This is a genomic window from Streptomyces sp. NPDC014656 (assembly GCF_043084305.1).
In the GTDB taxonomy this organism is placed as follows: domain Bacteria; phylum Actinomycetota; class Actinomycetes; order Streptomycetales; family Streptomycetaceae; genus Streptomyces.
Genome location: NZ_JBIBZN010000014.1, coordinates 56,273 through 112,349 on the forward strand (window position 1 = coordinate 56,273; position 56,077 = coordinate 112,349).

Here is a 56,077-nt window from a genome sequence, read left to right on the forward strand (position 1 = left end):
AAGGTGAGCTCGTCACGCTCGTGGGCCCCTCCGGCTGCGGCAAGACGACCACGATGATGATGGTGAACCGGCTGGTCGAGCCGAGCTCCGGCCGCGTCCTCGTCGACGGCCGGGACGTCGCCGGGGTGGACCCCGTCGCCCTGCGCCGCAAGATCGGCTACGTCATCCAGCAGGTCGGGCTCTTCCCCCACCGCACGGTCCTCGACAACACCGCGACCGTCCCCGCCCTGCTCGGCTGGAAGAAGGCCGCCGCACGCGCGCGTGCCGCCGAACTCCTCGAACTCGTCGGCCTCGACCCCGCCGTCCACGGCCCCCGCTACCCCGCCCAGCTCTCCGGCGGACAGCGCCAGCGCGTCGGCGTGGCCCGCGCCCTCGCCGCCGACCCGCCGGTCCTCCTCATGGACGAGCCCTTCGGCGCCGTCGACCCGGTCGTCCGCGAACGGCTCCAGAACGAGTTCCTCGCCCTCCAGGCCACCGTCCGCAAGACCGTCCTCCTCGTCACCCACGACATCGAGGAGGCCGTCCGGATGGGCGACCGCATGGCCGTCTACGGACAGGGCCGCATCGAGCAGTTCGACGCCCCGGCCACCGTCCTCGCCTCCCCCGCCACTCCGTACGTCGCCGACTTCGTCGGCGGCGACCGCGCCCTCAAGCGCCTCGCCGTCACCCCCGTCACCGCCGAGGACCTCGACCCGCTGCCGGACGCCGTCGCCCCGGCCCCCGCCACGCGCGCGCGTGGCGAAGCAGAGCCCGTACCCGCCTCCGGCCCCCGCTCCGTCCCCCTCGGCGGCAGCCTCAAGGACGCGCTCGCACTGCTCCTCCAGGACGACTCCGGGCGGCTGACGGTCACCGGCGCGGACGGCCGCCCGCTCGGCACCCTCACCCCCGCCGGGGTCCACCGCGCCCTGCGCCGCAGCACTTCGTAGCGGTCAGTCCGCGCGCAGCTTCCCGCTCATCCACACCAGACCGGGCGGGATCTCGCGGTTCCACGTGGTGAAGTTGTGGCCACCGCTCTCCAGCGTGATCGAGGAGACCCGGGCCGGGCTCCGCACCTTCCGGACGAACTCCCGGGTCTCCCTCAGGTTCCCCTCCCCGGACCTCGACGTCGTCACCAGGAACGAGGAGGCGGGCTGCGGACGGTGGTCCAGGCTCCACAGCAGGTCGGCCCGGCGGCGCAGCCCCTCGTCCCCGTGGAAGAGGTCACCCGTCGTCACGTCCTCCGCCGCCCGGTAGTACGCGGAGAAGCCCGCCCCCGCCGCGAACCGGTCCGGGTGGTGCAGCGCGATCTTCAGCGCGCAGTAGCCGCCCGTCGAGTTCCCCATGAACCCCCAGTTCCGGGCCTTCTTCCCCACCCGGTACGTCTCCGAGACCGCCCGCGGCAGGTCCTCGGCGAAGAAGGTCTCCGCCTTCGGACCGCCCGGCACGTCCACGCACTCGGTGTCCCTCGGCGGCGCCACCGTCGGCCGCAGCATCACCAGCACCATCGGCTGCATCCGCCCCTCCTTCGCCTGGAGGGCCGCCGTCCTCGGGTACTTCAGCCCCTTGATCAGGTTCTCCGCGGTCCCCGGATACCCCGTCAGCACCACCGCCGCCGGGAACGACCGCTTCGCGTACCGCTCCTGGAAGTACTCCGGCGGCAGGTAGACGAAGGCCGGCGAGGTGATCCCCGACCGGTCGCCCCGCACCACCACCTGCTGGATCTGCCCGCCCACCGCCGGCCGCGCCCCGCCCGGCACGTCCACCGCGCGCGTCCCCACCACCCGCACGTCCCCGGAGGCGGCGCCGTGGTCCACGACCACCCCCATCTCCTGCTCCTGGCCGAACAGGTCGGCCCAGGAACCGTAGAAGAGGAAGGAACGGTTCGCCGCGAGGCCCACCGCCGCGAACAGCGCCAGCTGCGTCGCGAACAACAGCCCCACCCTGCCGAGGACCGGCCGCCACCCCCGGCGGGCCAGCCGCGGCCACAGCAGCACCGTGACCGAGAACAGCGCGACGGCCGCCGCCACCGCCGTGACGACCGCCGCACCACTGGTGAGACCCATGAGACGTCCGAACCTTCCCTCGTGGCGACTTCCCGGACGCCCCGACGACTTCCTGAGAATTTCCCGTGCGCGAATGAACCCGCCCCCGCGCAGCCCCGTCCTAAGGGGAGCCCCGAACAGGGCCGAAAAAGACCACGGACGCACGGGAAGCGCGGGAAGCGATGTCTGTCACGGTAGATGGGGACAAAACATCATCGGTTCCGGTTCGGGTCCGCCGAGTTCTCAGCGGCCCCGCACCGGAACGCGTCCCCGCCCTCATCGGCACGGCGGTCAGCCTCATCGGGCTCCTCGACATCGCCGCCGGAGTCTTCCCCCGCTTCCGCGCCAGCCGCGTCCACGCCCTGGCCGAAGTCCTCCCCGGCGCCCTCGGCCCGCTCTCCGCCGCCGTCTCCCTGTGCGCAGGCGTCCTCCTGCTCGTCGTCGCCCACGGCCTCAAACGCCACAAGCGCCGCGCCTGGCGGGCCGTCGTCCTCCTGCTGCCGCTCGGCGCCGCCGCCCAGTTCGTCTGGCGCCACTCCGTCCTCGGCTCGCTGCTCTCCCTCGGCCTCCTCGCCCTGCTGCTGCGCCACCGCGACCAGTTCGCCGCCCTCCCCGACCCCCGCAGCCGCTGGCGCGCACTCGCCAACTTCGTCGTCATGGGCGCCGGCTCCCTCGCCCTCGGCCTCGTCGTCGTCAGCGCCCACCCCCGCCGCGTCGTCGGCGACCCCAGCCTCACCGACCGCCTCGAACACGTCCTCCTCGGACTCGTCGGCGTCGAAGGCCCCGTCGCCTACACCCACGGCGTCGACTGGACCGTCGGCTACTCCCTCGGCGCCCTCGGCACCCTGACCGCACTCACCACCCTCTACCTCGCACTGCGCCCCGAACACCCCGCCGCCCGCCTCACCGACGAGGACGAGGTCCGGCTCCGCGCCCTCCTCGACCGCCACGGCGGCCGCGACTCCCTCGGCCACTTCGCCCTCCGCCACGACAAGGGCGTCGTCTTCTCCCCCAGCGGCAAGGCCGCCGTCTGCTACCGCGTCGTCTCCGGCGTCATGCTCGCCAGCGGCGACCCCATCGGCGACGTCGAGGCCTGGCCCGGCGCCATCGAACGCTTCATGGACGAGGCCCGCGCCCACTCCTGGACCCCCGCCGTCATGGGCTGCTCCGAGACCGGCGGCCAGGTCTGGACCCGCGAGACCGGCCTCGACGCCCTCGAACTCGGCGACGAGGCCGTCATCGACGTCGACGCCTTCTCCCTCTCCGGCCGCGCCATGCGCAACGTCCGCCAGATGGTCAAGCGCATCGAACGCAACGGCTACACCACCCGCGTGCGCCGCGTCCGCGACCTCTCCGAGACGGAACTCGACCTCCTCCGCCGGGCCGCCGCCGACTGGCGCGGCACCGACACCGAACGCGGCTTCTCCATGGCCCTCGGCCGCATCGGCGCCCCCGGCGACGGCGACGCCGTCATAGCGACCGCCCACCTCACCGGCCCCGACGACCCCCACGGGCCCCACGGCGACCTCAAAGCCATGATCCACTTCGTCCCCTGGGGCCCCGACGGCATGTCCCTGGAACTCATGCGCCGCGACCGGAGCGCCGACCCCGGCATGAACGAGCTCCTCATCGTCGCCGCCCTCCAGGCCGCCCCCGCCCTCGACATCCGGCGCGTCTCCCTCAACTTCGCCATGTTCCGCTCCACCCTCGCCCGCGGCGAACGCATCGGCGCCGGCCCCGTCCTCCGCCTCTGGCGCGGACTCCTCCTCTTCCTCTCCCGCTGGTTCCAGATCGAGTCGCTCTACAAGTTCAACGCCAAGTTCCAGCCGCGCTGGGAACCCCGCTTCGTCGTCTACCGCGCCGGCCGCGACCTCCCCCGCATCGGCCTCGCCGCCATGCAGGCCGAAGGCTTCCTCACCCTCTCCCTCCCCCGCCCCTTCGCCCGCCGCGGGCCCGCCAGGACCCCCCGCCCCTGCACCCACGTCGTCCCGCCCAGGACCAGCAGGGAACACGAGGCCAGCACGGCCTGAAACCGCCCCCGGCCCCGCCGGGCCCTACGCTGGTCGTATGAGTACGACGATCGACCGGGGCGCTCCCCTCGGCCTTCCCGAGTGGGACCGCTGCGCGGTCATGGGCGTGGTCAACGTGACCCCGGACTCCTTCTCCGACGGCGGCCGCTGGTTCGACACCACGGCCGCCGTCAAGCACGGCCTCGACCTCGTCGCCCAGGGCGCCGACCTCGTCGACGTCGGCGGCGAGTCCACCCGCCCCGGTGCCACCCGCGTCGACGAGGACGAGGAACTCCGCCGCGTCGTCCCCGTCGTCCGCGGCCTCGCCGCCGAAGGCGTCACCGTCTCCGTCGACACCATGCGCGCCTCCGTCGCCACCGCCGCCGTCGCCGCCGGCGCCACCCTCGTCAACGACGTCAGCGGCGGCCTCGCCGACCCCGGGATGATCCCCGCCGTCGCCGCCGCCGAGGTCCCCTTCGTCGTCATGCACTGGCGCGGATTCAGCCAGGACATGAACAGCCTCGCCGTCTACGACGACGTCGTCACCGAGGTCGTCACCGAACTCCGCACCCGGATGGAGGCAGTCGTCGACGGCGGCATCGCCCCCGAACGGATCGTCGTCGACCCCGGCCTCGGCTTCGCCAAGCTCGCCCCCCACGACCTCGCCCTCGTCGCCCACCTCCCCGAGCTGCGCGCGCTGGGCCGCCCCCTCCTCGTCGCCGCCTCCCGCAAGCGCTTCCTCGGCCACGTCCTCACCCGCGAGCCCGGCGCCACCCCGCCGCCCGCCCGCGAACGCGACGCCGCCACCGCCGCCGTCTCCGCCCTCGCCGCCCACGAGGGCGCCTGGGCCGTCCGCGTCCACGAGGTCCGGGCCACCGCCGACGCCGTCCGGGTCGCCCGCGCCGTCGAAGGAGCCCGGTGACCGGCGCGCACGAGACGAGCGGGCCCGGGGCCGACGGGCCCGAAACGGGCCGGACCACCGACCGGACCGCCGTCGAAGCCGCCAACACCGCCTTCTACCAGGCCATGGAGGAGGGCGACTTCGACCGCCTCGAAGACCTCTGGCTCGACGACGGCGCCACCGACATCTCCTGCGTCCACCCCGGCTGGCCCGTCCTCACCGGCCGCGGCGAGGTGCTCCGCTCGTACGCGCTGATCATGGCGCACACCGACTACATCCAGTTCTTCCTCACCGACGTACGGATCTCCCTCGCCGGCGACACCGCCCTCGTCACCTGCACCGAGAACATCCTCAGCGGCGGACCCGCCGAGGACGGCGCCGAACTCGGCCCCCTCGTCGGACAGCTCGTCGTCGCCACCAACGCCTTCCGCCGGACCCCCGAGGGCTGGCGGATCTGGTCCCACCACGCCTCCCCCGTCATCACCGGAACCGACGACGACACGCCCCCCGCGGCCCCCGACGACCACCCCGGCACCTCCGCCTGACGGCCCCGACAGCAAGCGCTGTCGGTGCCCGCAGGTAGATTCGATGGAGGACACCCGGCCGTCCGCACCCGGCTGCGTGCCCCCGCAACTACGACAGCAGGAGTGATTCGCGTGGATCGTGTCGCGCTGCGCGGCCTCAAGGCCCGAGGTCACCACGGCGTCTTCCCCAAGGAGCGCGAGGAGGGACAGACCTTCATCGTGGACCTGGTCCTCGGCCTCGACACCCGCCCGGCGGCCGCCGACGACGACCTCACCAAGACCGTCCACTACGGCGTCGTCGCCGAGGAGGTCGTCGACGTCGTCCAGGGCGAGCCCGTGGACCTGATCGAGACGCTCGCCGAGCGCATCGCCCAGCAGTGCCTCAGCCACGCGGGCGTCCAGGAGGTCGAGGTGGTCGTCCACAAGCCGGACGCGCCCATCACCGTCCCCTTCGACGACGTCACCGTCACGATCACCCGGAGCCGACGATGAAGCCGCCCCAGAGTGACCCCACCGTCCAGCCCGTACCCGCCGCCGTCGTCGCCGCCGTCGACGCCGCCGACACCACCCTCTCCAACCCCCGCTGGGCCGTCCTCGCCCTCGGCGCCAACCTCGGCAACCGCCTGGAGAACCTCCAGGGAGCCGTCGACGCCCTCGGCGACACCCCCGGCCTCCGCGTCAAGGCGGTCTCCCCCGTCTACGAGACCGAGCCCTGGGGCGTCGAGCCAGGCAGCCAGCCCTCGTACCTCAACGCCGTCGCCCTCGTGAGGACGACCCTCCCGCCCTCCTCCCTCCTGGAGCGCGCCCAGGCCGTCGAGGAAGCCTTCCTGCGGGTCCGTGACGAGCGCTGGGGCGCCCGCACGCTGGACGTCGACATCATCACGTACGCGGACGTGGTCTCCGAGGACCCCGCCCTCACCCTCCCCCACCCCCGCGCCCACCAGCGCGCCTTCGTGCTGGCCCCCTGGCACGACGTGGACGCCGAGGCCCAGCTCCCCGGCCACGGCCCGGTGGCGGCCCTCCTGGCCGCCGCCGACCGCGCCGACGTGACGCCCCGGACCGATCTGGAACTCCGCCTCCCCGAGTAATCGTTACGCTACGTGGCAGACCACCCGCGACCACGTGAAGGACACCCGGTGAAACAACTGCGGCTCAAGGTGCTCGCCGGACTCTTCCTGGTCGCCGGCATCCTCTCCTGGGGCGGCGCCCGCCTCTGGGACTCGGTCGGCACGCTCCCCAGCGTGCCGCTCGCCGCGCCCATCGTCCTCGCGGTGATCGCGGTGGTCCTCACCGCCACCGCCCTCTCGATCCGGGTCCGCCTCAGGGCCCAGCGCGAGCGCCGCCCCGGCGCCAAGGGAGTCGAACCCCTGATGGCCGCCCGCGCGGTCGTCTTCGGCCAGGCCAGCGCCCTGGTCGCCGCCCTCGTCGCCGGCCTCTACGGCGGCGTGGGCGTCTTCCTCCTCGGCTCCCTCGACGTCCCCGCCCGCCGCGACCAGGCCCTCTACGCAGCCGCCGCGGTCCTCGCCGGCCTCGCCGTCATCGCCGCCGCCCTCTTCCTGGAACGCGTCTGCAAACTCCCGGAGGACGACGACGGCCCGGGCGGAGCCCGGGTCTGACCTCCCTCCCAGCACTCTCCTCAGCGGCAGAGCGCGTCGAGGTCTCCGGAGAAGCTCGGGAACTCGGCCGCCGCCCCGGCGACGATCTCCCGGGCGGCCCGGCGCGGAGTGCGCGCGTGCCGCTCGGCCAGCGCGGTCAGGCCCGCGTCGGGACACGCGGGCCGCTCCGGGTACAGCGCGGCCTCCATCGGCCCGAAGCCGTCGGCCAGCACCCAGAGGAAGTCCGACAGGTTCCCCGCGACCACGCCGCGCTCGCCCTCCGACCCCAGGAACACCACGGGCTGCTCGTCGAGCGCCCGGCCGGGCCTCACGCACCAGATCGCTGCAAGCCCCCCGGTCCCGTCCTGCCCGAAGACCCGGAAGTCGTCCCCGTCCAGCTCGTGGTTCCCGGTCCAGTGCCGGATCCAGTCCGTGGTCTCCTCGGCGGAGTCGAAGGCGCCGTACGGCTCGAAGTCCACGCCGCCCTCCCCGTCCTCCCCGTAGGCGAACTCCACCCTCGCCACCTCGCCCAGCGCAGCAGGAAAACGACGCCCGTCACCACTCATCTCACTCATCCCCGCAGGCTATCCGCGGGGATCGAGAGTCAACGCGCCAGTATCAGGGACATGGCCTCGGCCCGGGTGGTGGCGTCCCGAAGCTGCCCGCGCACCGCCGAGGTCGTCGTCTTGGCGCCCGGCTTGCGGACACCGCGCAGCGCCATGCACATGTGCTCGGCCTCGATGACCACGATCGCGCCGCGCGCGTCGAGGATCCTCATCAGCGAGTCCGCGATCTGCGTCGTCAGGCGCTCCTGCACCTGCGGACGCCGGGCGAAGACGTCCACCAGTCGGGCCAGCTTCGACAAGCCCGTGATCTTGCCCGTTTCCGCCGGGATGTAACCGATGTGGGCCACACCGTGGAACGGGAGTAGATGATGCTCGCACTGCGACGTCAGTTCGATGTCCTTGACCAGGACCATCTCGTCGTGGCCCAGGTCGAACGTCGTCGTCAGGACGTCTTCGGGCTTCTGCCACAGACCGGCGAAAAGCTCCTTGTACGCCCGCGCGACGCGCGCCGGGGTCTCCCTCAGGCCCTCGCGGTCCGGGTCTTCTCCGACCGCGATGAGGAGCTCTCGTACGGCGTTCTGGGCGCGCTTCTCGTCGAACTCGCCGATCGTTCCTTCGCCGTCCAGCGTCACCGGGTCGGTCATCTGTGCCTCGTTCCGTCTGTCTGACCTGACGCGGAAAACCCGCATCCCCACTGAGGCTAACCGGTTTCCTTCGGGGCTGGCGGGGATGCACCCGCTCGCCGGTCCGACGCCGCGCGCTCCCCAGGGATCACTCGCCATCGCGTGTGAGTTCGTTGACCGAATGGGTGACCTTCCCCTCACGGTCTCGTTGATCGGATGACAGCACCAGGAGCGAAAGGAGGGGCCGGTGGGGCGGAAACTGCCGTGGGGCGGGGGAGAGACGACTCGTACCGCCCACGCACCCGTCCTGCTCCGCGTCGGCGCGGACGAGAAGACCGGCGAAGTGCTCACCCCCGCCGACCTGACAGAACGTATGGGGTGGTGTGCCGACCTGGTGGCCGGGATGGCCGGTGTGCTGGTGTCCGGACACTGGAACGCCACCGACGTGGCCGCACTGGCCTCGGGTGTGGATGCGGATGGCCGGGCGCTGCCGTCGAAGGCGTGGATGGCGTTGCGCCGCCTCGGCTGGGCCGTCACCCCGCCGGACGGGGTGCGGGTGAACGACCGGATCGTACGCATGGCCCAGGAGCAGGCGGGGCGCGCGTTGCGGTCCGTGAAGTGGCGCGCCGATGTGACCGCCGGAGTTCTGGCGACCTGGCCCACCACCCCGCACAAGCGCACGCCCACCGAGTGGGACTCGGTACGCGCCGCGATCCCGGGCGGCGCGTCCTTGCCATCGAGCGTGATCCGTTCCCGTACCCGCCAGGTCGCCTCGTACGTGCGCAGACACGGGCGTCTCCCGGTGGACGTGTTCGAGCTGGAAGCGTCGCCGGGTGTGGCGCGGATGCTGCTTCTCGCCGCGTGCGACGGCCAGCAGGCCACCATCGAACGCACCGACGACGGGGAGCGGGCCTTGCTGAGATTGCAGCTCCCCGTCCGGCCCGATCCCGCTTCGTACGCGGACTGGACCTGGGTCGCCTGCCCCCTCACGTTGCCGCTGACGGTCCCGGCGAGCGCGGTGCTCCACCTGCCCACCCTGCGCCCCACCGCCGGGAGGGTCCGGGCCGACCTGACCTTCACCCATCCCGTGCCCAAAGCGGAGCGCAGTGGTCACGTTGCGGCTCTGGGCGTGGACTGGGGTCTGAAGACCCTCCTCAGCGCGGGCGCGATCCAGCTGCACGACGACGGACGGTTCACCGCCCTCGGAGCGGGTGCCCAGTTCCGGGCCGGCGGCGTGCTGGCCAAGCAGCACCGGCTGCGCCGCGCCTCGGAGCGCCTGCACGCCAAGGCCGACCACTACACCCGCCTCGCCGACCCCGCCCTGGACGGCAGACACGCCGTACTGGTGGAGGAGATCCGGCACGTCTCGCAGCGCCGCTCGAACCTCAATGGCGCCCTAGCCCGGGCCGCCGCCCGGTGGGCCGTCGACCAGGCCATTGCGGCCGGGGCCACGGTCATCTACCTGGAAGACCTGCGGTCATTGGAAGCCGGCGGCATGGGCCGTACGACGAACACCCGCCTGGCCCAGACCGTGCGCGGGAAGATCGCCGAGCACATGCGGCATCTCGCCGCCGAAACCGGCATCGCCGTGGTCACCGTCCCGCCCCGGAACACCAGCAAGCACTGCCCGCACTGCCTGACCCCGCTGCGGCACCGCAAGGCCCCCGACCGGCCCACCACACCAGGCTGGAAGTGGGGCTTCTGTCCCCAGCCCGACTGCGGCTGGCAGGGCGACCGCGACCAGGGCGCCTGGCGTCGCATCGCCGCACGCGGGCTCACCCATCAGGCCAGGACCGTCACCGACCGCGCGAGCGGGCAGATGACGATCCGCACGGTGGTCGACCGGCTCGAAGCCACAGCCGTCATCACCGCCACACCGAAGACCAGCCGGCCGGACCGGTCCAAGACCGTCCCCACCCGGCCGCGTACCAACCGCTCCGCGCCCAGGCGACGCGGGGTTCCCTCCCCGGCGCGACCCAGCGGTCGCGCCGGCAAGCGTCCGGAGGGACACGTACCGACGGACCGGCCGCGACTGCCCCGCGCAGCACACCGGAACCAGGACGTGACCACGATCAGCACACCCACCACCCGGCACAAGCCGCGAGGAGCAGCACTGGGCGCGGGGTTCCACCTCCACGTCCACGCCTCCCCACCCAGGTGGGCAGAAACCGCGCCGCCCCCACGGGTTCGCGCGAGATCAGACAGCTGATCAGAGACGCTAGAACCTGTGGGGGCGGGACTTCCCGTTCCGGGGGTCCGGGGCTCAGGGCTCCGGGGTGTCCTCGGGGGCGATGTCGATGCCCTTGGTGGTGTCGACCACCGGGGCGGCCGTGCCGTTCGCGCTGTTCGTCAGGGCCAGCTCCTTGGGGGAGAGGACCGGCGGACGCGTGGACGGGGTGCGGCGGGACGAGCCGGTCCAGGCCGGACGGGCCGGGCGCCGGACGATCGGGGCGAAGATCTCGGCGATCTCCTCCTTGCCCAGGGTCTCCTTCTCCAGGAGGGCCAGGACCAGGTTGTCGAGGATGTCGCGGTTCTCGACCAGGATCTCCCACGCCTCGTTGTGCGCGGTCTCGATGAGCTTCTTGACCTCTTCGTCGACCAGCGCGGCGACCTCTTCCGAGTAGTCGCGCTGGTGGGACATCTCGCGGCCGAGGAAGGGCTCGGTGTTGTCGCCGCCGAACTTGATGGCGCCGAGCCGCTCGGTCATGCCGTACTGCGTGACCATCGCGCGGGCCGTGGCGGTGGCCTTCTCGATGTCGTTCGCGGCGCCCGTGGTCGGGTCGTGGAAGACGAGCTCCTCCGCGGCGCGGCCGCCCAGCATGTACGCGAGCTGGTCGAGCATCTCGTTGCGCGTGGTGGAGTACTTGTCCTCGTCCGGGAGGACCATCGTGTAGCCCAGGGCGCGGCCGCGGGACAGGATGGTGATCTTGTGGACGGGGTCGGCGTTGGGAGAGGCCGCCGCGACCAGGGCGTGGCCGCCCTCGTGGTACGCGGTGATCTTCTTCTCCTTGTCCGACATGATCCGGGTCCGCTTCTGCGGGCCCGCGACCACGCGGTCGATCGCCTCGTCGAGCGCCTTGTTGTCGATCAGCTTCTGGTCCGAACGGGCGGTGAGGAGCGCCGCCTCGTTGAGGACGTTGGAGAGATCGGCGCCGGTGAAACCGGGGGTGCGGCGGGCGACGGCGCCGAGGTCGACGTCCGGGGCGACCGGCTTGCCCTTCTGGTGGACCTTGAGGATCTCCAGACGGCCCTGCATGTCGGGGCGGTCGACGGCGATCTGCCGGTCGAAGCGGCCCGGGCGCAGGAGGGCGGGGTCGAGGATGTCGGGGCGGTTGGTGGCGGCGATCAGGATGACGCCGCCCTTCACGTCGAAGCCGTCCATCTCGACGAGCAGCTGGTTGAGGGTCTGCTCGCGCTCGTCGTGTCCGCCGCCGAGGCCGGCGCCGCGGTGGCGGCCGACCGCGTCGATCTCGTCGACGAAGACGATGGCCGGGGCGTTGGCCTTGGCCTGCTCGAAGAGGTCGCGGACGCGGCTGGCGCCGACGCCGACGAACATCTCGACGAAGTCGGAGCCGGAGATCGAGTAGAAGGGCACTCCGGCCTCGCCGGCGACGGCGCGCGCGAGGAGCGTCTTGCCGGTTCCGGGCGGGCCGTAGAGCAGGACGCCCTTGGGGATCTTGGCGCCGACGGCCTGGAACTTGGCGGGCTCCTGGAGGAATTCCTTGATCTCGTGGAGTTCCTCGACGGCCTCGTCCGAGCCGGCGACGTCGGCGAAGGTGGTCTTGGGCGTGTCCTTGGTGATGAGCTTCGCCTTGGACTTGCCGAACTGCATGACGCGGGAGCCGCCGCCCTGCATCTGGTTCATCAGGAAGAGGAAGACGACCACGATGAGGACGAAGGGGAGGAGCGAGAGCAGGATCGAGACGAAGGGCGACTGCTTCGTCGGGGAGACGGTGTAGCCCTTCTCGATCTGCCCGGCCTCGAACTTCTCCTGCAGCTTGTCCGCCAGGTCGGCGCCCTGGGTGCCGATGTAGCTGGCCTGGACCTTGTTGCTGCCGTCGATCTTCGTGTCGCCGGTGAGCTCGATCTTGACGATCTGCTCGTCACCGGTGGTGATCTTTGCCTGCTTGACCTGGTTCTTGTCGATCGCCTGGACGACCTTGCCGGTGTCCACCGTCTTGTAGCCCTCGGACGAGCCGACGACCTGCATCAGCACGACCACGGCGAGGACGGCCAGCACGATCCACATGACCGGCCCACGGAAGTATCGCTTCACGTCCATCCATACGGAGCGAGATTCGCCCCGTCCCTCCTGCCCGTAGGTAAATGCCTCAGTGTGAGAAAAGCTGTGCGGGAAACGCGGTGTGAAAAAAGCTGTTCTTCGGACGGTACCTCAGCATCGTCGCCCGCGACCGCCTTCCCGTGGTTCAACGGAGGGAAGGCGGTGCGGGTTCCCCGTGCGGAGGTGTCGCTCAGCCGCCGTAGACGTGCGGGGCGAGCGTGCCGACGAACGGAAGGTTCCGGTACTTCTCGGCGTAGTCGAGGCCGTAGCCGACGACGAACTCGTTGGGGATGTCGAAGCCGATCCACTTGACGTCGATGGCGACCTTGGCGGCCTCGGGCTTGCGCAGCAGGGTGCAGACCTCCAGGGAGGCCGGCTCGCGCGAGCCGAGGTTCGACAGGAGCCAGGACAGCGTCAGGCCGGAGTCGATGATGTCCTCGACGATCAGGACGTGCTTGCCCTTGATGTCGGTGTCGAGGTCCTTGAGGATGCGGACGACGCCCGAGGACTGGGTGCCGGCGCCGTAGGAGGAGACGGCCATCCAGTCCATGGTGACGGGGGTGGACAGGGCGCGTGCCAGGTCCGCCATCACCATCACGGCGCCCTTGAGGACTCCGACGATGAGCAGGTCCTTGCCCGCGTACTCCGCGTCGATCTTCGCGGCCAGCTCGGTGAGCTTGGCGTCGATCTCTTGCTTGGTGATGAGCACCGACTGGAGGTCGGTGCCCATGTCCTTCTCGTTCACCCGGGTCACTTTCGTTGCAGCGTGCGTCAGCCTTGCCGGATGACCAGTCTGCCACCCTGGCGGCGGGCTTCGACGCGGCCGGGCAGGTTGATGGCGCCCTGGCCGCGCCAGCCGGTGATGAGCCGGTCGAGTTCTTCGATGTGGCGGGCGAAGAGGGAGCCGGCGGGGGCGCCCTCGGCGATCACGGCGCGGCGCAGGACGCGGCGGCGTACGGCGGGGGGCAGGCCGAAGAGCTTGTCGCACGCGAGGGCGCCGGCCTCGTCGCGTACCGAGTTCTCGGCGTCGGCGGCCCAGGTGTCGAGGGCGTCGGCGTCGTCGCGGGAGAGCTGGGCCGTTCGGGCGAGGGCTTCGACGACGCCCTTGCCGAGGGCCTTCTCCAGGGCGGGGAGGCCCTCGTGGCGGAGGCGGGAGCGGGTGTAGGCCGGGTCGCTGTTGTGGGGGTCGTCCCAGACGGCGAGTTCCTGGGCGATGCAGGCCTTGCGGACGGTCTGGCGGTCGAGCTGGAGGAAGGGGCGGCGGTAGCGGCCCCTGGCTCCGGAGACGGCGGCCATGCCGGAGAGGGAGCGGATGCCGGAGCCGCGGGCGAGGCCGAGGAGGACGGTCTCGGCCTGGTCGTCGCGGGTGTGGCCGAGGAGGACCGCGGTGGCGCCGTGGCGTTCGGCGGCGGCGTCGAGGGCCGCGTACCGGGCGTCGCGGGCGGCGGCTTCGGGGCCGCCCTCGCGGCCGACGGTGACGGCGACGGATTCGACGGGGCCGAGGCCGAGGACGGTCATGCGGTCGGCGACTTCGTCGGCGCGGCCGGAGGAGCCGTCCTGGAGGCCGTGGTCGACGGTGATGCCGCCGGCCCGGACGGGAAGTTTGCGCGCCTCGAAGGCGAGGGCGGAGGCGAGCGCCATGGAGTCGGCTCCGCCGGAGCAGGCGACGAGCACGAGGGGGTGCGTGTCGCGGGGGGCGGCGGGGTCGGCGGGGTGCTCGGTGAGGACGTCGTGGAGTACGCGGCGGACCGCCAGGCGTATCGCCGCGACCGCAGGATGGGGACCCATGGTTCGGTGCCCTTCGTGAATGGGGTGAGGTGCCTCGGTCGGAGTCTTAACGGTCGGAATGGGGTGTTCGGTCACTCAGAGTGCGTCGATGGTGACAGAAACGTGGCCCTTACCCGAGCATTGCACGCCTCACCCCACGGCCAGGGTCCCTCGGATGGGTGATTGGCGGGGTGTTCGCCGGTGTCGTCGCGCCGTCCGCCGCTCCTGCCCCAGGAGTCTGCCCTACGGTGCGCCCCCGCCGGTGGTCCTTCCGGTGGTCGGCGTCAGGAGTCGGTGGGGCGGTGGACGCGGGCGATCCAGTCGGCGGGGGCGGCGATCTCGCTCTTGGTGGGGAGGGTGTTGGGGGAGGTCCAGACGCGGTTGAAGCCGTCCATGCCGACCTGGTCGACGACGGCGCGGACGAAGCGTTCGCCGTCGCGGTACTGGCGGAGCTTGGCGTCGAGGCCGAGGAGTTTGCGCAGGGCGAGGTCGAGGCGGGAGGCGCCGCGGGCGCGGCGGGCCTGGAACTTCTCGCGGATCTCGGCGACGGAGGGGACGACCTGGGGGCCGACGCCGTCCATGACGTAGTCGGCGTGGCCTTCGAGGAGGGACATGACGGCGGTGAGGCGGCCGAGGATCTCGCGCTGTTCGGGGGTCTGGACGAGTTCGACGAGGGACGGGGAGGGGTCGCCCTCCTCGGCCTCGGGGCGGCCGCCGGCGAGGGTCTGGGCGGCTTCGCGGAGGCGTTCGACGAAGGTGCCGGGGTCGACCTCGGTGGCGGCGAGGAATGACTGGATCTCGCCCTGGAGGTGGTCGCGGAGCCAGGGGACGGCGGTGAACTGGGTGCGGTGGGTCTCCTCGTGGAGGCAGACCCAGAGGCGGAAGTCGTGGGGGGAGACGGCGAGTTCGCGTTCGACGTGGACGATGTTGGGGGCCACGAGGAGGAGGCGGCCGCCGCCTTCGGGGGCGCCGGGGAGGTCGCGGGTGGCGGGGGCGAAGGTCTCGTACTGGCCGAGGATGCGGGAGGCCAGGAAGGAGAGCAGCATGCCGAGCTCGACGCCGGTGACCTTGCCGCCGACGGCGCCGAGGACGGCGCCTCCGGGGGTGGTGGCGCGGCGTTCCTGCATCTTGCCGAGGAGCGGGGTGAGGAGTTCGCGGAAGCCGGCGACGTTGGCCTTGATCCAGCCGGTGCGGTCGACGACGAGGACGGGCGTGTCGTGCGGTTCGGTGCCCTCGGGGAGCATCCGGGTGTAGGCGCGGACGTGTTCCTCGGCGGCTTTGGCGTGGCGGCGGAGTTCGGCGACGACGGCGCGGGCCTCGTCGCGTCCGACGTCGGGGCCGGGACGGACCAGCCTGGTCGCGGTCGCGACCGCGAGGTTCCAGTCGACCATTCCGGACGTGCCTGCACCACCGATGCTCGTCATGCGTCAACCGTACGGGTTCGGGCTCCTTTCGGGTCCTCTCCGGCGGGTGGCGCGGGGGTCAGTTCTGGCCGGTGAGGGCGGCGGAGAGGCGGTCGAGGGCGGGCTGGGCGAGGTCCGGGGAGGGGGTGCGGCCGGCGAGGAAGGCGAAGGCGAGGAGGCGGCCGTCGGTGGTGACGACGGTGCCGGCGAGGGTGTTGACGCCGGTGAGGGTGCCGGTCTTGGCGCGGACGAGTCCGGCGCCGGCGGGGGCCTGTCCGTAGCGGCCGGCGAGGGTGCCGGTGAAGGCGCCGACGGGGAGGCCGGTGAGGAGGGGGCGGAGCTCGGGGTGGGCGGGGTCGGCGGCGCGGGTGAGGAGGGTGGTGAGGAGGGCGGCGGAGACGCGGTCGCGGCGGTCGAGGCCGCTGCCGTCGGCGAAGCGGGCGCCGTTGAGGGGGAGGCCGAGCTTGCCGAGTTCGTCGCGTACGGCCTTCTCGGCGCCGCGGAAGGAGGCGGGCTGCCGGTGGGCGAGGGCGGTCTGCCGGGCGAGGGCCTCGGCGAGGTCGTTGTCGCTGTTCGTGAGGGTGCGTTCGACGAGGTCGGCGAGGGGGGCGGAGTGCGTGCGGGCGAGGGGGGCGACCTTGGGGGCGCGGCCGGGGGCGGGGTCTCCGGTGACCTCGACGCCGGCCTCGGCGAGGTGGCCGGCGAAGGCGGTGGCGGTGTCGCGGGCGGGGTCGCCGGAGCGGGGGGCGGGTCCGGCGGCGCTGTCGTCGAGGCGGCCGCCGCGGGTCATGAGGGCGGTGACGGGGGCGAGGTTCTCGTTGGGCCCGATGGGGTGGACGGCGGGGCCGGGGTAGAGGCTCGTGTCGTAGGCGAGGCGTACGGAGGTGTGGCCGCGTCCGCGGAGGGCGCGGGCGGTGTCGGCGGCGAGCCGGCCCAGCCGGGCCGGGTCGAGGGTGGGGTCGCCGCCGCCGGTGAGGGTGAGGGTCCTGCCGTCGGGGGTGGCGGTGACGGTGGTGGCGATGCGGTGGTCGGGGCCGAGGGCGGAGAGGGCCGCGGCGGCGGTGGCGATCTTGACGGTGGAGGCGGGCGTCATCGGGGTGCGGGCGCCTTCGCCGTACAGCTGCCGTCCGGTGGCGGTGTCGACGACGGAGGCGGTGCGGACGGTGCCGAGGCCCGGGTCGGCCAGGAGGGGGACGAGGGTGCGGGCGAGGTCCGCGGGGCGGGTGCCGGGGGCGGCCGGTCCGGTCAGGGCGGTGAGGACGCCGGGGGCGCTGGGCGCGGGGGCCGGTTCGGAGGGGGCCGGTTCGGCGGGCCCTTGAGGGGCGGCGGCCGGGGCGGGGTGACGCTCGCCACCCGCCGCGGGGGCGGCGGCGCGGGCCCGCTCGGCCGTACGCTGGCCCCCGTCCCATGGGCCTGCCGCGGTCGCCGCCGCGGCGGCGAGAGCCAGACCGAGCACGGCGGAGCCCGCCGTGAGCTGCCACACCCTCGGTTCCGGCATCGCTGACCAGCCCCTTTCGCGATCACGTACGTGCGTGAGAGACACTTAATCACCGCGCGTCGTCGCGAGCATTCACTTGTGTTGATTCAGGAGGAGCCACCCGTGGAGTTCGACGTTCTCATCGAGATCCCCAAGGGATCGCGTAACAAGTACGAGGTCGACCACGAGACCGGTCGCATCCGTCTGGACCGTCGCCTCTTCACGTCGACGGCCTACCCGACCGACTACGGCTACGTGGAGAACACGCTGGGCGAGGACGGCGACCCGCTGGACGCGCTGGTCATCCTCGACGAGCCCACCTTCCCGGGCTGCCTCATCAAGTGCCGCGCCATCGGCATGTTCCGCATGACGGACGAGGCCGGCGGCGACGACAAGCTGCTGTGTGTGCCGGCGACGGACCCGCGCATGGAGCACCTGCGCGACATCCACCACGTGCCGGAGTTCGACCGCCTGGAGATCCAGCACTTCTTCGAGGTCTACAAGGACCTGGAGCCGGGCAAGTCGGTCGAGGGCGCGGACTGGGTCGGCCGCGAGGAGGCCGAGGCGGAGATCGAGAAGTCGATCGCGCGCGCCAAGGAGCAGGGCGCTCACTGACGCCCCGGTCCGCCGGTTTCGTGGGAGGCGGTGCACCCTTCGGGGTGTGCCGCCTTTCGCGCATCCGCGTTTCGCACGTCCGTCTGACGCCCATACTGGAATTCAAGATTCCCCGGGTGTGAGCGGAGAGAGAGTGGTGGCGGAGCCGGCGGGCCCCGAGGAGGCTCCGGAGGACCGGAAGCCCCTGTCGGACGAGGCGACCTCGGAGTTCGCGCTGCCGGAGGGGCTGGTGCCGGAGCCGCCGCCGGCGGAACCGGAGGGCTCGGCGTTCGTGGTGCCGGAGGGGCTCGCGCCCGAGCCGCCGCCGGAGCCGGAGGGCTCGGCCTTCGCCACCCCGTCGACGTACTCGGCGAAGGACTCGCCGCCCGCCTTCACCCCGGCGTACGGGGTCCCCCTGGCGCGGCTGCCGCACAACGCTCCCTGGCAGGACCGGATGCGGACGATGCTGCGGCTGCCGGTGGGTGACCGGCCGGTACCGGAGCGGGCGGCGAAGGACGAGACGGGGCCCTCGGTGCCGCGCGTGCTCGACCTGACGCTCCGCATCGGGGAGCTGCTGCTGGCGGGCGGGGAGGGCGCGGAGGACGTCGAGGCGGCGATGTTCGCGATCTGCCGGTCGTACGGTCTCGACCGGTGCGAGCCGACGGTGACCTTCACGCTGCTGTCGATCACGTACCAGCCGTCGCTGGTGGACGACCCGGTGACGGCGAACCGGACGGTGCGGCGCCGGGGCACCGACTACACCCGGCTGGCGGCGGTCTACCAGCTGCTCGCGGACATCAACGCGCCCGCGCACGAGGTGTCGCCGGAGGAGGCCTACCGGCGGCTGGCGGAGATCCGGCGCAACCGGCACCCGTACCCCGGCTGGGTGCTGACGGCGGCGGCGGGCGTGCTCGCGGGCGCGGCCTCGACGCTGCTGGGCGGCGGGGCGTGGGTCTTCTTCGTGGCGGCGCTGGGCGCGGTGCTGGGCGACCGGCTGGCGTGGCTGTGCGCGGGGCGCGGGCTGCCGGAGTTCTACCAGTTCCTGGTGGCGGCGATGCCGCCGGCCGCGATGGGGGTGCTGCTGACGCTGCTCCACGCGGACCTGCGGCCCTCGGCGGTGATCACGGGTGGCCTGTTCGCGCTGATCCCGGGACGGGCGCTGGTGGCGGCGGTGCAGGACGGTCTGACCGGTTTCTACATCACGGCCTCGGCGCGGCTCCTGGAGGTCGCGTACTTCTTCGTGGCGATCGTGGTGGGCGTGCTGTCGGTGCTGTACGTGGCGGTGCAGTTCGACGCGCAGCTCAACCCGGAGGGCGTGCTGAGCCCGGTCGAGCGGCCGGTGACGCAGATCGTGTCGTCGATGGTGCTGTGCGCGACCTTCGCCATCCTGCTGCAGCAGTCGCGGGGGACGGTGCTCTTCGCGACGCTCAACGGCGGGGTGGCCTGGGTGGTGTACGCCTCGATCGCGGTGACCGGGGGCGGGTCGGCGGTGATGGCGACGGCGGTGGCGGCCGGTCTGGTGGGCCTCTTCGGGCAGCTGATGGCCCGGTACCACCACACGTCGTCGCTGCCGTACGTGACGGCGGCGATCGGGCCGCTGCTGCCCGGTTCGGCGACGTACTTCGGGGTGCTGGCGATCGCCCAGAACAATCTGGACCAGGGTTTCACCTCGCTGGCGAAGGCGGCGGCGCTGGCGCTGGCGATCGCGATCGGGGTGAACCTGGGAGGCGAGCTGGCCCGCCTCTTCATGCGGGCCCCCGGTGCCGGCTCCGCCCGCAGCGCGGCGAAGCGGACCCGGGGCTTCTGAGCCGGCCGGGCGGCGCCATGGGCGGCGCCGGGGCGGGTGCTCCGGGCGGGGCGTCAGGGCGGGCGCTCCGGGTGGCGTCAGGGCCGTTGCCAGGTCGGGTCGGGGCCCGCGCCAAGGCCGGTGACACGGTCGACGCCAGGGCCGGTGACTCGGTCCGTGTCACGAAGAAGCCCCGCTCCCGGCCGGGAGGGCCGGGAGCGGGGCTCTGTCGTGGGGCTAGCGCTGGGCGGGCCGGCCGTCTCCACCGTGCGGCGGCGGGTTCTGGCCGTAGCCGCCCTGCTCGCCGTAGCCGCCCTGGCCGGGCTGCGCGCCGTATCCGGGCTGACCCTGCCCGGGCTGCGCGCCGTACCCCGCCTGGCCGCCGCCGTACCCGCCCTGACCGGCGTAGCCGCTCTGGTTTCCGTAGCCACCCTGCTCGGTGTAGCCGCCCTGCTCGGTGTAGCCGCCCTGGTTGCCGTAGCCACCCTGCTCGGCGTAGCCACCCTGGTTGCCATACCCGCCCTGACCGGCGTAGCCACCCTGCTCGGCATAACCGCCCTGGTTGCCGTAGCCACCCTGCTCGGCGTAGCCGCCCTGGTTGTCGTAGCCGGCGTGGTCGTGCCGGCCGCCGTACCCGGCCTGGCCGGCGTAGCCGCCCTGGCCGGCGTAGCCGCCCTGGTCGCCGTACCCGGTCTGACCGGCGTAGCCGCCGCCCTGGCCGGGGTGACCGCCCTGAGCGCCGTAGCCGTCCTGGCCGGTGGTGCCGCCCTGCTGGGCGTAGCCGCCCTGGTTGCCGTAGCCGCTCTGGCCCGGGTGGCCGCCGTAACCGGCGTCGCCGTCCTGGCCGGGCCGCTCGCCCTGGTCGGCGGGGGCGGCGGGGGCCGCCGGGTCGGCGGAGGACGCGCGCTCGGCGGCGGCCTTCTTCGACTGGGAACGGGCCCGGAGGTACTCGATCACGATCGGGACGACCGAGATGAGGACGATGCCGACGAGGATCATCTCGATGTGCTCGTGCACGAAGTCGACCTTGCCGAGGGAGGCGCCGAGCAGGGTCACGCCGGCGCCCCAGAGGACGCCGCCGATGATGTTGAAGGTGATGAACGAGCGGTAGTTCATCTTGCTGACGCCGGCGATGATCGGCGTGAAGGTGCGGATGATCGGGACGAAGCGGGCCAGGATGAGGGACTTCGGGCCGTGCTTCTCGAAGAACTCGTGGGCCTTCTCGACGTTCTCCTGCTTGAACAGCTTGGAGTCGGGGCGCCGGAAGAGCGCGGGGCCGACCTTCCGTCCGAAGAGGTAGCCCACCTGGTCGCCGATGATCGCGGCGGCGACCACCAGCGTGCAGACCAGCCACAGCGGCGAGTCGAGCTTGCCGGTGGTGACGAGGAGGCCGGTCGTGAAGAGCAGCGAGTCACCGGGGAGGAAGAACCCGATGAGCAGGCCGGACTCGGCGAAGACGATGGTGAGGACACCGATCAGGCCGAAGGTCTGGATCAGGTAGTCCGGATCCAGCCAGCTCGGTCCGAGGGCAAGCGTGTTCACGGTTCCGGGCTCCTGCGGTCGGTGTGGGGGCATGTCGGGAGGGGGACATGCCGACGGCGCGCCCCAAGCTATCAACGTGGGGAGGCGGGTCCCGGTTCCATCCGAGTGCCACGGGATGCAGAGCGGACTCCTTCCGGCGACCCTGGGTGACCAGGAGGTGAGTGCCGATGGGCATCGAGGAGTACGGAGGCGGTCAGGGACCGCACCCCGAGGTGCTGGTGGTGACGACGAACGACGTCCCCGGCTACGAGGTACGGCAGGTGATCGGCGAGGTCTTCGGGCTGACGGTCCGCTCGCGTCACCTGGGCAGCCAGATCGGCGCCGGTCTGAAGTCGATGATCGGCGGCGAGCTGAAGGGGCTGACGAAGACGCTGGTGGAGACCCGGAACCAGGCGATGGAGCGGCTGGTGGAGCAGGCCAGGGCACGCGGCGCGAACGCCGTGCTGATGTTCCGCTTCGACGTGACGGAGGCCGCGGACGTGGGCACCGAGGTGTGTGCCTACGGGACGGCGGTGGTCATCGCGCCGCGCGCTTGAGCCCTGCGGGGCCCTGCCGGGCCGGTGCCGGGGCTCAGGCGGGCCGGTACCGGGGCTCAGGCGGGCCGGTACCGGGGCTCAGGCGGGCCGGCAGCTGAGCCCTGCCGGGCCTGCGGCTGAGCCCCACCGGGGCCCTGCCTGGCCCGGACCCGGGCGCTACCGGGGCCCTGCCAGAGCTCTGCCCGGGCCCTGCCGGGGTCCCGCCCGGCCGCTACCGGGGTCCCGCCCGGGCCTATCGGGGCCGGGTCCCTGCCCGCCGGGCGTTCGCCCGGACGGCGGCGGCGAGGTGTTCCGGCAGGCCCTCGTGGATCGAGGCGTAGAAGGCGTGGAAGTTCTCGTCGGCCAGATACGTCTCGGCGATCCGGACGTGGGCCGCCGGGGGGCAGTCGAAGAACCAGGTGGCGAGGTGGCGGCGGTGGGCCTCGGCGAGGTCCATCGCCTCCGGCGTCTCCGGGTCCACGCCGCGGTCCATCAGGTCCGCGTAGGCGGCGCCCCAGGCGTCCACCTCGTCCTTCATGCGCTGCCAGTCCTCCTTGGTGTAGGCGGCGGCACGGGCCTGGGCCCGGGCGTGCGAGTCGGTGCCGTCCCAGCGGCGCGCGGACTCCTCCGCGTACCGCTCGGGGTCCTTGTCCCCGAAGACCTCGAACTTCTCCTCGGGAGTGAGGTTGATGCCCATCTTCTTCGCCTCCATGGCGTGCTCGACGGCCGCCGCCATCCTCCGGAGCCCGTCGATCCGCGCGGTCAGCAGGGCGTGCTGCCGCCGCAGGTGCTCCTGCGGGTCGGCGTGCGGGTCGTCGAGGAGGACGGCGACCTCTTCGAGGGGGAAGCCGAGCTCCCGGTAGAACAGGATCTGCTGGAGCCGGTCGAGGTCCGCGTCGTCGTAGCGGCGGTGGCCCGCCGTGCTGCGCCCACCCGGGCGGAGCAGTCCGATCGCGTCGTAGTGGTGCAGGGTGCGCACCGTGACCCCGGCGAAGCCGGCGACCTGTCCCACGGAGTAGCCCATGCGGCCGTCCGCCCTTTCTCTGTCGGTACGCCGTCAGCCTCGGTCCTGACGTCACGTGAGGTGCAAGCCCGGCCTTCCGGGATTTCGAGGTGTTGTGCGGCATTTGCTCACTTATGGTGGGCCGGTGGCCACCGATCATGACGCGACCGCCCCCGCCGAAGCCCCGGTACGCATCCTGCTGCCACAGGTGCTGCCCGCCCTCGTGGTGGGCGTCGGATCGGCCCTGTTGTTCCTCGGCGTCAGCAGGCTCGCCGAGGAGCTCCAGTCGGTGCTCTGGGAGACCGTGCCCGACGCCCTCGACATCGGCCGCTACTCCTCCCTGTGGATGATCACGGTCCTGACGGCCACCGGCATCGCCGTCGGGCTGGTGATCTGGAAGGTGCCCGGGCACGCCGGACCCGACCCGGCCTCCGAGGGGCTCGGCGGGCCGCCGCTGGCGCCCGGTGTGGTGCCGGGGCTCCTCCTCGCCAGCACCCTCGCCCTGGCGGGCGGCGTCAGCCTCGGCCCCGAACAGCCGACGATCGCCTCCGCGATCGCCCTGGCGGCCTGGCTGGGGCTGCGGGCCCTGCCGAACGTGCCCGGCGCCTTCTGGGTCTCCCTCGCCACCGCCGGCACCTTCGGCGCCCTCTTCGGCACGCCCGTCGCCGCCGCCCTCGTCCTCTCCGAGGCGCTCGCCGGCCGTCCCGGACAGGGCTCGCTCTGGGACCGGCTCTTCGCGCCGCTCGTCGCGGCCGGCGCCGGCGCGATGACCACCCAGCTCTTCTCGTCACCCAGCTTCGCCATGGGCCTCCCGGTGCTGGACGACCCCGGCTGGGCGGACCTTCTCGCCGCCCTCGTCGTCGCCACCCTGGGCGCCCTCTTCGGCCTGCTGGGCTGCTGGGCCTTCCCCCTGCTCCACCGGGCCTTCGGCCGGCTGCGGCACCCGATGGTAATGCTGCCCGCAGGCGGTCTGATCCTGGGCCTGCTGGGCGCCCTGGGCGGCCACCTGACCCTCTTCAAGGGCCTCCACGAGACGGAGGAGCTCGTCGAGTCCATCGGGGTGTACTCCTCCGGCGAGCTGGCCAGGCTGGCCGTCGTGAAGCTCGCCGCGCTGCTGGTCGCCGCCGCCTGCGGCTTCCGCGGCGGCCGGGTCTTCCCGGCGGTCTTCATCGGCGCGGCCCTCGGGCTCGTCGCCCAGGCCCTCGTACCGGAGATCCACCCGGCGGTCGCCGTCTCCTCCGCGGTCCTCGGCGTCCTCCTCGCCACCACCCGGCAGGGCTGGGTGAGCCTCTTCATCGCCGCCGTCCTCGCCGCCTCCCCCGCCATGATCTCCCTCCTCTGCCTGGCGACCCTGCCCGCCTGGCTGGTCGTCACCGGCCGCCCGCAGCTCGAACTCGACCACCAGGGCCGCGCCCTGCGCTGAACCGACCGCCCGCCCCCAGCCCCCCGCCCGCCGCCACCCGCCTTCATCCGCTGTGATCCGCCGTCATCCGCCGTCATCCGCCTTCGTCAGCCACAGAAGGAGCTTCCAATGGCCCCCCTCCACAAGGGATCCGACGACACCGACAGCGAGCCCTTCCGCCGGCTCGCCCTCAACCCCTTCTACGGCGCGGCCGACCCCATCGGCGGGATGACCCAGGCCCCGCCCCACCACCGGATGCCCGACGGTCCGCTGCCGCCGTCCAGCGCCTACCAGCTGGTCCACGACGAGCTGATGCTGGACGGGAACTCCCGGCTCAACCTCGCCACCTTCGTCACCACCTGGATGGAGCCCCAGGCCGGTGTCCTCATGGCCGAGTGCCGCGACAAGAACATGATCGACAAGGACGAGTACCCGCGCACCGCCGAACTCGAACGCCGCTGCGTCGCCATGCTCGCCGACCTCTGGCACGCCCCCGACCCGAACGCGGCCGTCGGCTGCTCCACCACCGGCTCCAGCGAGGCCTGCATGCTCGCCGGCATGGCCCTCAAGCGCCGCTGGGCCAAGCGGAACTCCGACCGCTATCCGGCCACCGCCCGCCCCAACCTGGTGATGGGCGTCAACGTGCAGGTCTGCTGGGAGAAGTTCTGCACCTTCTGGGAGGTCGAACCCCGCCTGGTCCCCATGGAGGGCGACCGCTTCCACCTCGACGCCGCCTCCGCCGCCGCCCTGTGCGACGAGAACACCATCGGGGTCGTCGCCGTCCTCGGCTCCACCTTCGACGGCTCCTACGAACCCGTCGCCGAGATCTGCGCCGCCCTCGACGAGCTCCAGGCCCGCACCGGCCTCGACGTGCCCGTCCACGTCGACGGCGCCTCCGGCGCCATGGTCGCCCCCTTCCTCGACGAGGACCTGGTGTGGGACTTCCGCCTCCCCCGCGTCTCCTCGATCAACACCTCCGGCCACAAGTACGGACTGGTCTACCCGGGCGTCGGCTGGGCGCTGTGGCGCGGCGCCGAGGAACTCCCCGAGGAGCTGGTCTTCCGGGTCAACTACCTCGGCGGCGACATGCCGACCTTCGCCCTCAACTTCTCCCGCCCCGGCGCCCAGGTCGTCGCCCAGTACTACACCTTCCTGCGGCTGGGCAGGGACGGCTACCGGGCCGTCCAGCAGACCAGCCGGGACGTCGCCCGGGGCCTCGCCGAACGCATCGAGGCCATGGGCGACTTCCGCCTCCTCACCCGCGGCGACCAACTGCCCGTCTTCGCCTTCACCACCGCCCCCGACGTCACCAGCTTCGACGTCTTCGACGTCTCCCGCCGGCTCCGCGAGCGCGGCTGGCTGGTCCCCGCCTACACCTTCCCCGCGCACCGCGAGGACCTGTCCGTGCTGCGGATCGTCTGCCGCAACGGCTTCTCCGCCGACCTCGCGAGCCTGCTCGTCGAGGACCTGCACCGCCTGCTTCCCGAACTCCGCGCCCAGCCCCGCCCCTTCACCCACGACAAGGACGCGGCGACCTCCTTCCACCACTAGTCCGTGCCGGCGGCGCCCCCGCAGGCCAGGAGGAACTCCGTCCAGCGGACGCCGTCCCGCGTCAGCTGGTACCGGCACCGCGAGCCCTCCCGGAGGAGGCCGGCCGGGGTCCGGCGGACGTACGCGGCGCCGTCGTCCAGCTCGCGGAAGCTCCGGCCGCCGTCCAGGCTGCGGTAGCCGGACCACTGGGCGGCGATCTCCACCCGGCCGCCGGGCCCCGGCACCGGCAGCCCCTCCAGCGAGCGCGGCTCCCGCTCCGCGCCCGGGGTCCACGTCCGCTGCCAGGTCCGGCCGCCGTCCCGGGAGCGGTGGAGCGCCCGCAGCGGGTTCTTCACGGGCTCGCCGCCCGCCGGTTCGCCCAGCTCCGCCGCGTACACCGCGTCCGGCCCCACCACGACCCGGACGGCCCGGACGGGGCCGCCGGCCGGGCCCGGCAGCCGGCTCACGGTCCAGCTGCGGCCCGCGTCCCGGGAGACCGCGACCGCCGGGCCGCCGGTCGGCGGGTCCTCCCCGGACACCCACCACGACCCGTCGGGCTCCGCCACCGCCATCGGCCGTGGATGCGCCCCGAGGAGCGGCTGCCGCACCAGCGTCCGCCGCCGCCCGTCGCGCGGCGAGACGGCCGCCAGCACCTCCCGGCCGCACAGCTCCGCCGGCGCCCCCGGGTCCGTGGCGCACTCGGCGGTGAGCAGCGCGCCCTCCGGTATGCCCGGGGTCCGGCCGGCCGTGCGGGGGCCGGTCTCCCGCCAGCTCCGCCCGCCGTCGGCGGTGAACCAGCCCCGCTCGCCGCGCCCGTCATCGATCAGCGCCCGTCCCGTCCCGAGCACCGAAAGGACCGCCGACACCCCTTCCGTGCCGCGCAGTTCGGGCAGCGGGGAGGCGCGCAGCTCCCAGCGGGCGGCGCCCCGGTCGAGCACCGCCATCCGCTGCCGGCAGAAGCCGTTCGCCGGCCGGGCCGGGTCGCCGACGCACTCGGCGAGCAGCGCGAAGCCGCTTCCGTCGGCGGCGAGGCCGAGGTCGGCCACCCGGCCGGGCAGCCCCTCCCCGTCGGCGATCCGCGGCGGATCGCCGAACGGCCCACTGGCGTCCGGCCGTTCGCCCCCTCGGCCACCCGGCCGTTCGCTCCCGCCGCCCGACTCCGGGCGGCCGGCCGGGGCGGGGCCCGGCCCTCCCGTGCAGGCGGCGAGCAGCCAGGCGAGCAGCAGTGCCACGAGCGCGCGGAGCGGAGCCGGCGCCCGGGAAGCGGGTACGCGCATCGGACTTCCCCCTGTCCGTCGGGCGGTTCGCGGTGAACCGTCTGCTTCTGTTACACCGCTCACCGCCTTCGGGTTCCCACCCGGCGGCGACTTCTTCCAGCCGCTCGCCGGGCCGCGTCACCGCCCGCCCGCCGCCGCGCCGTTCAGCCGTACTGCTCGCCGCATACCGTTCGCCCCGCGCCGTTCAGCCGTGCCGTTCGCGCACGTCCTCCAGGGGGTCGCGCCGGTGGACGCCTACGCTCCGCCGGTCCCGCCCGGCTCGCCGTCACGGTCCCCGCCCGGGCCGCCGTCACCCGTCGCGTACGGGTTCTCCCGTCCCTCCGTGAGGACGCCGACAAAAGGCTCGCCCTCTCCCGCGAAGGTGTACGCCCCGCCCTCGATCCGCTCGATCAGCCCGAGCGTCCACTCCCGGCCGGCGTCCGCCGAATGCACCCAGAGGCGCATGATCTCGCCGATGTGCCCGAGCTGCGCCGGACCGCCCTCCGGCGTGTAGTACTCCGTCACCGAGGTCCGCCAGGCGTCCAGCCCCCGCAACCGCTCCCGCAGCAGCTCCACGACCTCCGCCCGGGGCAGGTCGACGACGAAGCCGACCGCCGCCGACAGGACGTCCATCTGCTGGTCGTAGGTGGACAGCGCCTCCCGCAGCAGCCGGAGGTGCTCCGCCCGGCCCGCCTCGGTGATCTCGTACTCGACCCGGGGCGGGCCGCCCGCCGTGCTCGGCGCGATCTCGTCGGCGTGCAGCAGTCCCTGCTTCGCCATCTGCTTGAGCGCGTGGTAGATCGAGCCGGGCTTGGCGTGGGACCACTCGTGCGCGCCCCAGTACTCCAGGTCGTTGCGCACCTGGTAGCCGTGGGCGCGGCCGTGCTGCTTCACCGCGCCCAGGACGAGAAGGCGGATCGCCGACATCCCCACGTACCTCTCTGGTCGATTCCGACCAGGGTAGGCGGGTCAGGAGCCGGCGGTACGACCGCTCTCCTCCGCGATCAGGTCGAAGGAGCCCTTGCCGTCCAGGGACTCGCGGATCACGTCCGCGTGCCCGGCGTGCCGGCCCATCTCCTGCACCAGGTGCAGGAGCATCCAGCGGACCGACACCCGCCCGTCCGCGGGGAACCAGGGCGCGGGCGGCAGCGGGAAGGTGTCGTCCAGGCTCGGGACCGACCGGACGAACTCCTCGGTCTCCTTCGCCACCCCGTCCCAGAAGCCCAGCACCCCGGGGATCGTCTCGCCGTCGACGAGCCGGAACGCCTCGCCCCAGGTCTCCTCGGTCCGCTGCCGCTCGTTGGGCTTCTCCTGCGCGAGCCGCAGCCAGTTCAGCTCGACCTCGGCCACGTGCTTGACCAGGCCGGAGAGGCTGAGCTCGCTCGCGCTGGGGCGGCTCGCCGCCTGCTCCTCAGTGAGGCCGAGGAGCGCGCGGCGGAGCGCGGCGCGCTGGGCCTCCACGAAGTTGAGGAACGCGCCGCGCTCGTCGCCGTGGGCCTCCGCGGGAACAAGAGCCACCATGATGTCCGCCTTCCGTGCGTCTGTTTCTCGGGCAGTGCCCACGTTACGGAAGGACTAGGACAGATCTCGTCCTAGAAGGGGAACCGGCTGCGTCCGTGCTGGATCGAGATCCACTTCTGGGTGGTGAAGGCCTCCACCATGGCGTCGCCGTTGAGCCGCCCGACACCCGAGTGCTTCTCGCCGCCGAAGGGCACGATCGGCTCGTCGTGGACGGTGCCGTCGTTGATGTGGATCATGCCGGTGTGGATCCGCTTCGCCACCCGGACGCCGCGCTCGACGTCGGCGGTGTGGACGGCTCCGCTGAGCCCGTACGGGGTGTCGTTGGCGATCCGCACGGCCTCGTCCTCGCCGTCGAAGGGGAGGATCAGGGCCACCGGGCCGAAGATCTCCTGGGAGAGGACGGGGGCGTCGGCGGGCACGCCGGTCAGCACCGACGGGGAGACGAGGCTGCCCTCGACCGTGCCGCGCAGCAGCGCGGTGGCGCCGGCCGCCACGGCCTGCTCGACGGCTCCGGAGACCGACTCGGCCTGCTGGGTGTTGATGAGCGGGCCGATGTGGGTGGCGGGGTCGGCCGGGTCGCCGACCCGCAGGGTCTTCACCTTGGCCACGAACTTCTCGGTGAACTCCGCCTCCACGCGGCGGTCGACCAGGATGCGGTTGGCGGCCATGCAGACCTGGCCCTGGTGGACGAAGCGGCTGAAGACGGCCGCGTCGACCGCGTAGTCGAGGTCGGCGTCGTCGAGGACGATCAGGGCGCTGTTGCCGCCGAGTTCGAGGACGGCGTGCTTGAAGTTCTGGGCGCAGACGGTGGCGACGTGGCGGCCGACCTTGTCGGATCCGGTGAAGGAGATGACCTTCGGGACCGGGTGGGTCAGCAGCGCGTCGCCGATCTCGGCGATGTCGGTGACGACGACGTTGAGCAGGCCGGCGGGCAGGCCCGCCTCCTCCAGGATGCTCGCGACCAGGGTGCCGCCGCAGATCGGGGTGTTCTGGTGCGGCTTGAGGACGACCGCGTTGCCGAGCGCGAGGGCGGGGGCGACCGACTTGATGGAGAGGAGGAAGGGGAAGTTGAAGGGGGAGATGACGCCGACGACGCCGACCGGGAGGCGGTAGACCCGGTTCTCCTTGCCGTCGACCGGGGACGGCAGGATGCTGCCCTCGGGGCGCAGCGCCAGGTGGACCGCCTCGCGCAGGAACTCCTTGGCGAGGTGCAGCTCGAAGGCGGCCTTGAGGCGGGTGCCGCCGAGCTCGGCGACGATCGTCTCGGCTATCTCGGCCTCGCGGTCCTCGACGATGCGCAGGGCGCGCTCGAAGACCAGCCGCCGGGTGTAGGGGTTGGTCTCGGCCCAGGCGGTCTGCGCGCGCTCGGCGGCCCGGTAGGCGCGGTCCACCTCCTCGGCGGTCGCCACGGTGATCGAGGCGAGCTTCTCCCCGGTGTACGGGTTGAAGTCGATGATGTCCCAGGAGCCGCTGCCCGGCTTCCACTCGCCGTCGATGAACTGGTGGGCCAGGTCGGTGAAGTGCGACATGGACGAAAGAACCCCTCTGCCGGCTGCCGGTCGCCCGGGCGCGTGCGGGCGCCGGTCGCCGGGGCTACTGATGCGCCGTCATCGTACTGATGTCTCAGGAGAGTTGGAGGAGGCCCCGGAGAAGATCACGGCTTTCGGCCGGATCCGGACTGTCCTTCGCCAGCTTCTCCATCACGGCGGCGTACTGGCCGACCTCCTCGCGCTTGTCGAGGTAGAGCGCGCCGGTGAGCTGTTCCAGGTAGACGACGTCGGAGAGGTCGGACTCGGGGAAGCTGAGCATGGTGAAGGAGCCGCTCTCGCCGGCGTGGCCGCCGAAGCTGAAGGGCATCACCTGGAGGGTGACCCCGGGGTGCTCGGAGACCTCGATGAGGTGCTTCAACTGCCCGCGCATGACGGCCCGGTCGCCGTACGGACGGCGGAGCGCGGCCTCGTCGAGGATGGCGTGGAAGTGCGGGGCGCGCTCGGAGACGAGGACCTTCTGCCGTTCGAGGCGCAGCGCGACGCGGCGGTCGATCTCGGCCCGCGAGGCGCCGGGCATGCCCCGGGAGACGACCGCGTGGGCGTACTCCTCCGTCTGCAACAGGCCGTGCACGAACTGCACTTCGTAGACGCGGATGAGGGAGGCGGCGGCTTCGAGGCCGATGTACGTCTGGAACCAGCCCGGCAGGACGTCGCCGAAGCTGTGCCACCAGCCGGCGAGGTTGGCCTCGCGGGCGAGACCCAGGAGCGCGCCGCGCTCGGTCTCCTCGGTGACTCCGTAGAGAGTGAGCAGATCCTCTATGTCCCTGGCCTTGAAGCTCACCCTTCCCAACTCCATGCGGCTGATCTTGGATTCGGAGGCGCGGATCGAGTAGCCGGCGGCCTCGCGGGTGATGCCCCTCGACTCGCGCAGGCGCCTCAGCTGGGAGCCCAGGAGAATGCGCCGGACGACGCTCCCGCCCGCTCCGTTCATTTCGCCTGCGGTCACGGCTCCAGCCTTCCCTTCACGGTGACGAGCCCCCGTCGAGCCCCGGATTCTGCCACCAAACGCTTCAGCGCGTACACATCTGGTTACGGAAGGGGATGCGCAGGGGTGAGATCCGGACGGGAGTGGACACGTCCGCGTCAAGAAGATTTCCACAGATTCACCACAGGCTCGGACAGGTCCGGCACCCGGCGGCCGCGTGCACGTGCATCTGCCCTTGCATCCCGTGGGCGCATTCGGAACCATGGACCCCGCGCAGCCGCGTCTCGTGTCGCGTCGTCGTGTTGTTGCACCGTTTCGCACCGTTGTCGCACCACCGCCGCGATTCCCGGGAGTGCCTCGCATGGGGACGAATGGATCGACCGTGCTCGAGCCTTTAAGGCAGGGTCTCCCGCCGATCGATCCCGGCGCCGTCTCCACCTCCGCCTCCTGCGCCCTGCCCGCCCGGTACGAAGCCGTGCGCGGGGCCCGGAAGTTCACCAGCGCCACGCTGGACAGCTGGGACCTCGGCGACCGCTTCGACGACGTGGCCCTCGTGGTCTCCGAACTCGTCACCAACGCGCTGCGGCACGCCGTCCCCGAGGGCTCGCCGGACGATCCCCAGGGCCCGCCGGTGCGGCTGCACCTGATGCGCTGGGCCTCCCGCCTGGTGTGCGCGGTGCGCGACCCCAGCCGGCAGAGCCCGGAGGCGCGCGGCGGCGAGGAGGACTTCTCGGCCGAGTCAGGCCGGGGCCTGTTCCTGGTGGAGTCGTTCAGCGACAGCTGGGGCTGGCACCCGCTCGCCGGGACCCTGCAGGGCAAGGTGGTGTGGGCGCTGTTCCGGGTGGGCCCGGAGGAGTAGCCGGTTCCTGAGCACAGAGAGAGAAGAGGGGAGGGGGCTCGGCGGGCGACCGCCGGGGCCCCTCCCCTCTTCCGCTTGCGTTTCCGCTTCTGCTTCCGGGGCTGGGTGTGGGCGGGGTCGAGTCCGGGCTGGGGCCGGGATCCGGGCCGGAGGTCGGTCCCGGTACGCGGGTGGCCTCAGACGAGGTGGTCGAACTCCCCGTCCTTGACCCCCAGCAGGAGCGCCTCGATCTCGGCCGGCGTGTAGACGAGCGCCGGACCGTCCGGGTGGCGGGAGTTGCGCATGGCAACGTTTCCCCCGGGGAGTTTGGCGAACTCGACGCACGAGCCCTGGGAGTTGCTGTGCCTGCTCTTCTGCCAGACGACACCGCGCAGCTCCGTGGCCGCCATGCCGTTGTACGCGTGGTGCGCGTGATGCACTGGTAGCTCCCCGAGTTGCTTGGTTCGTATGTCAACTTCCCCGGATCATAGCTGCGTTCATATGCCGATGCATGAGCAGATGCACGTGCACGAGGCGTGGCGTAGCCGCTACGCGACGCAGCGTGCGAAGGGTGCCCGGCGACACGGGAGCGCCCCCGCGATCTTCCCATCCGAAGGGACGGAAGTGCGGGGGCGGGGGTTCCCCGGGCGTGGGCCCGGCGTGGCTCAGCGCTCTTCTCGGAAGTCGACGTGCCGGCCGGCGACCGGGTCGAACTTGCGGAGGGTGAGCCGGTCGGGGTCGTTGCGGCGGTTCTTGCGGGTGACGTAGGTGAAGCCGGTCCCGGCGGTGGACCGGAGCTTGATGACCGGACGTGTCTCGTTGCGTGCCATGCGGCCGAGGGTAAACGAAAATGAATCCCATTGCCAATATGATCTAGGCGCCTCTGCGCGAGGGCGTCTCCGCAGGTCAAAGGGGTGGCAGCTCGGACAGGAGGCGGCCCGCGCGGTCGTACAGACGGAAGCCCGCGGCGGCACCGTCGCGCGTCACCGCGTACCAGACGCCCCAGCCGGGGCGGCCCGGCAGTTCGAGGAGGGCGGCGACGGCGGTGGTCCGGCCGCCGGTGTCCACGAGCTCGACCCGGCCCACGTCCCGGGTCCCGTAGTAGAGGCCGGAGTGGAAGCCGCCCTCGCCCTGGTAGCTGATGCCGGGCCGGGCCGGGTCGATGTTGCCGTCGGTGACGCCGCGGAACTGTTCGAGCCCGTCCTCGCCGCCCTCCCAGTGCTTGCCCTGGGCCGTGAGCCACACCGTCCACCCGGGGGCGGCCGCCACCCGCTCCCCCGCGGTGACGGTCCGCACGGGGGTGGGGATCTGCCGCCCGGAGGAAAGCGAGGAGGAAGAAGGGGAGGAAGAGGAGGAAAAGGGGGAGGAAGAAGGGGAGGAAGGGGTCCGGGGGTCGGCCTGCGGGGGTGGGCCCGCGGTCGGGGCGAAGGCGCTGGTGGCGGGCCGGACCGGCGGGGCTGCGAGGCCGGCGGCGGGGTGCGGGTCGCGGCCCAGGGCCGTACCGGCGGCCACGGCGACCGAGACGCCGAGGACGGCGAGGACGGAGAGGGCGACGGTACGGCGCCGGCGGCGCGCCCGGCCGGCCCGGACGACCGCCTCGACGGGCGCGGGCCCCGGGGTCACGTCGTGGGCGGCGCGGGCGAACTCGGCGCGCAGCAGGTCGTCCCACGCGCCGGCGGGGTCGGGCCCGGCATCGGGTGCGGAGGTCATGGGCGGGCTCCGTAGGGGGTGCGGAGGGGCGGGCCGGACAGCGGCGGCGGAGGAGCGGTCAGCGGCGCGGGGCCGGAGGCGAGCCGGGGGTGGGCGCGCAGCGCGGCGAGACCGCGCCGGGCGTGGGTCTTCACCGTGCCGATCGAGCACTGGAGGACCTCGGCGATCTCCTGCTCGGTCAGGTCGTCCCAGTACCGCAGGACCATCACGGTGCGCTGGCGGGCGCTCAGATCGGCTAACGCCTCCAGGAGCACGGCCCGTTCCTCGACGTGCTCGGCGTGCCCGGCGTCCCGGTGCCGGGCGGGTTCCGGCAGCACGGGGACGAGCAGGTGGGCGACCCGGCGGCGGCGCAGGCGGCTGAGGTTGTTGTTGACGAGGGCGCGGCGCACGTAGAGGTCGACGCCCTCGGGCGGGATCCGCCGCCAGCGGCCGTACACCTTGGCGAGGGTCGTCTGCACCAGGTCCTCGGCCTCGTGGAAGTCACCGGTGAGCAGCTGGGCCGTGCGGACGAGCCGGGGCCAGGCGGCGGTGGCGAACGCGGCGAAGCCGGCGTCCGTCTCTGGTTCTGCTGCGTGCGTCACGGTGGCGGACCTCGCGATCGGGAGGTGGTACGGCGGGGCCCGCCCCGTGCCGGGCCCCGCCGAGCATGGTGGACGGCCCGTCAGAAGTCCGTGGCGGGCAGCTCGACGAGGAGCCGCCCGTCACGGGCGTGGAAGGCGACGGAGACGTCACGGTCGGACGGAGCGGTGTGCGCGTACCAGACGCCCCAGCCCGGGCGGCCCGGCAGCTGGAGCAGGGTCGCGCGGGTGACCCGCCCCTCGGCGTCGGTGACGTCGACCCGTCCGGGCGCGTCCGGGCCGCCGTAGATCCCGGAGTGGAAGGTGCCCTCGCCCTGGTGGCTGAGGGCGGGCCGGGTCAGGTCGAGGTTGCCGTCGACGACGCTGCGGAACTGCTCGAAGCCGTCCGGGCCCGTCCAGTGCTTGCCCTCACGGGTGAGCCAGAGGGTGTAGCCGCCGCCGGCGTCGACGCGCTGGCCCTGGCGGACCGTCCGGACGGCGGAGAGCGGGGCGGGGGTGGAAGCGGGGGCGGTGGCGGAGACCGGGGTGATGGAGACGGGGGTGGCAGAGACGGGGGTGGCGGTGGAGACAGTGGTGGATACGGAGGAGGAGGCGGGCGCGGGAGGGGCGGCGGGTGCGGCGGTGGCCGGGGCGGCGAGGGCGGCGGCGGCCACGGCGGAGGTCACTGCGGCGCCTGCGGCGAGCAGGTACTTCTTCATGGGACGGCTCCAGGTTCCGGACGGCCGGACGGTCGGTGGGCGGTGGCCGGTGGGTGGTCGGTGGTCGGTGGTCGGCGGTCGGCGGTGGGGCCGCGGGCGGTCGGACCGTCGGCGGTCGATCGGTCTTCCACCCTTCTCAACTCCGGCCGTACCGGCCCCGGATGACACCCCGGCGGAAGTTTTTCCCGCTCAGGCGTCGGCGAGCGCCGCCGACAGCTCGTCCAGGGCGTCCAGGAGCAGCCACGCGGCCTTCCGCAGCAGCGGGTCGGTGACCTCCGTGTCCCAGGCGGCGACGGTCTCGCGGAGGTCGTCCCAGGTGGGTTCCCCGCGCTCGCGGACCGCCTTCGCGCCCCGTTCGGTCGCCTCGCGCAGCGCCTCGGCGAGGCCGGCGGCGGCGGGCAGGGGCGGCGCGCCGCGTTCGGGGAGGTGGGCCTCCAGGAGCATGGCGGCCCGCCCGAACTCGGCGAGCGCGTGCCCCGCGCCCTCGGCCGCCGCGTGCGAGAGCCCCCGGTGCCGCACCGGCTCGTGGGTGGCCCGGCCCAGCGCGTCGTGCCAGGCCACGCGCGCGGCGCGGGCGGAGAGCAGGGCCTCGCGGACGTCCGGGCTGCCGGGCCCCGCGGGGGCGGCGTACCGGGCGGCGACGGCCGCCGCGTACCGCCCGGACGCGGCGAGCCAGTCGGCGAGCCCGCCCCGCAGCCGGGGCGTCTCCCAGGCGGGGTAGACGGCGTAGGAGAGCATCGCGAGGAGGCCGCCGAGGAGGGTGAGCAGGACCCGGTCCCGTACGGTCTGGGTCACGCCGGACCCCTCCATGCCGAGGAGGAAGACGACGTACGCGGCGACGCAGACCTGGCTGACCGCGTACCCCGTCCTCATCAGCAGGTACATGCCGAAGGCGCAGAGGACGGCGAGACCGGCGGAGAGGTACGTCCCCGGGTGCGCCGTCTGCACGACCGCGCTGGCGAGCCCGACGCCGACGAGCGTGCCACCGAAGCGGGCCACCGAGCGGGAGTACGTCTGCGAGAAGTCCGGCCGCATCACCATCACGGAGGCCATCGGCGCCCAGTACCCGTGCCCGAACGGCAGCACCAGACCGAGCAGATAGCCGGCGGCGGTGACCGCGGAGACCCGGATCGCGTGCCGCAGGATCGCCGACCCCGGCCGCACCTCGGCCCGCATCGCCGCGAGGACGAGCGGCGCGAGCCGGAGGAGGGTGGGGCGGGCACGGGGGGTGGGGGGCTCGGGGATCTCGGGGATGACGGGGGGCTGGGGGATTGCGGGGGGCTGGGGCGGCTCTGGCGACTGGAGTGGCTCGGGCTGCTGGGGCGGCTGGGGCTGCTGCGGTGGTTCGGGCGGCCCCGGTGGCTCGGGCAGCGCCTTCGCGTCCGGGTCCGTACCCGTCTCAGGGTCTGGCTCCGCCCCCGCCCTCGACCCCTTTCCCGCCCCCGCCTTCGCGCCCGCCCCCGCGCCCGTCTCCGTGCGGGGCTCCGCCGTCTCGACGACGTCGCCGAGGAGGGCGGCCAGGCGCAGGGCGGCGCGGTGGGAGCGGTCAGTGAGGATCGAGCCGGTGTCGGGGGTGCGCAGGGCGGCGACCGCGGCCGGCGGCAGCCGGACCGGTTCGCCGTGCCGGATGGCGCGCGCGGCGGCGTCGAGGATCTCCCCGGCCGCGGCGAGCAGCTCGCGGACCCGGTCGCGCTGCGGGCCCTCGGCGGGGGCGCCGACGGCGGGGTCCGCGAGCGAGGCGAGGACGGGCCGGATCCGCTCGGCGAGCCGCCGGGGCCCGTGGAGTTCGGCGGGCCGGCGGCGGGCCTGCCGGGGGGTGACGGCGGCGGCGCTGCGGGCGGTCATGAGCGGGACCGGGTCGAAGGGCGCGACCGGGTCGTGGCGCAGCCGGCGGGCGTAGTCGGCCTCCGCGGCGAGCGCGTCCGCGAGGGCGTCGCGCTGGGCGCCCCAGGGCCGGACCGGCAGCACCACCACCAGCACGGCCTGGACCACCCCGCCCGCGAAGATCATGGCGGCGTGCCCGGCGGCGGTCGCGACGGAGGTGGGCAGGGTGATCGTGACCAGCATGATCGCCACGTTGGAGGAGGCGATGATGCCGGCCGTGGGCCCGGCCGCCCAGACGAGCCCGGAGAGGAAGGTCCACAGGAGCAGCAGCGCGAGGAAGAGGACCGTGTGCGCCCCGGTCAGGTAGCCGAGGAAGGTGGAGACGGCGAGGCTGCCGCCGGAGGCGAGCGCGAGGGTGGGCCGGGGCCGCCAGGAGCGCTGGAAGGTGGCGATGGCCGCCTGGAAGGCGCCGAACGCGGAGGACGCGGCGACGGCAGGCCCGAAGAGGGCGAGCGAGAAGCCGATGACGAGCGCGAGCCCGAGGGCGCCGCGGGCCGCGATGACGGGCGCGAGCCGCCGCCGCTCGACGGTGAGACCGGAGCGGGCGGTCTCCCTCAGCGCCCGGAGCCAGCTCATGATCCGAGCGTAGCGACCGACCCGCCCCAACCGGACATTTCACCTCGCGACCCTAGGGTCCGTCTGACCGTTGGCGTCGGATCGGATCGGGCCGGGCCGGGCCGGGCCGGGTCAGGTCGTCCTGTGCGTGCGATCGGTGTGCGATCGGCGTGCGGCCGGGCGGGCCGGGCCCGGCGGGAACGGTCGGACGGGTCCTAGCCCCGGGCGTGGCGGTCCAGGCGGGTCCGGCCGGGGGCGAGGGTGGCGGACTCGGCGGCGCTGGCACCGTGGTTCCAGCCGTCCTCGTCCCACATCGCCCGGACGCGGGTCGCCCTCGTCTCCGGGAAGAGCTCGTCCGTGCGGGCCGTCACCGCGACCTCGCGGGAGGCGAGGACCGGGAGGAGGGTCGGGGCCTCGGCGGCGACCCGGCGGGAGGTCGCCTCCAGACGGGCGCCGAGCCGGTTCGCGTACGCGAGGAGGAAGGACTGCCGGAAGGACTTGGTGCGCTTGCGTCCGCCCTTGCGCTGCTCCGCCTCCGCCCGCGTCATCGCGGCCGTGCCCTGGACGAGGAGCGAGGTGTACAGCAGCTCGACCGGGTCGAGGTCCGCCTCGAAGCCGACCACCGTCGAGAAGCCGTACGCCTCGTTCCACACCGCCCGGCAGTGGTTCGCGCCCGCCACCGCGTCGAGCAGGATCGCCTTCGCCTGCTCGTAGGGCGGCTCCACGCCGATCCGGATCGCGCCCGGCGTCTGCGGCGACGGCGCACCGGCCGCGAGCCCCGCCTCGTCGAGGCTGTGGCGGGCCATCAGCTCCTGCGCCTTCGCGGTCAGCGCCTCGGCCTCCTCCGGATAGCCGGTGGCCTCCGCCTTGGCGAGCAGCGCGCGGATCCGGGTGAGCATCCGCGGCTCCCCGGCGGCGGCCGGCGGCAGCGTCTCGCCGGGTACGGGCCCCACCGCGTCGAGCCGGGGCAGCCGGACCAGCAGCCGGTACAGCTCCAGGACGGCCGTCGCGTACGAGAAGCGGTCGGCGGGTCCGGCGCCCGCCCCGTCCTCCAGTCCGTCGATCTGGTCCCGCCAGCGCCGGGGCAGCGTCGCGTACCGGGCCGTCTCGGCCCGCACGAGCCCGCCGAGCAGCCGCAGGTGCTCCTCGGCCAGCTCGCGGCGGACGGTGCGCGCGAGGTCCGCGGGCTGCCAGCCGTGCTCCCACAGGGTCCGTACGAGCTCCTCGCCGCGCCGCGCGAGACCGGCGTCGGCCCCCGGGTCGGCGGCGAGCAGCGAGGCCGCCGTGTCGAGGGAGCGGTCGTCGCGGCTGTGCAGCGCCTCCCCCAGCGCCCGCCCCACCGTGGACTCCCGCGCCTCCTCCTGCATGCCCGCGCCCTCTCCGTGCCTCACGTCGTCCCTCGCCGTCCGGCGCCGTCCCGCGTCGTCCCGCGCCCTCACTCGTCGGCCCGCGTCACCCGCGTCCCGCCTCCTTCGATGGTCTCAGGACGGCCGGGCGCGCCGGGCCCCGGCCCGGACCCGGCCGGACCCACCCGGACCCACACGGGCACGCTCAGACCCGCTCAGACCCGCTCGACCTTGCCCGGACCCGGCCGGACCTGCCTGGAACCGCCCGACCCCACCCGACCCTGCCCGGACCTGCCCCGGAGCGGGGAAAGGTCCGGTCCCGAAGCGGGGAAAGGTCCGCTCCCGATGCGAGGGAAGGTCCGCTCCCGCCCCGGCCCGGGGTAGGTCTGGCCCTACCCCGGGACGCCCGGCAGACGGCGTGACCCGGCCCCCGGCGAAACGGTTCGCTGGAGCCATGACCAGCACCCTTTCCCTTCCTCCCGCCGCCGTACGGCTCCGGGGGCTCGTCCGGCGGCACGGGGACGTCCGGGCCCTCGACGGCGTGGACCTCGACGCCGCCGCCGGGACCTTCACCGCCGTCATGGGCCCCTCCGGCTCCGGGAAGTCCACCCTGCTGCGCTGCGCCGCCGGCCTCGACCGCCCGGACGCGGGCCGCGTCGAGGTGGCGGGCACGGCCCTGGAGGGGCTGAGCGAGCGGCGGCTGACGCTGTTGCGGCGGGACAGGATCGGCTTCGTCTTCCAGTCCTTCAACCTGCTGCCCACGCTGACGGCCGCGCAGAACGTGGCCCTCCCGCTCCGGCTGGCCGGCCGCCGTCCGGCGCGCGACGAGGTCCGGGCGGCGCTCGCCCGGGTCGGCCTCGCCGGCCGCGAGCGGCACCGGCCCTCGGAGCTCTCCGGCGGCCAGTGCCAGCGGGTCGCCATCGCCCGGGCGCTGATCGCCCGCCCCGCCGTCCTCTTCGGCGACGAGCCGACCGGCGCGCTGGACTCCACGACCGGCGCGGAGGTGATGGACATGCTCAGGGCCCTCGTGGACGAGGAGGGCCGGACGCTGGTGATGGTCACCCACGACCCCGTCGCGGCGGCTCGCGCGGACCGGGTCGTCTTCCTCGTCGACGGCCGCCTGGCGGGCGAACTCGCCGCCCCGACGGCGGCCACCGTGTCGGCCCGGCTCGCGGAACTGCGACCGGCGGGAAGGGCGGGAACGGCGGGAAGGGCGGGAAGGGCGGGAACGACGACAACAGCGGGAGCAGCGGGAGCAGCGGCAGGAGTCGCGAGAACGGCGGCCCCAGTGGGAACAGCGACACCGGCGGGGTCAGCGGGAACGGCGGGCCCGGCATGCTGAGCGTCGTCCTGGGCGGGCTCCGGGCCCGCTGGACCTCCTTCCTCGGCGGGTTCCTGGCCCTGGCGCTCGGCGTCGGGCTGCTCACCGCCACCGGCCTCGGCCTCGCCGCCTCGCTGGACCCGCCGGCGCGCGCCCCCGAGCGGTTCGCGTCCTCCCCCGTCGTCGTCCTCGGCCAGGACCGGCTGACCGTCGAGGTCCGGCGCGGCCCCGGCACCGCGCTCGTATCCCGGCCGCTCGACCGTCCACAGCCTGTGGACACCGCCGTGCTGCGCGAGCTCCGCGCCCGCTGGACCCTCACGGAGCGCCCGGCGGACACCTCCGGGGCCACCCCCGAGGGCACCACCGGGATCACCCCCGAGGGCACCACCGGGGCCACCCTTGGGAACAACAACACCAGGAACCCCACCAGGGACACCCCAGGGGATCCCACCAGGAACGCCCCCGAGGGCACCCCGGCCACGGCCGCCCCCCTCCGCCCCGACGCCGTCCGCCCCGACGCCGTCCGCCCCGACGCCGTCGGGCTCGACGCGCCCGCCGAGGAGGTCAGGGCCCTCGTCGGCGACCGGGCGCAGGTGCTCACCGGCGACGAGCGCCGCCGCGCCGACCCCGGCCACGAGCGGGACGGCCAGGAGCTCACCGGCCTGAACGCCCTCCTCGGCACCGCCGGCGGCGTCGCCGCCTTCGTCTCCGTCTTCGTCGTCGCGTCCGTCTTCGCCTTCTCCGTGGCGCTGCGCCGCCGCGAGTTCGGCCTGCTCCGCACCGCCGGGGCCACCCCCGGCCAGGTCCGCCGGCTGCTGCTCGCCGAGGCGGCGCTGCTCGGCGTGACCGCGTCCGCCGCGGGCTGCGTGCTCGGCGGGCTCGCCGCGCCGCCGATGGCGCGGGCCCTGGTGGCCCGGGACCTGGCGCCCGCCTGGTTCGCCGGCGCCGGCGCGGTCGGCGGGAGCGCCGGATGGCCGTACCACCTGGCCTTCTGGACGGGGCTCGGCGTGGCCCTGACCGGGGCCGCCGCGGCCGCCCACCGCGCCGGGCGGACCGGCCCGACGGCCGCGCTGCGCGAGGCGGACGTCGACCGGGACGTGCTGCCGCCGGGCCGGGCGCTGCTCGGCGCCGGGCTGCTGGCGGCCGGGCTCGGCCTGCTGGCCTGGACGTACGCCACCGATCCCGGGTCCCTGCTGAAGCGGAAGACGTACACGACCCTGCCGATGCTCCTGACCGGCGGCGCGGCCCTGCTGGCCCCGCTCCTCGTGCGGCCCGCGGCCCGGCTGTCCCCGGTGTTCCGGGGCGGGGCGGTCGGGCTCCTCGTCCGGGAGAACGGCGCGGCCGCCGTGCGCCGTACCGCCGCCGTCGCCGCGCCGGTCCTGGTGACCGTGGCGCTGGCGGGGACGCTGTTCGGGGCCTCGGAGAGCGTGGCGCGCGCCAAGGAGACGGAGGCGCGGGACCGTACGACGGCGGCGTACGTGGCCGAGGGGCGGGAGGTGACGCTCCCGGAACGGCCCTCCGGGGGCACGGTCGTCGCCGCGTCCGGACCGACCTCGCTCTTCGTACGGGACGGGGCCGAGGCGATCGTGAAGTACGGGGCGCGGGCGGTCGCCGACCCGGCGGCCTTCGCCGAGTTCGCCCGGCTCCCGGTGGTCGCGGGCGACCTGCGGGATCTGGACGACCGGTCGATCGTCGTCAACGAGGAGTTCGAGCGGCGGCGGGTCGGCGAGGAGGTGGAGGTGTGGCGGGCGGACGGCAGCGGTCCCGTACGGCTCCGGGTGGCGGCCGTCCTGGCCCGCGGCACCGGCGACAACGGGCCGTACGTCACCCGCGCCCAGGCCCCCGGGTCCCGGCTCGACCGCCTGGAGTCGAACCGGCCGCTCGCGGCGGACGCCGCCACCGCCGCGACCCCGCCGCCCGCGAACCGGGCCGCCCGGACGGGCCTGCGCCTGCTCCTCGTCCTCGTCCTCCTCTACACGGTGATCGCCCTGGCGAGCACCCTGCTCATGGCCACGTCGGTCCGGGGCGGCGAACTGGCCGCGCTGCGCCTGGCCGGCGCCACCCGTCCGCAGGCCCTGCGGGCGGTGACGGGCGAGGCGCTGCTCGCGGTGGCCGTCGGCACGGTCCTCGGGCTCGCCGTGACGGCCGTCGTCCTCGGCTTCCTCGGCGCGGGCCTCGCCGCGCTCTCCGCGCCGGTCGTGCCGGTGGTGCCGTGGGCGTGGACGGGCGCGGCGGCGGGGGTCTGCGCGCTGGTCGCCGTCGCCTCGGCGGCCCTCCCCGCGTGGCGCCTCACCCGCTGAGCGGCGAAGGTGGGACGGGGCGGTGGCCGGGGTCGGAGCCGGGCCACCGCCCCGCCCCGTCCCGCAGCCCTGCCCGCGCCCGGGTCACCGTCCTGCCTTGCCCTGCCCCGGTCCTGCCCCCAGTCCTGGCCGGACCCGGGCCATCGCCCCGCCCCGCCCTGCCCCGCAGTCCTGCCCGGAACCGGCCCCTCGCCCGCCCCGCTCCACCCCGCGCCCTGCCCGAAGCCGGGCCATCGTCCCGCCCCGCCCAACCCCGCCCCACAGGCCACCCCACGGCCCTGCCGAGAGCCGGGCCACCCCGCCAGGGGCCGCACCCGGGCCCCTCAGGGACCGCACCCGGGACCGCCGGGACTGCGCCCGGGGTCCGCCAGGGATCGCACCCGGGTCCGCCGGGGGCTGCGCCGGGATCCACCGGGGCCACACCCGGGATCCACCGGGGGCTACGCCCGAGGCCGCCAGAGGCCGCACCCGGGACCGCCGGGACCCCGCCGGCACTGCAGTGGGACGGCCGTCCCGTGAGGCCGCTACGGCGTGAGGACCAGCTTGCCCCGGACGTGACCCGTCTCGCTCAGTTCCTGGGCGCGGGCGGCCTCCTTGAGGGGGAGCGTGTCGGCGTGCCGCAGGCGCAGGGTGCCCGCGAGGACGCCCTCCGCCTGGGCGGTCAGCCACCCACGGACCCGGTCGAAGTCCCGCTCGGGGAGGCTGTAGGCGATCCCGTACCCGACCGCGTCCGTCGCGGCGATCGTCACGATCCGCGACTTCGCGGCCTTCCCCTCGCCCCCGAGCAGCTCGATCGCGACCGGCAGCACCCCGTGCCCGGCCGCGTCGAAGACCGCGTCGACACCCCGCGGGGCCGCGGCCCGCACCCGGTCGGCGAGCCCGTCGCCGTACGCGACCGGGATCGCGCCGAGCTCCCGCAGGTACGCGTGGTTGGGCGCCGAGGCCGAGCCGACGACCGTGACGCCCGCGGCGACCGCGAGCTGGACGGCGATGGTGCCGACGAGGCCGGCCGCGCCGTGCAGGAACAGCGTCTCGCCCTCCCGTACGCCGAGCTGCTCCAGGACGCGGGCCGCGGTCTCGCCCGCGACCGGCAGGCCCACCGCCGTCTCCCAGGACAGGTCGGCCGGCTTCGGCAGGACGTTGCCGGCCAGGGCGTACTGGGCGTAGGCGCCGGTCTTCGACCAGCCGAACACCTCGTCCCCGACGGCGAGTCCGGTGACCCCCTCGCCGAGCGCGTCGACCGTGCCGGCCACCTCGATGCCCGGCACGGCGGGGAAGGCCGTCGGGTGGTAATCCTCCAGCAGGCCCCTGCGGACCTTCCAGTCCATCGGGTTGACGCCGGCCGCCGCCACCCGCAGCCGCACCTCGCCGGGGCCCGGCTCCGGCACCTCGGCGCCGGTCTGGTGCCGCAGCACCTCGGGGCCGCCGAACTCCTCGAACACCATCGCTTCCATCGTCGCCATGTCGCCCTCCGCACCAGTGCGTTCGCCTCCGGGATCCGGTGCGTCCGCTCTCATCGACCTGCTGCTCGATCCGTTCCGTACGTGCTCAAGTCCGCGTCGGGCGGCCCTTGTTCCCCGCATCCCTCCGGCCGGCCCCCTCTGGCCGAAAGACCACCCCTCGACGGCGCGGTGACGCGGTGACGCCCCCGTCCATCACCCATCCGTCCACCCGTCCACCCGTCCGTCCATCCGTCCGCCCCATGCCGTCCCGTCCCGGATGTCGTGAACCGCCGCTGTCAGTGGCGGATGCCAGACTCGCACCCATGAGCGAGAGGTGGGCGCTGGCCCCGGAGCCCGAGGGGGAGGGCGCGGTCCTCGTCCCCCTCGGGCCGGACGGCGCGCCCGCCGGGGAGGTGCGCCGCGAGCCGGACCTGGTCGCGGCCGTCCGGTCCCGGCCCGGGGTCGCGCGCTGGGTGTGGCGGTCAACGGCCGAGGTGTACCCGCGGCTGCTCGCCGCAGGCGTCCGCGTCGAGCGGTGCTACGACGTGGAGGACGCCGAGCAGCTGCTCCTCGGCCACGAGGGGCGCCTCGGCGAGCCGCGCTCGGCCGCCGCCGCGTGGGCCCGGCTGCGGGACGCCCCGGTGCCGCCCGACCCGCCGCAGCGCACGGCCGAGCCAGGATCCCAGGACTCCCTCTTCGAGCCGCGGCCGGTCGCGCCCGTCCCCTTCGAGGGCCTCCTCGCGGTCTACGCGGAGCAGCAGTGCCGCCACGACCGGGCCGAGCACCCGGGCCGGATGCGGCTGCTCACCGCCGCCGAGTCCGCCGGGATGCTGGTGGCGGCCGAGATGCACCGGGCCGGGCTGCCCTGGCGGGCCGACGTGCACCGGGAGCTGCTGCACGAGCTGCTGGGCGAGCGGTACGCGGGCGGGGGCGAGCCGCGCCGCCTCGCGGAGCTGGCGGACGAGGTGTCGGCCGCCTTCGGCCGCCGCGTCCGGCCCGACCTGCCCGCCGACGTGGTGAAGGCCTTCGCGCAGGCCGGGATCCGGCTGCGGTCCACCCGCCGCTGGGAGCTGGAGGAGGTCGACCATCCGGCGGTGCGGCCGCTGATCGCCTACAAGAAGCTGTACCGGATCTGGACCGCGCACGGCTGGTCGTGGCTGGCGGACTGGGTGCGGGACGGCCGGTTCCGGCCGGAGTACCTGCCGGGCGGCACGGTCAGCGGCCGCTGGACGACCAACGGCGGCGGGGCGCTCCAGATCCCGAAGGTGATCCGGCGCGCGGTCGTCGCCGACGAGGGCTGGCGGCTGGTGGTCGCGGACGCCGACCAGATGGAGCCGCGGGTGCTGGCCGCGATCTCCCGCGACCCGGGCCTGATGGAGGTCGCCGGTCACCCCGACGACCTCTACACCCGGCTGTCCGACCGGGCCTTCTCCGGCGACCGCGAACACGCCAAGATCGCCCTGCTGGGGGCGGTCTACGGCCAGACCAGCGGCGACGGGCTGAAGAACCTGGCGGCGCTGCGCCGCCGCTTCCCCCGCGCGGTGGCCTATGTCGACGAGGCGGCGAAGGCCGGCGAGGAGGGCCTCCTCGTCCGCACCTGGCTGGGCCGCACCAGCCCGAGGGCGGTCGGCTCCGGCGACGACGGCGAGGCGGGCCTCCCCCAGGAGGGGCCCGAACAGGCCGTCGCGGAGGAGGGCTTCACCCCCGGATACGCCTCGGGGAACGCGCGGGCGCGCGGCCGGTTCACCCGTAACTTCGTGGTCCAGGGCAGCGCCGCCGACTGGGCCCTGCTGATGCTGGCGGCCCTGCGCCGCTCCCTGTCGGCCGCCGGAATGCGGGCCGAGCTGGTCTTCTTCCAGCACGACGAGGTGATCGTGCACTGCCCGGCGGAGGAGGCCGGGGCGGTGACGGAGGCGATCCGGGCGGCGGGCGACGAGGCGGGCCGGATCGCCTTCGGCGAGACCCCGGTCCGCTTCCCCTTCACGACGGCGACGGTGGAGCGGTACGCGGACGCCAAGTAGCGTCCGCGCACCGCCCGCTCCCCCCGTGGCACGCACCCCGTTCCCCCGTGGCACGTGACCCCGTCCCCCCGTGGCGCTCGACCTCGCTCCCCCGCAGGACGCCCTCTCGCTCCCCCGTGGCGCACCCCGCTCCCATCCCGTGGCCCGAGGTTCCGCTCCCCGTGGCCGGTGGTTCCGCCCCCGTGGCCCGAGGTTCCGCCCCCCGCGGCCCGTGGTCCCGCTACTTGGCGGGCAGCTTCGCCCACTTGGGGTCGAGGGCGATCGCCTTCAGCTGCGCCATGGTGAGCGCGGGCTCGGCGCGGGTGGCCGCCTCGTGCTGGGCGCCGGTGTTGAAGGCGGAGACGACGACGCGGAAACCGTCCTTCGTCATCGTGTCGGCGGTCCACCAGACGACGCCCTCGCCGCCCTTCTCACCGGGCTGCTGGGTGAGCTTCACCTTGCGGCCGTCGGGCAGGGTGGTGACGTCGCCGGACCCGAAGAGCTGACCGGCGACTTCGTCCATGCCGTACTGGACGTTGATCTGGACGAGGCTCTTGCCCTTGCCGTCGTCGACGACCACGAAGGCGAACTCGCCCTCGCCGCCCTTGTCGACGACCGTGAGCCCCTTGGGCACCAGGGACCGCAGGGTGGCGGGGACGCCGTTGCCGGTGATCTGCGGCGGCGCCTTGCGCACCGTCCCGGGCCGGGCGGCCGCGGTGGGCAGCGGCGGGATCTGCCGGAGCAGCGGCCGCCACGCCTCGGCGGCGACGAGCTCCTTGAGCTGGGTGCCGGTGAAGGGCGGGTTCTCGCGGCTGATCTCGGCGCCCTTCTCGGCAGGCGCGTTGTACTCGCTCGCGTCGATCAGGAAGCCGTCCTTCGTGAGCACCACGGCCCGCCAGTTCTTGGTCTCCTCGCGCTTGTCCGGGTACACGTAGCCCTCGAAGACCATCACCCGGGAGCCGTCCGCGAGCCGCCCCTCGGTGCAGCGGTCGTGGGGGACGTACGCCTTCTCGGGGCAGGTCACCATGTCGACGCCGGCGTCCGGGCCGCGTCCGGCGCGGGAGAGGAAGACGCTGACGGCGGCCTCGCCCTTGCCGTCGTCGTAGATGCCGCTGATGCCCTGGCCGGTGCTGTCGAGGTCGTCGAAGCGCCACTCGCCGGCCGGGGTGTTGGCCTTGAGGACGTCCGCCATCTCGGAGAGGGGGATCTCCGCCATGCCCGGCTTGAGCGAGTCGGAGGCCGGCTCCCCGCTCGGCTCCGCGGTCGGGTCGGCGGTCGGCGACCCGCTGGCCTTGGGGGCCGCCACGGACGCCTTGTCGGCGGGCCCGTCGGGGGAGACGACGGAGCCGGCGTACACGCCGCCCGCGCCGATGGCGGCGAGCGCGATGGCGCCGCCGGTGACGGCGAGGCGGCGGCGGAGCAGCCGTCGGCGGCCCCGGGCGAGCCCGCCGGAGACCAGCCCGGGCCGGCCGTCGAGGCCGAAGCTCTCGCCGGTGGTGCGCAGGGCCGAGCCGAGTTCGTCGGCGAACCCGGCCTCGGGGTCGTGGTGTTCGTTCTGGGACATGACGAGATCACCGTCTCTGCTTCGGAGGGACGAAAGGGAAGGGGGTGCCGTCCGGGCGGCCCGGAGACCGTCGGCGGGTGCTCCGGGGTCCGCGGGCGAGTGTTCCGGAGACCGTCGGCGGACGGTGAGGGGACCGCGGGTGGGGCGGCGGCTCAGCAGGTGGTTCAGCAGGTGGTTCAGCAGGTGGCTCGGCGAGGGCTCAGCGGGAGGCTCAGCGATGGCTCAGCGGGTGGCGAACTCGGCGATGCTGCCGCCGAGTCGCTGCCGCAGCTTGCCGAGCGCCCGCGTGCAGCGGGTGCGGACGGCCGCGGAGCTGGTGTGCAGGGCGTCGGCGGTCTCCTCGACGCTGCGGTCCTCCCAGTAGCGCAGCACCACGACCGCCCGGTCCTTCGGGGGCAGTGCGGCGAGCGCGTCGAGGAGGGCGATCCGCAGCAGCGGGTCGGTGCCGTCGTCCGGGGTGTGGTCGGGCAGTTCGCCCAGCGGGCGCTCGGTGGCGGAGCGCCGCCGCTGGTGGCTGAGGAACGTGCGGACGAGGACGGTCTGGGCGTACGCGGCGGGGTTGCCTATCCGGGCGACCCGCCCCCACAGGGCGTACATCTTGCCCAGCGTCTCCTGCGTGAGGTCCTCGGCGAGGTGCACGTCCCCACTGGTCAGCAGGCAGGCCGAGCGGAACAGCTGACCCGTGCGTGCCGAGGCGAACTCCAGGAACTCGTCCGCGCGGGACGTTCTCATGCCCCTCCTCTTCCTTGCGGTCGCGTGTGGTCACGGGTGGTCGCCCTGTGCGAGCGGCGCGCTCGCCGCGGTGGCGTCCACCCCTTCGACGCGGCGGGGCGGGGGAAATGTTTCACCGAACCCGCCCTCGAACGCGTTCGAAGAAGCGGAATCGGGTAATCCTGTTGGTATGAACACTCTCAGCGCAGAGATCCTGGCCGCTGGAGTCTGGCAGTCAGGTCTCGCACAAGTAGTCGGCGGTCTGGTCCTCGTCGCCATCCTGATCGGTGCCTTCTGGTTCGGTTACCGGGTCCGCACCCGCGAGCCGCGGCCGCCCGAGCCCGAGGAACAGCCGCACCGCCCGGACACCGGCGCGCTCCCCGGCGAGATGTCCGAGTACCGCAGGGGCACGGAGATGCCGCACACCGACGGCGCGCACCGGCTCATGCCGTACCAGCTGAAGGACGGCGGCGGCACCGAGACCTCCCCCACGCCACCGAGCGAGGAGAAGCGCAAGTGGGGCGGCATCTCCAGCGGCGGCTTCGGCAGCGGGGGCCCCGGACACGGCGACTGACATGCACGCCACCCCGCGCGCCCGGCTGCGGGCGATGGCCCTCGGACTGCTCGGCTCCGCCCCCGAGGCGGACCGGGCGGTCCGGACCGCGGAGCGCGCCCTCGCCGCGTACGGCCCCGGCCCCCGGGCGCGCCGGGGTCCCGGCCCGGTCCCCGATCCGGGCCCGCCCCCCGAGGCCGTCCTGGCCCGGGTCTGCCTGGGCCGGCTCCGGGCCCGCGAGGCCCGCCGCACCGATCCGTGGGACCCCTGGTCGGACGCCCCCGGCTCCGCCGGCCCGACGCCGGCGGAGCGGCTCGTCCTGGTCCTCCACGACCGCTTCGGCGTCCCGTACGAAACCCTCGCCCCCGTCCTGGAACGCGCCCCGGCGGCCGTCCGCCAGATCGGGGCCCGCGCGAGGGCCCGGGCCGGGGGCACCGAGTCGATGCCCGCCCCCGACCCGGCCCTCCTCCGCACGGCCGTGGACGCGGTCCTCGCCGCCGCCCGGGAGGGCGACACCGCGGCGCTGTGCGCCCTGCTCGACCCGGACGCGGTGCTGCGCGCCGACACCGGCGCCGTACGCGGCGGGGTGCGGCCCGCCCACGGCGCCCCGGCGGTCGCCCGCGTCCTGGCCGCCCGCGCGGCGGTCGCCCGCCCGGCCCTGGTGGACGGCGCCCCGGGCCTGATCGCCGCCCCGGACGCGGTCTACGTCTTCACCGCCCCCGCCGGCCCGATCACCTCGATCGACGTCCTGGCGGACCCTCCCCACCTCTCCCGCCTGGCGATCGCGGCCTCCTAGACCTCCCGGCCGTCGGCCCTCCGCCCGGCCCGCCCGGCGATGTGCGCGGGCACGGCCGCGGCCAGCTCCGCCGGCAGCGCGGGATCGGGCACCGGCGCGCCGAAGGAGGTCACCACCGGCAGCACCCCCGCCCACAGCCCCAGCTCCGCGTCCTCGGAGTCCCCGTCGTCCGGCGGCCCGCTCCGCGTCTTCACCGACGCCTCGGTGAGGTCCAGCGCGAGCAGCGAGGTGGCCGCCAGCTCCTTGCGGCTCGGCTGCCGCACGTACTCCCACTGCCCCGGGCTGCTCTGCTCGGTCAGCGCCCGCAGCCCCCGCAGCTTCTCCTCCGGGTCGGTCACCAGCTCGGGAACGCCGTAGACCATCGCGCACCGGTAGTTCACCCCGTGCTCGAAGACCGACCGGGCGAGCACCAGCCCGTCCACGTGCGTCACGGTCACGCAGACCGTGCTCCCCGGCGCCCGCACCAGGCTCCGGCTGGCCACCGAGCCGTGCACGTACAGCCGGTCCCCCTCGACCCCGTACGCCGTGGGCACCACCATCGGCACCCCGTCCACGGTCACCCCGAGGTGGCACAGCCACCCGGCCGCCAGCACCGCGTCCAGATCCGCCCGCCGGTGCGAGCCCTTCTCCCGCATCCGCCGCAACCGAGTCCGCTCGGTCACCTCGATCCCGCCCTCGCCCTCGCCCACGCTTCCCCCAACTCCCGAAAGAAGGCCCGAAAACGACTGAAAGCGTCCCGGACAACACGAAACCCCAGGTCAGATTAATCCGACCTGGGGTTCCAGAGTGAGCCGCCTTCGGGATTCGAACCCGAGACCTACGCATTACGAGTGCGTTGCTCTGGCCAACTGAGCTAAGGCGGCGTGCTGCGCGACACCATGGTGGGTGCAGCAGCGTCGCCAAGTCTACACAGTTTCCGTGGGTGCTCCGACCAGGGGCGGAGGGGGTGGGTCCGGGGGCTATGAGCAGCGCTTTCCCCCGGCGGGCGGGGTGCCTTCGAGGAGGTAGGTGTTGATGGCGGTGTCGACGCAGTCGCTGCCGCGGCCGTAGGCCGTGTGGCCGTCGCCCTCGTAGGTGAGGAGGGTGCCGGAGGAGAGCTGGTCCGCGAGGGCCTCGGCCCACTTGTAGGGGGTGGCGGGGTCGCGGGTGGTGCCGACGACGAGGATGGGGGCGGCGCCCTCGGCGGTGATGCGGTGCGGGCGGCCGGTGGCCGGGGCGGGCCAGTAGGTGCAGTTCAGGGCCGCCCAGGCGAGGCCCGTGCCGAAGACCGGGGACGCCTCGTCGAAGGACGGGGCGGCCTGCCGCGCGTCGGCCGGGTCCTGGTAGGCGGGGGGCAGGTCGAGGCAGTTCACGGCGGCGTTGGCGAACATCAGGTTCGCGTACGAGCCGTCCGGCTCCCGCTCGTAGTAGCTGTCGGCGAGGGCGAGCAGCGCCGAGCCCTCGCCGCCGATCGCCCGGGTCAGGGCCTCCCGCAGCTGCGGCCAGGCGCCCTCGTCGTACATGGCCGCGATGACGCCGGTGGTCGCCAGCGACTCGCCGAGCTCGCGGCTCTCGCCGGTGGGGACCGGGGTGGCGTCCGTGGTGCGGAAGAACTCCTTCAGGGCCTCCCCGGCCGCCGCGGCCGACCCGGTGCCGAGCGGGCAGTCGGGCCGGGTGACGCAGTCGGCGGCGAAGGCCCGGAAGGCGGTCTCGAAGCCGGCCGTCTGGTCGCGGTTGAGGTCGAGCGCCGAGAGGGAGGGGTCCATCGCGCCGTCGAGGACGAGCCGGCCGACCCGGCCGGGGAACAGCTCGGCGTAGGTCGCGCCGAGGAAGGTGCCGTACGAGGCGCCGACGTAGTGGAGCCTCGCGTCGCCCAGGACCGCCCGCAGGATGTCCATGTCGCGGGCCGTCTCCACGGTGGAGACGTGCGGCAGGACCGCGCCGGTGCGCTTCCGGCAGCCGGCCGCGAAGCGCTTGAACGAGGCGGCCAGCGCCTCGACCTCCGCCGGGTCGTCCGGGGTCTGGTCGACCTGGGTGTACGCGTCCATCTCCGGGCCCGTCAGGCAGTCGACCGGCTCGCTGCGGCCGACCCCGCGCGGGTCGACGGCCACCATGTCGTAGCGGGCCCGCACCGGCTCGGGGTAGCCGATGCCCGCGTACCCCTGGAGGTAGTCGACGGCCGAGCCGCCCGGCCCGCCCGGGTTCACCAGGAGCGAGCCGATCCGCTCGCCGGGGCCGCTCGCCCGGACCCGGGAGACCGCGAGCCGCACCTCGGGCCCGCCGGGCTTCGCGTAGTCCAGCGGGGCGCGCAGCGTCGCGCACTGGAAGCCGCTGACGCCGCACTCCCGCCAGGTGAGCTTCTGGCCGTAGTACTTCTTCAGCGCCTCCGGCGAGGACGACGGCGAGGCGACCGGCCGCGCCGATCCGGACCCCGGCCCCGCGGGGGCGACGGCGTCGCTCCCGCCCGTGCAGCCGGAGAGGATCAGCCCGGCCGCGGCGAGCGCCGTGGCGGAGATGCGGAGGAAACGCCTGGAGTCCATCCCCGGAGCGTATCCGGACGGGTGCGGAGCGTGTCCAATCGCGGGGCGGGCCGCCGGGCGCCGACCGGGGCGCGGGCGTGCGGTTCCGCCCGGCGACGGCCTGGACGCCGGCGTGCGGTTCCGCGCGGCGGCGACCTAGGCGCGGGCGTGCGGTTCCGCGCGGCGGCGGCCTGGGCACGGGCGTGCGGTTCCGCGCGGCGGCGGCCTGGGCACGGGTGTGGGGTTCCGCCCGGCGGCGGCCCGGGGTGGGGTGCCCGGCGGCGGCCCGGGGCGGGCGGGCCCTCCCCGGCGGCCGGGGGTCAGTCGCGCAGGGCCATCGTCATCGCCTCCACCGCCAGCAGCGGGGCCACGTTCCGCTCCAGGGCCTTGCGGCAGGCGAGGACGGCCTCCACCCGGCGCAGGGTCCGCTCCGGGGTGGTGTCGCGGGCGATCCGCTCCACCGCGTCCCGCACGTCCTCGTTGGCCAGGGCCGAGCGGGTGCCCAGCTGGAGGGTGAGGACGTCCCGGTAGAAGCCGGTCAGGTCGGTGAGGGCGAGGTCCAGGCTGTCGAGCTGGGTGCGCCGGCCGCGGCGCTTCTGCTTGTCCTCCAGCTCCTTCATCATCCCGGCGGTGCCGCGCGGCATCCGCCCGCCCTGGACGGCACCGAGCGCGGCCTTCAGCTCCTCGGTCTCCTTGGTGTCGACCTCCTCGGCGACCTGCTTCGCGTCCTCTGCCGCCGCGTCCACCAGCTCCTGGGCGGCCTTGAGGCAGCCGCCGATGTCCGCCACCCGCAGCGGCAGCTTGAGGACGACGGCGCGGCGGGCGCGGGCCCGCTCGTCCGTGGCGAGCCGCCGGGCCCGGTCGACGTGCCCCTGGGTGGCGCGGGCCGCCGCGTGGGCGGCCTCCGGCTCGATGCCGTCGCGCCGGATCAGCACGTCGGCCACGGCCTCGACCGGCGGGGTGCGCAGGGTCAGGTGGCGGCAGCGGGAGCGGATGGTCGGCAGGACGTCCTCGACGGAGGGGGCGCAGAGCAGCCAGACGGTGCGCGGGGCGGGCTCCTCGACGGCCTTCAGCACGGCGTTGGCCGACTTCTCGTTGAGCCGCTCGGCGTCGGTGACGAGGATGACCTGCCACCGGCCGTTGGCCGGGGAGGTGAAGGACTTGCGGACGGTGTCGCGCATGTCCTTGACGAGGATCTCCGTGCCGACGGCGGAGACCGTCGTGACGTCGGCGTGGGTGCCGACGAGCACCGTGTGGCACCCGGTGCAGAAGCCGCAGCCCGGCGTCCCGCCGAGCGCCCGGTCGGGGCCGACGCACTGGAGGGCCGCGGCGAACGCCCGGGCGGCGTCCACCCGGCCCGCGCCGGGCGGGCCGGTGAAGAGCCAGGCGTGCGTCATCTTCGACGCCTCGGGGCCGGGCTCGCCCGCGGCCTGGGCGGTGACGAGCGCGTCGGCGTCCCGCGCGGCGGCCTCGAGCTGCTCCTCGACCCGCTCCTGTCCGACCAGGTCGTCCCATACGGCCATGTCTGCCCCTCCTGAAGGTACGTCCTCCATTGTGGGGCAGGGGACCGACAGCCCGGCCCGGGCCGGGCCGCCTCAGCGGCGCCGGCGGCGCCCGTCCCCCCGGTCGTCCCCGTCGTCGTCGCCGTCGTATCCGCCGAACAGCTCGTCCGCGAGGGTCGGCAGGTCGTCCAGCGGGGTCTCCTCGGCCCAGTCCGAGCGGCGGCGCGGCCGGCCCTGCTCGTCGAGCTGCGGCAGCTCGCGTGTGGCGTCGTTCGCCCCGGTGCCGCCTGCCTCCGGCCCGTCCTGGCCCGGCCGCCCGTCCCGGTCCGACCGGCTGTCCCGGTCCGACCGCTCGTCCCGCTCGTCCCGGAAGAAGTCCTGCGGCACCCGGTCCACCGGATCGGCCCGCCGCGCGCCCTTCACCGGCGGCAGCACGGCGGTCTCGTCCACGGCGGCGTCCCGGACGGACGGCAGCACGGCCGTCTCGTCGGCGGCGCGGTCGCGGACCTGCGGCAGGACCGTCGTCTCGGCCTCGGGACGGCGCGGGTCCTCCGGGCGGACGACCGGGGTCGGCACGGTGACCTCGTTCGGCGAGACGGTCGGATCGCCGCCGCCCGCCGCCGGAGCCGTACCGGAGCCCCCGGACGCACCGGACGGGCCGGAGTCCTTGCCGAGCTTCACGACCGGCGTCTGGACCGTGACCTCGTTCGCCGACTCCTCGGCGGCCCTCCGTTCGGCGGCGGCGCGCCGTTCCGCGGCCGCGCGCTCCGCCGCGGCCCGTTCGGCGGCGGCCTTCCTCGCGGCCTCCTCGGCGGCCTCGGCGGCGGCCTTCTCCGCCGCGGCCCTCGCGGCCTCCTCGGCCGCCTTGGCCTCGGCGGCCGCGGCCGCCAGACGGCGGGCCTCCTCCGCGCGGAGCAGGGCCTCCTCCGCCTTGCGCTGCTTCTCCTGGCGGAGCGCCTCGGCCTCGGCCCGGAGGCGGGCCTCCTCCTCGGCCTGCTTGCGGAGTCGTTCCTGCTCCTCGCGGCGGGCCTTCTCCTCTGCGGCGAGGCGGCGGGCCTCCTCCTCGGCGGCGATCCGGGCCTCCTCGGCCTTGCGCCGGGCCTCCTCCGCCTGCCGCTCGGCCTCCAGCCGGCGCGCCTCTTCCTCCTCGCGCCGCTTGCGCTCCTCCTCCTCGGCGCGCAGCTTGGCGAGCTGCGCCTGGCGCTCGCGCTCCAGGCGCTCCTCCTCGGCCTTGCGGGCGGCCTCCTCCTCGGCCTTGCGCCGCGCCTCCTCCTCGGCCTTCCGGCGGGCCTCCTCGGCGGCCTTCACCTCGGCCTCGGAGAGGGGCAGCATCCGGTCGAGCCGGTGGCGCACGACCGTGGTGACGGCCTCGGGCTCCTGCCCGGCGTCGACGACGAGGTAGCGCGAGGGGTCGGCGGCGGCGAGGGCGAGGAAACCGGCCCGCACGCGCGCGTGGAACTCCGGCGGCTCCGACTCCAGCCGGTCCGGCGCCTCGGTGAAGCGCTCCCGGGCGGTCTCCGGGGAGACGTCGAGGAGGACGGTCAGGTTCGGCACGAGGCCGCCGGTCGCCCAGCGGGAGATGCGGGCGATCTCGGTCGGCGAGAGGTCGCGGCCGGCGCCCTGGTAGGCGACGGACGAGTCGATGTACCGGTCGCTGAGGACGACGGCGCCCCGCTCCAGGGCGGGCCGGACCAGGGAGTCGACGTGCTCGGCGCGGTCGGCGGCGTACAGCAGGGCCTCGGCGCGGTTCGAGAGCCCGGCCGAGGAGACGTCGAGCAGGATCGAGCGGAGCCGCTTGCCGATGGGGGTGGCGCCGGGCTCGCGGGTGACGACGACCTCGTGGCCCTTGGCGCGGATCCAGTCGGCGAGCGCCTGGACCTGGGTGGACTTGCCGGCGCCGTCGCCGCCCTCCAGGGCGATGAAGAAGCCGGTGGCGGCCGGGGCCTGGGCGGGGTCGGCGCCGCGCAGTGCGTCGCGCAGGTCGCGGCGGAGCGGGACGCCCGCCCGGTCGTCTGCCCTGGCGAGGACGAGCGCGGCGACGGGCAGCAGCAGCGCGCCGACGAGCACGAGGGTGAAGGCGGCGCCGCCGTGGTCGAAGACGAAGGACCCCGAGCCGGAGACGAAGCGGTGCGGGCCGATCGCGGCGGCGAGCAGCGGCGCGGCGAGCGCGCCCACGGCGATGCCCACGCGCGCGGTGGCCTGGAGGTGCGCGGTGGTGCGTTCCCGGCGCGGTTCCTCGGTCTCCTGGTCGATGAGGACGTGCCCGGTGTTGGCGGCGACGCCGGCCGTGTACCCGGCGAGGGCGGCGAGCAGGAGCACGGTCGCGGTGTCGGGCACGAGGCCGACGGCGATCAGGGCGATGCCGGTGACGGCGACGGCGAGGGCGAGCAGCCGGCGCCGGGAGAGCACCGGCAGCACGGAGCGGGCGGTGCGGATGCCGACGGCGGTGGCGCCGCTGAGCGCGAGCACCAGCAGGGCGTAGGTGACGGGGCCGCCGCCGAGGTCGAAGGCGTGGAGCGCGGCGAGCGAGGCGGCGGCGCCGATGGCGCCGGCGACGGTGGCGCAGGCCAGGACGAGCAGCGGTACGGCTCCGGTGCGGCCCTTGTCGGCGGCGGGGCGGCGCAGCCCCTCCAGCGGCGAGCGGGGGCGCGGGGTCCGTCCGCCGGGCAGGGTCATCGCGGCGAGGACGCTGACGGAGGCGGCGAAGAGGCCGGCGGCGAGGTAGGAGCCGAGGGCGGCCTGGTGGAGCGAGAACCAGTCGATGCCGGAGCCGAGCAGGTTGCCGACGAGGGTGGCGGCGAGCAGGAGGGCGGCGGCGGCCGGGACGGCGAGGAAGGCGGTGCGCTGGTTGAGCGTGCGCAGGGCGCCGAGGTGGTCGGGGAGGGGGCGCACGGCGTCGCCCTCGACGGGCGCGGCGGGCAGCAGCGCGGGGGCGGCGCCGTCGCGGCAGACGGTCCAGAGGCGTTCGGCGGCGCCGGTGAGGAAGACC

At 74.4% G+C, this 56,077-nt stretch carries 48 protein-coding genes and 1 tRNA gene (2 of these 49 cut by a window edge); 19 read left to right on the top strand and 30 right to left on the bottom strand.

From position 1 onward, the window contains the following. Positions 1–926, top strand: the 3' portion of a protein-coding gene (locus ACF1ED_RS27815) for an ABC transporter ATP-binding protein (RefSeq protein WP_391764990.1). It extends 79 nt beyond the left edge of the window; the window shows 926 of its 1,005 coding nt (coding positions 80–1,005); the start codon falls outside the window, past its left edge; the stop codon is at positions 924–926. A 3-nt stretch (positions 927–929) separates the two neighbouring features. Here the strand turns inward: ACF1ED_RS27815 and ACF1ED_RS27820 are convergent, their stop codons facing one another. After that, positions 930–2,042, bottom strand: coding sequence for an alpha/beta hydrolase (locus tag ACF1ED_RS27820; protein WP_391764992.1), 1,113 nt, complete (start codon positions 2,040–2,042; stop codon positions 930–932). A gap of 161 nt (positions 2,043–2,203) precedes the next feature. Between ACF1ED_RS27820 and ACF1ED_RS27825 the strand changes: the two genes are divergently transcribed. The 6 genes from ACF1ED_RS27825 to ACF1ED_RS27850 all read left to right on the top strand — a co-directional run bounded on the left by ACF1ED_RS27825 (position 2,204) and on the right by ACF1ED_RS27850 (position 7,071). Continuing rightward, positions 2,204–4,051 carry a phosphatidylglycerol lysyltransferase domain-containing protein gene (locus tag ACF1ED_RS27825; RefSeq protein WP_391764994.1) on the top strand — a complete coding sequence of 616 codons (1,848 nt, stop codon included), beginning with the start codon at positions 2,204–2,206 and terminating at the stop codon, positions 4,049–4,051. Positions 4,052–4,088: 37 nt separating this feature from the next. After that, positions 4,089–4,952 carry a dihydropteroate synthase gene (folP, locus tag ACF1ED_RS27830; protein WP_391764996.1) on the top strand — a complete coding sequence of 288 codons (864 nt, stop codon included), beginning with the start codon at positions 4,089–4,091 and terminating at the stop codon, positions 4,950–4,952. Then, positions 4,949–5,476 carry a nuclear transport factor 2 family protein gene (locus ACF1ED_RS27835; RefSeq protein ID WP_391764998.1) on the top strand — a complete coding sequence of 176 codons (528 nt, stop codon included), beginning with the start codon at positions 4,949–4,951 and terminating at the stop codon, positions 5,474–5,476. The genes folP and ACF1ED_RS27835 overlap by 4 nt, the downstream gene beginning before the upstream one ends. A gap of 111 nt (positions 5,477–5,587) precedes the next feature. Beyond that, entirely contained in the window at positions 5,588–5,947 is a 360-nt protein-coding gene (folB, locus tag ACF1ED_RS27840) for a dihydroneopterin aldolase (protein WP_030495863.1), read from the top strand. Then, positions 5,944–6,543: a 2-amino-4-hydroxy-6-hydroxymethyldihydropteridine diphosphokinase gene (gene folK / locus ACF1ED_RS27845; RefSeq protein ID WP_391765000.1), complete on the top strand. Its 600-nt coding sequence runs from the start codon at positions 5,944–5,946 to the stop codon at positions 6,541–6,543. The genes folB and folK overlap by 4 nt, the downstream gene beginning before the upstream one ends. A gap of 48 nt (positions 6,544–6,591) precedes the next feature. Next, positions 6,592–7,071: a DUF3180 domain-containing protein gene (locus ACF1ED_RS27850; protein WP_391765002.1), complete on the top strand. Its 480-nt coding sequence runs from the start codon at positions 6,592–6,594 to the stop codon at positions 7,069–7,071. Positions 7,072–7,091: 20 nt separating this feature from the next. Here ACF1ED_RS27850 and ACF1ED_RS27855 read toward each other — a convergent pair whose 3' ends face one another. After that, entirely contained in the window at positions 7,092–7,625 is a 534-nt protein-coding gene (locus tag ACF1ED_RS27855; protein WP_391765004.1) for an SMI1/KNR4 family protein, read from the bottom strand. 29 nt (positions 7,626–7,654) lie between these two features. Next, complete coding sequence (folE, locus tag ACF1ED_RS27860) at positions 7,655–8,260, bottom strand: GTP cyclohydrolase I FolE (RefSeq protein WP_391765006.1); 606 nt, start codon at positions 8,258–8,260, stop codon at positions 7,655–7,657. A gap of 226 nt (positions 8,261–8,486) precedes the next feature. On the opposite strand from folE, the gene ACF1ED_RS27865 reads away from it, so the two are divergent. Continuing rightward, the gene (locus ACF1ED_RS27865) at positions 8,487–10,448 is read left to right on the top strand and encodes a zinc ribbon domain-containing protein (RefSeq protein WP_391765008.1); all 1,962 of its coding nucleotides are present in this window, start codon (positions 8,487–8,489) and stop codon (positions 10,446–10,448) included. 54 nt (positions 10,449–10,502) lie between these two features. Here the strand turns inward: ACF1ED_RS27865 and ftsH are convergent, their stop codons facing one another. From ftsH to dacB, 5 genes are all read right to left on the bottom strand, one after another. Continuing rightward, on the bottom strand, positions 10,503–12,521 hold the full coding sequence (gene ftsH / locus ACF1ED_RS27870; protein WP_391765010.1) for an ATP-dependent zinc metalloprotease FtsH: 2,019 nt from the start codon (positions 12,519–12,521) through the stop codon (positions 10,503–10,505). A gap of 190 nt (positions 12,522–12,711) precedes the next feature. Beyond that, positions 12,712–13,251 carry a hypoxanthine phosphoribosyltransferase gene (gene hpt, locus ACF1ED_RS27875; protein ID WP_391765252.1) on the bottom strand — a complete coding sequence of 180 codons (540 nt, stop codon included), beginning with the start codon at positions 13,249–13,251 and terminating at the stop codon, positions 12,712–12,714. Between the two features lie 41 nt (positions 13,252–13,292). Next, entirely contained in the window at positions 13,293–14,309 is a 1,017-nt protein-coding gene (tilS, locus tag ACF1ED_RS27880) for a tRNA lysidine(34) synthetase TilS (protein ID WP_391765012.1), read from the bottom strand. A 263-nt stretch (positions 14,310–14,572) separates the two neighbouring features. After that, the gene (locus ACF1ED_RS27885) at positions 14,573–15,712 is read right to left on the bottom strand and encodes a zinc-dependent metalloprotease (RefSeq protein ID WP_391765014.1); all 1,140 of its coding nucleotides are present in this window, start codon (positions 15,710–15,712) and stop codon (positions 14,573–14,575) included. A gap of 58 nt (positions 15,713–15,770) precedes the next feature. Next, positions 15,771–17,189 (bottom strand): D-alanyl-D-alanine carboxypeptidase/D-alanyl-D-alanine-endopeptidase, encoded by a 1,419-nt coding sequence (gene dacB / locus ACF1ED_RS27890; RefSeq protein ID WP_391765016.1) that lies wholly within the window; start codon positions 17,187–17,189, stop codon positions 15,771–15,773. 102 nt (positions 17,190–17,291) lie between these two features. Here dacB and ACF1ED_RS27895 point away from each other — a divergent pair, with 102 nt between their 5' ends. Further along, positions 17,292–17,783: an inorganic diphosphatase gene (locus ACF1ED_RS27895; protein WP_043226556.1), complete on the top strand. Its 492-nt coding sequence runs from the start codon at positions 17,292–17,294 to the stop codon at positions 17,781–17,783. A gap of 133 nt (positions 17,784–17,916) precedes the next feature. Continuing rightward, positions 17,917–19,569: a threonine/serine exporter ThrE family protein gene (locus ACF1ED_RS27900; RefSeq protein ID WP_391765254.1), complete on the top strand. Its 1,653-nt coding sequence runs from the start codon at positions 17,917–17,919 to the stop codon at positions 19,567–19,569. Between the two features lie 216 nt (positions 19,570–19,785). On the opposite strand, the gene ACF1ED_RS27905 is transcribed toward ACF1ED_RS27900, so the two are convergent. After that, positions 19,786–21,090 carry a DedA family protein gene (locus ACF1ED_RS27905; protein ID WP_391765018.1) on the bottom strand — a complete coding sequence of 435 codons (1,305 nt, stop codon included), beginning with the start codon at positions 21,088–21,090 and terminating at the stop codon, positions 19,786–19,788. Between the two features lie 167 nt (positions 21,091–21,257). Between ACF1ED_RS27905 and ACF1ED_RS27910 the strand changes: the two genes are divergently transcribed. Further along, complete coding sequence (locus ACF1ED_RS27910; RefSeq protein WP_043226554.1) at positions 21,258–21,626, top strand: YbjQ family protein; 369 nt, start codon at positions 21,258–21,260, stop codon at positions 21,624–21,626. A gap of 232 nt (positions 21,627–21,858) precedes the next feature. On the opposite strand, the gene ACF1ED_RS27915 is transcribed toward ACF1ED_RS27910, so the two are convergent. After that, positions 21,859–22,629 (bottom strand): MerR family transcriptional regulator, encoded by a 771-nt coding sequence (locus ACF1ED_RS27915; protein WP_391765020.1) that lies wholly within the window; start codon positions 22,627–22,629, stop codon positions 21,859–21,861. Positions 22,630–22,753: 124 nt separating this feature from the next. Between ACF1ED_RS27915 and ACF1ED_RS27920 the strand changes: the two genes are divergently transcribed. After that, positions 22,754–24,031 (top strand): ion channel protein, encoded by a 1,278-nt coding sequence (locus ACF1ED_RS27920; protein WP_391765022.1) that lies wholly within the window; start codon positions 22,754–22,756, stop codon positions 24,029–24,031. Between the two features lie 108 nt (positions 24,032–24,139). Next, the gene (locus tag ACF1ED_RS27925) at positions 24,140–25,561 is read left to right on the top strand and encodes a glutamate decarboxylase (RefSeq protein WP_391765024.1); all 1,422 of its coding nucleotides are present in this window, start codon (positions 24,140–24,142) and stop codon (positions 25,559–25,561) included. On the opposite strand, the gene ACF1ED_RS27930 is transcribed toward ACF1ED_RS27925, so the two are convergent. From ACF1ED_RS27930 to ACF1ED_RS27950, 5 genes are all read right to left on the bottom strand, one after another. Continuing rightward, positions 25,558–26,817 carry a WD40/YVTN/BNR-like repeat-containing protein gene (locus ACF1ED_RS27930; protein WP_391765026.1) on the bottom strand — a complete coding sequence of 420 codons (1,260 nt, stop codon included), beginning with the start codon at positions 26,815–26,817 and terminating at the stop codon, positions 25,558–25,560. The genes ACF1ED_RS27925 and ACF1ED_RS27930 overlap by 4 nt on opposite strands. A gap of 234 nt (positions 26,818–27,051) precedes the next feature. Further along, the gene (locus tag ACF1ED_RS27935; protein WP_391765028.1) at positions 27,052–27,723 is read right to left on the bottom strand and encodes a PadR family transcriptional regulator; all 672 of its coding nucleotides are present in this window, start codon (positions 27,721–27,723) and stop codon (positions 27,052–27,054) included. Positions 27,724–27,765: 42 nt separating this feature from the next. Beyond that, positions 27,766–28,317 carry a DinB family protein gene (locus ACF1ED_RS27940; RefSeq protein ID WP_391765030.1) on the bottom strand — a complete coding sequence of 184 codons (552 nt, stop codon included), beginning with the start codon at positions 28,315–28,317 and terminating at the stop codon, positions 27,766–27,768. A gap of 71 nt (positions 28,318–28,388) precedes the next feature. Then, the gene (locus ACF1ED_RS27945) at positions 28,389–29,846 is read right to left on the bottom strand and encodes an aldehyde dehydrogenase family protein (RefSeq protein ID WP_391765032.1); all 1,458 of its coding nucleotides are present in this window, start codon (positions 29,844–29,846) and stop codon (positions 28,389–28,391) included. Between the two features lie 94 nt (positions 29,847–29,940). Next, positions 29,941–30,813, bottom strand: a complete 873-nt coding sequence (locus ACF1ED_RS27950) for a helix-turn-helix domain-containing protein (protein ID WP_391765034.1) — start codon at positions 30,811–30,813, stop codon at positions 29,941–29,943. A gap of 340 nt (positions 30,814–31,153) precedes the next feature. Between ACF1ED_RS27950 and ACF1ED_RS27955 the strand changes: the two genes are divergently transcribed. After that, positions 31,154–31,651, top strand: coding sequence for an ATP-binding protein (locus ACF1ED_RS27955; RefSeq protein WP_391765036.1), 498 nt, complete (start codon positions 31,154–31,156; stop codon positions 31,649–31,651). 176 nt (positions 31,652–31,827) lie between these two features. Here the strand turns inward: ACF1ED_RS27955 and ACF1ED_RS27960 are convergent, their stop codons facing one another. The 7 genes from ACF1ED_RS27960 to ACF1ED_RS27990 all read right to left on the bottom strand — a co-directional run bounded on the left by ACF1ED_RS27960 (position 31,828) and on the right by ACF1ED_RS27990 (position 38,422). Then, positions 31,828–32,040, bottom strand: coding sequence for a DUF397 domain-containing protein (locus ACF1ED_RS27960; RefSeq protein WP_043226629.1), 213 nt, complete (start codon positions 32,038–32,040; stop codon positions 31,828–31,830). 255 nt (positions 32,041–32,295) lie between these two features. Then, positions 32,296–32,460, bottom strand: a complete 165-nt coding sequence (gene rpmG, locus ACF1ED_RS27965; RefSeq protein ID WP_391765038.1) for a 50S ribosomal protein L33 — start codon at positions 32,458–32,460, stop codon at positions 32,296–32,298. A 76-nt stretch (positions 32,461–32,536) separates the two neighbouring features. After that, positions 32,537–33,340 (bottom strand): hypothetical protein, encoded by an 804-nt coding sequence (locus ACF1ED_RS27970; protein WP_391765040.1) that lies wholly within the window; start codon positions 33,338–33,340, stop codon positions 32,537–32,539. After that, positions 33,337–33,921 carry a SigE family RNA polymerase sigma factor gene (locus ACF1ED_RS27975; protein WP_391765042.1) on the bottom strand — a complete coding sequence of 195 codons (585 nt, stop codon included), beginning with the start codon at positions 33,919–33,921 and terminating at the stop codon, positions 33,337–33,339. Before ACF1ED_RS27975 ends, ACF1ED_RS27970 begins: the two co-directional genes overlap by 4 nt. 80 nt (positions 33,922–34,001) lie before the next feature. Next, a complete protein-coding gene (locus ACF1ED_RS27980; RefSeq protein WP_391765044.1) occupies positions 34,002–34,616 on the bottom strand; it encodes a hypothetical protein in 615 nt (204 codons plus the stop codon). Between the two features lie 189 nt (positions 34,617–34,805). Beyond that, the gene (locus tag ACF1ED_RS27985; protein WP_391765046.1) at positions 34,806–37,076 is read right to left on the bottom strand and encodes an FUSC family protein; all 2,271 of its coding nucleotides are present in this window, start codon (positions 37,074–37,076) and stop codon (positions 34,806–34,808) included. A gap of 194 nt (positions 37,077–37,270) precedes the next feature. Then, entirely contained in the window at positions 37,271–38,422 is a 1,152-nt protein-coding gene (locus tag ACF1ED_RS27990) for a DUF2786 domain-containing protein (protein WP_391765256.1), read from the bottom strand. Between the two features lie 433 nt (positions 38,423–38,855). On the opposite strand from ACF1ED_RS27990, the gene ACF1ED_RS27995 reads away from it, so the two are divergent. Both ACF1ED_RS27995 and ACF1ED_RS28000 read left to right on the top strand, forming a co-directional pair. Further along, positions 38,856–39,743 (top strand): ABC transporter ATP-binding protein, encoded by an 888-nt coding sequence (locus ACF1ED_RS27995; protein WP_391765048.1) that lies wholly within the window; start codon positions 38,856–38,858, stop codon positions 39,741–39,743. Then, positions 39,737–42,022, top strand: coding sequence for an FtsX-like permease family protein (locus ACF1ED_RS28000; RefSeq protein ID WP_391765050.1), 2,286 nt, complete (start codon positions 39,737–39,739; stop codon positions 42,020–42,022). Before ACF1ED_RS27995 ends, ACF1ED_RS28000 begins: the two co-directional genes overlap by 7 nt. A gap of 524 nt (positions 42,023–42,546) precedes the next feature. Here the strand turns inward: ACF1ED_RS28000 and ACF1ED_RS28005 are convergent. Then, on the bottom strand, positions 42,547–43,476 hold the full coding sequence (locus tag ACF1ED_RS28005) for an NADP-dependent oxidoreductase (RefSeq protein ID WP_391765258.1): 930 nt from the start codon (positions 43,474–43,476) through the stop codon (positions 42,547–42,549). Positions 43,477–43,787: 311 nt separating this feature from the next. On the opposite strand from ACF1ED_RS28005, the gene ACF1ED_RS28010 reads away from it, so the two are divergent. Then, positions 43,788–45,485, top strand: coding sequence for a bifunctional 3'-5' exonuclease/DNA polymerase (locus tag ACF1ED_RS28010; protein ID WP_391765052.1), 1,698 nt, complete (start codon positions 43,788–43,790; stop codon positions 45,483–45,485). 220 nt (positions 45,486–45,705) lie between these two features. Here the strand turns inward: ACF1ED_RS28010 and ACF1ED_RS28015 are convergent, their stop codons facing one another. After that, complete coding sequence (locus ACF1ED_RS28015; protein ID WP_391765054.1) at positions 45,706–47,028, bottom strand: hypothetical protein; 1,323 nt, start codon at positions 47,026–47,028, stop codon at positions 45,706–45,708. Between the two features lie 222 nt (positions 47,029–47,250). Then, positions 47,251–47,760 carry a SigE family RNA polymerase sigma factor gene (locus ACF1ED_RS28020; protein WP_391765056.1) on the bottom strand — a complete coding sequence of 170 codons (510 nt, stop codon included), beginning with the start codon at positions 47,758–47,760 and terminating at the stop codon, positions 47,251–47,253. A 169-nt stretch (positions 47,761–47,929) separates the two neighbouring features. Between ACF1ED_RS28020 and ACF1ED_RS28025 the strand changes: the two genes are divergently transcribed. Together ACF1ED_RS28025 and ACF1ED_RS28030 are read left to right on the top strand one after the other, a co-directional pair. Continuing rightward, positions 47,930–48,313, top strand: a complete 384-nt coding sequence (locus tag ACF1ED_RS28025; RefSeq protein ID WP_391765058.1) for a DUF6479 family protein — start codon at positions 47,930–47,932, stop codon at positions 48,311–48,313. Position 48,314: 1 nt separating this feature from the next. Beyond that, positions 48,315–49,088, top strand: a complete 774-nt coding sequence (locus ACF1ED_RS28030) for an RNA polymerase subunit sigma-70 (RefSeq protein WP_391765060.1) — start codon at positions 48,315–48,317, stop codon at positions 49,086–49,088. Here ACF1ED_RS28030 and ACF1ED_RS28035 read toward each other — a convergent pair. The 5 genes from ACF1ED_RS28035 to tmk form a co-directional block, all read right to left on the bottom strand. After that, positions 49,085–49,723: a pyridoxamine 5'-phosphate oxidase family protein gene (locus ACF1ED_RS28035; protein ID WP_391765260.1), complete on the bottom strand. Its 639-nt coding sequence runs from the start codon at positions 49,721–49,723 to the stop codon at positions 49,085–49,087. The two genes, ACF1ED_RS28030 and ACF1ED_RS28035, sit on opposite strands and share 4 nt — an antisense overlap. Before the next feature lie 154 nt (positions 49,724–49,877). Then, a tRNA-Thr gene (locus tag ACF1ED_RS28040) sits at positions 49,878–49,951 on the bottom strand. 96 nt (positions 49,952–50,047) lie between these two features. Then, on the bottom strand, positions 50,048–51,607 hold the full coding sequence (locus ACF1ED_RS28045; RefSeq protein ID WP_391765061.1) for an alpha/beta hydrolase: 1,560 nt from the start codon (positions 51,605–51,607) through the stop codon (positions 50,048–50,050). Between the two features lie 299 nt (positions 51,608–51,906). Further along, entirely contained in the window at positions 51,907–53,109 is a 1,203-nt protein-coding gene (locus tag ACF1ED_RS28050) for a DNA polymerase III subunit delta' (protein WP_391765063.1), read from the bottom strand. A gap of 72 nt (positions 53,110–53,181) precedes the next feature. Continuing rightward, positions 53,182–56,077, bottom strand: partial view of a dTMP kinase gene (gene tmk / locus ACF1ED_RS28055; RefSeq protein ID WP_391765065.1) — the 3' portion only. It continues 488 nt past the right edge of the window; 2,896 of the gene's 3,384 nt are visible here — the last part of the coding sequence; its start codon lies off the right edge, out of view; it ends in the stop codon at positions 53,182–53,184.

Coding starts and splice junctions, on each gene's coding strand:
- ACF1ED_RS27820 (WP_391764992.1), bottom strand. CDS start 2,042: ATGGGTCTCACCAGTGGTGCGGCGGTCGTCACGGCGGTGGCGGCGGCC.
- ACF1ED_RS27825 (WP_391764994.1), top strand. CDS start 2,204: ATGTCTGTCACGGTAGATGGGGACAAAACATCATCGGTTCCGGTTCGG.
- folP (WP_391764996.1), top strand. CDS start 4,089: ATGAGTACGACGATCGACCGGGGCGCTCCCCTCGGCCTTCCCGAGTGG.
- folK (WP_391765000.1), top strand. CDS start 5,944: ATGAAGCCGCCCCAGAGTGACCCCACCGTCCAGCCCGTACCCGCCGCC.
- ACF1ED_RS27855 (WP_391765004.1), bottom strand. CDS start 7,625: ATGAGTGAGATGAGTGGTGACGGGCGTCGTTTTCCTGCTGCGCTGGGC.
- folE (WP_391765006.1), bottom strand. CDS start 8,260: ATGACCGACCCGGTGACGCTGGACGGCGAAGGAACGATCGGCGAGTTC.
- ftsH (WP_391765010.1), bottom strand. CDS start 12,521: ATGGACGTGAAGCGATACTTCCGTGGGCCGGTCATGTGGATCGTGCTG.
- hpt (WP_391765252.1), bottom strand. CDS start 13,251: ATGGGCACCGACCTCCAGTCGGTGCTCATCACCAAGCAAGAGATCGAC.
- tilS (WP_391765012.1), bottom strand. CDS start 14,309: ATGGGTCCCCATCCTGCGGTCGCGGCGATACGCCTGGCGGTCCGCCGC.
- ACF1ED_RS27885 (WP_391765014.1), bottom strand. CDS start 15,712: ATGACGAGCATCGGTGGTGCAGGCACGTCCGGAATGGTCGACTGGAAC.
- dacB (WP_391765016.1), bottom strand. CDS start 17,189: ATGCCGGAACCGAGGGTGTGGCAGCTCACGGCGGGCTCCGCCGTGCTC.
- ACF1ED_RS27910 (WP_043226554.1), top strand. CDS start 21,258: ATGGGCATCGAGGAGTACGGAGGCGGTCAGGGACCGCACCCCGAGGTG.
- ACF1ED_RS27915 (WP_391765020.1), bottom strand. CDS start 22,629: ATGGGCTACTCCGTGGGACAGGTCGCCGGCTTCGCCGGGGTCACGGTG.
- ACF1ED_RS27925 (WP_391765024.1), top strand. CDS start 24,140: ATGGCCCCCCTCCACAAGGGATCCGACGACACCGACAGCGAGCCCTTC.
- ACF1ED_RS27930 (WP_391765026.1), bottom strand. CDS start 26,817: ATGCGCGTACCCGCTTCCCGGGCGCCGGCTCCGCTCCGCGCGCTCGTG.
- ACF1ED_RS27935 (WP_391765028.1), bottom strand. CDS start 27,723: ATGTCGGCGATCCGCCTTCTCGTCCTGGGCGCGGTGAAGCAGCACGGC.
- ACF1ED_RS27940 (WP_391765030.1), bottom strand. CDS start 28,317: ATGGTGGCTCTTGTTCCCGCGGAGGCCCACGGCGACGAGCGCGGCGCG.
- ACF1ED_RS27945 (WP_391765032.1), bottom strand. CDS start 29,846: ATGTCGCACTTCACCGACCTGGCCCACCAGTTCATCGACGGCGAGTGG.
- ACF1ED_RS27955 (WP_391765036.1), top strand. CDS start 31,154: ATGGGGACGAATGGATCGACCGTGCTCGAGCCTTTAAGGCAGGGTCTC.
- ACF1ED_RS27960 (WP_043226629.1), bottom strand. CDS start 32,040: ATGGCGGCCACGGAGCTGCGCGGTGTCGTCTGGCAGAAGAGCAGGCAC.
- rpmG (WP_391765038.1), bottom strand. CDS start 32,460: ATGGCACGCAACGAGACACGTCCGGTCATCAAGCTCCGGTCCACCGCC.
- ACF1ED_RS27970 (WP_391765040.1), bottom strand. CDS start 33,340: ATGACCTCCGCACCCGATGCCGGGCCCGACCCCGCCGGCGCGTGGGAC.
- ACF1ED_RS27980 (WP_391765044.1), bottom strand. CDS start 34,616: ATGAAGAAGTACCTGCTCGCCGCAGGCGCCGCAGTGACCTCCGCCGTG.
- ACF1ED_RS27985 (WP_391765046.1), bottom strand. CDS start 37,076: ATGAGCTGGCTCCGGGCGCTGAGGGAGACCGCCCGCTCCGGTCTCACC.
- ACF1ED_RS27990 (WP_391765256.1), bottom strand. CDS start 38,422: ATGCAGGAGGAGGCGCGGGAGTCCACGGTGGGGCGGGCGCTGGGGGAG.
- ACF1ED_RS27995 (WP_391765048.1), top strand. CDS start 38,856: ATGACCAGCACCCTTTCCCTTCCTCCCGCCGCCGTACGGCTCCGGGGG.
- ACF1ED_RS28000 (WP_391765050.1), top strand. CDS start 39,737: ATGCTGAGCGTCGTCCTGGGCGGGCTCCGGGCCCGCTGGACCTCCTTC.
- ACF1ED_RS28005 (WP_391765258.1), bottom strand. CDS start 43,476: ATGGAAGCGATGGTGTTCGAGGAGTTCGGCGGCCCCGAGGTGCTGCGG.
- ACF1ED_RS28010 (WP_391765052.1), top strand. CDS start 43,788: ATGAGCGAGAGGTGGGCGCTGGCCCCGGAGCCCGAGGGGGAGGGCGCG.
- ACF1ED_RS28015 (WP_391765054.1), bottom strand. CDS start 47,028: ATGTCCCAGAACGAACACCACGACCCCGAGGCCGGGTTCGCCGACGAA.
- ACF1ED_RS28020 (WP_391765056.1), bottom strand. CDS start 47,760: ATGAGAACGTCCCGCGCGGACGAGTTCCTGGAGTTCGCCTCGGCACGC.
- ACF1ED_RS28025 (WP_391765058.1), top strand. CDS start 47,930: ATGAACACTCTCAGCGCAGAGATCCTGGCCGCTGGAGTCTGGCAGTCA.
- ACF1ED_RS28030 (WP_391765060.1), top strand. CDS start 48,315: ATGCACGCCACCCCGCGCGCCCGGCTGCGGGCGATGGCCCTCGGACTG.
- ACF1ED_RS28035 (WP_391765260.1), bottom strand. CDS start 49,723: ATGCGGGAGAAGGGCTCGCACCGGCGGGCGGATCTGGACGCGGTGCTG.
- ACF1ED_RS28045 (WP_391765061.1), bottom strand. CDS start 51,607: ATGGACTCCAGGCGTTTCCTCCGCATCTCCGCCACGGCGCTCGCCGCG.
- ACF1ED_RS28050 (WP_391765063.1), bottom strand. CDS start 53,109: ATGGCCGTATGGGACGACCTGGTCGGACAGGAGCGGGTCGAGGAGCAG.